Origin of the sequence: Rhodococcus sp. ARC_M5 (genome assembly GCF_022810405.1) — a bacterium.
Classification (GTDB): domain Bacteria; phylum Actinomycetota; class Actinomycetes; order Mycobacteriales; family Mycobacteriaceae; genus Rhodococcoides; species Rhodococcoides navarretei.
In genome coordinates this window covers 115,344-173,014 of record NZ_JALGQE010000001.1, presented here as the reverse complement: position 1 = coordinate 173,014, position 57,671 = coordinate 115,344, and the positions used below count along the sequence as shown (strand labels likewise).

At 65.1% G+C, this 57,671-nt stretch carries 54 protein-coding genes (2 of these 54 cut by a window edge); 38 read left to right on the top strand and 16 right to left on the bottom strand.

Annotated elements, in window-relative coordinates; all coding sequences use genetic code 11:
* On the bottom strand, positions 1 to 937 hold the 5' portion of the coding sequence (gene cofD, locus MTX34_RS00815) for a 2-phospho-L-lactate transferase (protein ID WP_243608108.1). It extends 38 nt beyond the left edge of the window; only the first 937 of its 975 coding nucleotides appear in the window; its start codon is at positions 935 to 937; its stop codon lies beyond the left edge, outside the window.
* A gap of 744 nt (positions 938 to 1,681) precedes the next feature.
* Here cofD and MTX34_RS00810 point away from each other — a divergent pair.
* Positions 1,682 to 1,915, top strand: a complete 234-nt coding sequence (locus MTX34_RS00810) for a WhiB family transcriptional regulator (RefSeq protein WP_027496498.1) — start codon at positions 1,682 to 1,684, stop codon at positions 1,913 to 1,915.
* Between the two features lie 41 nt (positions 1,916 to 1,956).
* Here the strand turns inward: MTX34_RS00810 and MTX34_RS00805 are convergent, their stop codons facing one another.
* Positions 1,957 to 2,436, bottom strand: a complete 480-nt coding sequence (locus MTX34_RS00805) for a metallopeptidase family protein (protein ID WP_243608107.1) — start codon at positions 2,434 to 2,436, stop codon at positions 1,957 to 1,959.
* A 72-nt stretch (positions 2,437 to 2,508) separates the two neighbouring features.
* Here MTX34_RS00805 and MTX34_RS00800 point away from each other — a divergent pair, with 72 nt between their 5' ends.
* The 14 genes from MTX34_RS00800 to secA all read left to right on the top strand — a co-directional run bounded on the left by MTX34_RS00800 (position 2,509) and on the right by secA (position 21,278).
* Entirely contained in the window at positions 2,509 to 2,919 is a 411-nt protein-coding gene (locus MTX34_RS00800; RefSeq protein ID WP_243593551.1) for a DUF3499 domain-containing protein, read from the top strand.
* 195 nt (positions 2,920 to 3,114) lie between these two features.
* A complete protein-coding gene (locus tag MTX34_RS00795; protein WP_243608106.1) occupies positions 3,115 to 4,497 on the top strand; it encodes a phosphomannomutase/phosphoglucomutase in 1,383 nt (460 codons plus the stop codon).
* 70 nt (positions 4,498 to 4,567) lie between these two features.
* Positions 4,568 to 5,710: a tobH protein gene (locus MTX34_RS00790; RefSeq protein WP_243608105.1), complete on the top strand. Its 1,143-nt coding sequence runs from the start codon at positions 4,568 to 4,570 to the stop codon at positions 5,708 to 5,710.
* Positions 5,710 to 6,939 (top strand): mannose-6-phosphate isomerase, class I, encoded by a 1,230-nt coding sequence (gene manA / locus MTX34_RS00785; RefSeq protein WP_243608104.1) that lies wholly within the window; start codon positions 5,710 to 5,712, stop codon positions 6,937 to 6,939. Before MTX34_RS00790 ends, manA begins: the two co-directional genes overlap by 1 nt.
* Positions 6,940 to 7,098: 159 nt before the next feature.
* Complete coding sequence (locus MTX34_RS00780) at positions 7,099 to 8,616, top strand: amino acid permease (protein ID WP_243608103.1); 1,518 nt, start codon at positions 7,099 to 7,101, stop codon at positions 8,614 to 8,616.
* A gap of 152 nt (positions 8,617 to 8,768) precedes the next feature.
* The gene (locus MTX34_RS00775; RefSeq protein ID WP_374638794.1) at positions 8,769 to 9,989 is read left to right on the top strand and encodes an alkane 1-monooxygenase; all 1,221 of its coding nucleotides are present in this window, start codon (positions 8,769 to 8,771) and stop codon (positions 9,987 to 9,989) included.
* 122 nt (positions 9,990 to 10,111) lie between these two features.
* Positions 10,112 to 11,596: an adenosylhomocysteinase gene (ahcY, locus tag MTX34_RS00770; RefSeq protein ID WP_243608102.1), complete on the top strand. Its 1,485-nt coding sequence runs from the start codon at positions 10,112 to 10,114 to the stop codon at positions 11,594 to 11,596.
* Positions 11,597 to 11,615: 19 nt separating this feature from the next.
* The gene (locus tag MTX34_RS00765) at positions 11,616 to 12,281 is read left to right on the top strand and encodes a dTMP kinase (protein ID WP_243593545.1); all 666 of its coding nucleotides are present in this window, start codon (positions 11,616 to 11,618) and stop codon (positions 12,279 to 12,281) included.
* Positions 12,282 to 12,285: 4 nt separating this feature from the next.
* A complete protein-coding gene (mtrA, locus tag MTX34_RS00760) occupies positions 12,286 to 12,963 on the top strand; it encodes an MtrAB system response regulator MtrA (RefSeq protein ID WP_027496508.1) in 678 nt (225 codons plus the stop codon).
* Positions 12,960 to 14,645 (top strand): MtrAB system histidine kinase MtrB, encoded by a 1,686-nt coding sequence (gene mtrB / locus MTX34_RS00755; protein ID WP_243593544.1) that lies wholly within the window; start codon positions 12,960 to 12,962, stop codon positions 14,643 to 14,645. The genes mtrA and mtrB overlap by 4 nt, the downstream gene beginning before the upstream one ends.
* Complete coding sequence (gene lpqB / locus MTX34_RS00750) at positions 14,645 to 16,423, top strand: MtrAB system accessory lipoprotein LpqB (RefSeq protein WP_374638804.1); 1,779 nt, start codon at positions 14,645 to 14,647, stop codon at positions 16,421 to 16,423. Before mtrB ends, lpqB begins: the two co-directional genes overlap by 1 nt.
* Before the next feature lie 47 nt (positions 16,424 to 16,470).
* Complete coding sequence (locus tag MTX34_RS00745; protein WP_243608101.1) at positions 16,471 to 17,154, top strand: ComF family protein; 684 nt, start codon at positions 16,471 to 16,473, stop codon at positions 17,152 to 17,154.
* A 201-nt stretch (positions 17,155 to 17,355) separates the two neighbouring features.
* Positions 17,356 to 18,024, top strand: a complete 669-nt coding sequence (gene hpf / locus MTX34_RS00740) for a ribosome hibernation-promoting factor, HPF/YfiA family (RefSeq protein ID WP_243608100.1) — start codon at positions 17,356 to 17,358, stop codon at positions 18,022 to 18,024.
* Between the two features lie 341 nt (positions 18,025 to 18,365).
* Entirely contained in the window at positions 18,366 to 21,278 is a 2,913-nt protein-coding gene (gene secA, locus MTX34_RS00735) for a preprotein translocase subunit SecA (RefSeq protein ID WP_243608099.1), read from the top strand.
* 37 nt (positions 21,279 to 21,315) lie between these two features.
* Here the strand turns inward: secA and MTX34_RS00730 are convergent, their stop codons facing one another.
* The gene (locus MTX34_RS00730) at positions 21,316 to 21,891 is read right to left on the bottom strand and encodes an Rv3235 family protein (protein ID WP_243608098.1); all 576 of its coding nucleotides are present in this window, start codon (positions 21,889 to 21,891) and stop codon (positions 21,316 to 21,318) included.
* A 184-nt stretch (positions 21,892 to 22,075) separates the two neighbouring features.
* Here MTX34_RS00730 and MTX34_RS00725 point away from each other — a divergent pair, with 184 nt between their 5' ends.
* From MTX34_RS00725 to MTX34_RS00705, 5 genes are all read left to right on the top strand, one after another.
* On the top strand, positions 22,076 to 23,521 hold the full coding sequence (locus MTX34_RS00725) for a wax ester/triacylglycerol synthase family O-acyltransferase (RefSeq protein ID WP_243593539.1): 1,446 nt from the start codon (positions 22,076 to 22,078) through the stop codon (positions 23,519 to 23,521).
* 11 nt (positions 23,522 to 23,532) lie between these two features.
* Entirely contained in the window at positions 23,533 to 24,057 is a 525-nt protein-coding gene (locus MTX34_RS00720) for a hypothetical protein (protein ID WP_243608097.1), read from the top strand.
* A 100-nt stretch (positions 24,058 to 24,157) separates the two neighbouring features.
* Entirely contained in the window at positions 24,158 to 25,273 is a 1,116-nt protein-coding gene (locus MTX34_RS00715; protein WP_243593537.1) for a ferredoxin reductase, read from the top strand.
* A gap of 108 nt (positions 25,274 to 25,381) precedes the next feature.
* The gene (locus MTX34_RS00710) at positions 25,382 to 26,683 is read left to right on the top strand and encodes a fatty acid desaturase (protein ID WP_243593536.1); all 1,302 of its coding nucleotides are present in this window, start codon (positions 25,382 to 25,384) and stop codon (positions 26,681 to 26,683) included.
* 122 nt (positions 26,684 to 26,805) lie between these two features.
* On the top strand, positions 26,806 to 28,056 hold the full coding sequence (locus MTX34_RS00705) for a fatty acid desaturase (protein ID WP_094614263.1): 1,251 nt from the start codon (positions 26,806 to 26,808) through the stop codon (positions 28,054 to 28,056).
* 51 nt (positions 28,057 to 28,107) lie between these two features.
* Here the strand turns inward: MTX34_RS00705 and rsgA are convergent, their stop codons facing one another.
* From rsgA to ybaK, 3 genes are read right to left on the bottom strand one after another with little or no spacing between them, the layout of a single operon-like run.
* Entirely contained in the window at positions 28,108 to 29,142 is a 1,035-nt protein-coding gene (gene rsgA / locus MTX34_RS00700) for a ribosome small subunit-dependent GTPase A (RefSeq protein WP_243608096.1), read from the bottom strand.
* Entirely contained in the window at positions 29,094 to 30,410 is a 1,317-nt protein-coding gene (aroA, locus tag MTX34_RS00695; protein ID WP_243608095.1) for a 3-phosphoshikimate 1-carboxyvinyltransferase, read from the bottom strand. The genes rsgA and aroA overlap by 49 nt, the downstream gene beginning before the upstream one ends.
* Positions 30,411 to 30,416: 6 nt before the next feature.
* Entirely contained in the window at positions 30,417 to 30,911 is a 495-nt protein-coding gene (gene ybaK / locus MTX34_RS00690; protein ID WP_243608094.1) for a Cys-tRNA(Pro) deacylase, read from the bottom strand.
* Positions 30,912 to 30,998: 87 nt separating this feature from the next.
* Between ybaK and MTX34_RS00685 the strand changes: the two genes are divergently transcribed.
* A complete protein-coding gene (locus MTX34_RS00685; RefSeq protein WP_243593531.1) occupies positions 30,999 to 31,781 on the top strand; it encodes a sigma-70 family RNA polymerase sigma factor in 783 nt (260 codons plus the stop codon).
* Complete coding sequence (gene rsrA, locus MTX34_RS00680) at positions 31,778 to 32,077, top strand: mycothiol system anti-sigma-R factor (protein ID WP_308198099.1); 300 nt, start codon at positions 31,778 to 31,780, stop codon at positions 32,075 to 32,077. Before MTX34_RS00685 ends, rsrA begins: the two co-directional genes overlap by 4 nt.
* A 71-nt stretch (positions 32,078 to 32,148) precedes the next feature.
* On the opposite strand, the gene MTX34_RS26115 is transcribed toward rsrA, so the two are convergent.
* The gene (locus tag MTX34_RS26115) at positions 32,149 to 32,223 is read right to left on the bottom strand and encodes a 50S ribosomal protein bL37 (RefSeq protein ID WP_370878772.1); all 75 of its coding nucleotides are present in this window, start codon (positions 32,221 to 32,223) and stop codon (positions 32,149 to 32,151) included.
* 119 nt (positions 32,224 to 32,342) lie between these two features.
* On the opposite strand from MTX34_RS26115, the gene MTX34_RS00675 reads away from it, so the two are divergent.
* Positions 32,343 to 32,558, top strand: a complete 216-nt coding sequence (locus MTX34_RS00675) for a biotin/lipoyl-binding carrier protein (RefSeq protein WP_008717734.1) — start codon at positions 32,343 to 32,345, stop codon at positions 32,556 to 32,558.
* Positions 32,559 to 32,579: 21 nt separating this feature from the next.
* Positions 32,580 to 34,058 (top strand): sensor histidine kinase, encoded by a 1,479-nt coding sequence (locus MTX34_RS00670; protein WP_243593530.1) that lies wholly within the window; start codon positions 32,580 to 32,582, stop codon positions 34,056 to 34,058.
* 108 nt (positions 34,059 to 34,166) lie between these two features.
* On the opposite strand, the gene MTX34_RS00665 is transcribed toward MTX34_RS00670, so the two are convergent.
* Positions 34,167 to 34,421 carry a WhiB family transcriptional regulator gene (locus tag MTX34_RS00665; protein WP_032366305.1) on the bottom strand — a complete coding sequence of 85 codons (255 nt, stop codon included), beginning with the start codon at positions 34,419 to 34,421 and terminating at the stop codon, positions 34,167 to 34,169.
* A gap of 265 nt (positions 34,422 to 34,686) precedes the next feature.
* A complete protein-coding gene (locus MTX34_RS00660; RefSeq protein ID WP_243593529.1) occupies positions 34,687 to 35,640 on the bottom strand; it encodes a diacylglycerol kinase family protein in 954 nt (317 codons plus the stop codon).
* Positions 35,641 to 35,764: 124 nt separating this feature from the next.
* Between MTX34_RS00660 and MTX34_RS00655 the strand changes: the two genes are divergently transcribed.
* On the top strand, positions 35,765 to 36,193 hold the full coding sequence (locus MTX34_RS00655; RefSeq protein ID WP_243593528.1) for a hypothetical protein: 429 nt from the start codon (positions 35,765 to 35,767) through the stop codon (positions 36,191 to 36,193).
* An 8-nt stretch (positions 36,194 to 36,201) separates the two neighbouring features.
* On the opposite strand, the gene MTX34_RS00650 is transcribed toward MTX34_RS00655, so the two are convergent.
* Positions 36,202 to 36,678 carry a GNAT family N-acetyltransferase gene (locus MTX34_RS00650; RefSeq protein WP_243593527.1) on the bottom strand — a complete coding sequence of 159 codons (477 nt, stop codon included), beginning with the start codon at positions 36,676 to 36,678 and terminating at the stop codon, positions 36,202 to 36,204.
* Positions 36,675 to 37,316: an acid phosphatase gene (locus MTX34_RS00645; RefSeq protein ID WP_243593526.1), complete on the bottom strand. Its 642-nt coding sequence runs from the start codon at positions 37,314 to 37,316 to the stop codon at positions 36,675 to 36,677. The genes MTX34_RS00650 and MTX34_RS00645 overlap by 4 nt, the downstream gene beginning before the upstream one ends.
* Before the next feature lie 189 nt (positions 37,317 to 37,505).
* On the opposite strand from MTX34_RS00645, the gene MTX34_RS00640 reads away from it, so the two are divergent.
* Both MTX34_RS00640 and MTX34_RS00635 read left to right on the top strand, forming a co-directional pair.
* Entirely contained in the window at positions 37,506 to 38,972 is a 1,467-nt protein-coding gene (locus MTX34_RS00640) for a DHA2 family efflux MFS transporter permease subunit (protein ID WP_243593525.1), read from the top strand.
* A 59-nt stretch (positions 38,973 to 39,031) separates the two neighbouring features.
* Complete coding sequence (locus tag MTX34_RS00635; RefSeq protein ID WP_243593524.1) at positions 39,032 to 39,826, top strand: ParA family protein; 795 nt, start codon at positions 39,032 to 39,034, stop codon at positions 39,824 to 39,826.
* A 21-nt stretch (positions 39,827 to 39,847) separates the two neighbouring features.
* Here the strand turns inward: MTX34_RS00635 and MTX34_RS00630 are convergent, their stop codons facing one another.
* Both MTX34_RS00630 and MTX34_RS00625 read right to left on the bottom strand, forming a co-directional pair.
* Entirely contained in the window at positions 39,848 to 41,101 is a 1,254-nt protein-coding gene (locus tag MTX34_RS00630; protein ID WP_243608093.1) for a hypothetical protein, read from the bottom strand.
* Positions 41,102 to 41,110: 9 nt separating this feature from the next.
* Positions 41,111 to 42,934, bottom strand: coding sequence for a DEAD/DEAH box helicase (locus MTX34_RS00625; RefSeq protein WP_243608092.1), 1,824 nt, complete (start codon positions 42,932 to 42,934; stop codon positions 41,111 to 41,113).
* A gap of 139 nt (positions 42,935 to 43,073) precedes the next feature.
* Between MTX34_RS00625 and MTX34_RS00620 the strand changes: the two genes are divergently transcribed.
* Complete coding sequence (locus MTX34_RS00620) at positions 43,074 to 43,805, top strand: ferritin-like fold-containing protein (RefSeq protein WP_243593521.1); 732 nt, start codon at positions 43,074 to 43,076, stop codon at positions 43,803 to 43,805.
* Positions 43,806 to 43,913: 108 nt separating this feature from the next.
* Positions 43,914 to 44,141 (top strand): DUF3107 domain-containing protein, encoded by a 228-nt coding sequence (locus MTX34_RS00615; RefSeq protein ID WP_243593647.1) that lies wholly within the window; start codon positions 43,914 to 43,916, stop codon positions 44,139 to 44,141.
* 70 nt (positions 44,142 to 44,211) lie between these two features.
* Here MTX34_RS00615 and MTX34_RS00610 read toward each other — a convergent pair whose 3' ends face one another.
* Complete coding sequence (locus MTX34_RS00610) at positions 44,212 to 44,865, bottom strand: TetR/AcrR family transcriptional regulator (RefSeq protein ID WP_094674752.1); 654 nt, start codon at positions 44,863 to 44,865, stop codon at positions 44,212 to 44,214.
* 300 nt (positions 44,866 to 45,165) lie between these two features.
* Between MTX34_RS00610 and MTX34_RS00605 the strand changes: the two genes are divergently transcribed.
* The 3 genes from MTX34_RS00605 (at position 45,166) to MTX34_RS00595 (ending at position 48,418) form a co-directional block, all read left to right on the top strand.
* Positions 45,166 to 46,245 (top strand): DUF3152 domain-containing protein, encoded by a 1,080-nt coding sequence (locus MTX34_RS00605; protein ID WP_374230222.1) that lies wholly within the window; start codon positions 45,166 to 45,168, stop codon positions 46,243 to 46,245.
* Between the two features lie 93 nt (positions 46,246 to 46,338).
* Positions 46,339 to 47,505: an adenylyltransferase/sulfurtransferase MoeZ gene (gene moeZ, locus MTX34_RS00600; protein ID WP_243608091.1), complete on the top strand. Its 1,167-nt coding sequence runs from the start codon at positions 46,339 to 46,341 to the stop codon at positions 47,503 to 47,505.
* 58 nt (positions 47,506 to 47,563) lie between these two features.
* Complete coding sequence (locus MTX34_RS00595) at positions 47,564 to 48,418, top strand: TIGR02569 family protein (RefSeq protein WP_094614482.1); 855 nt, start codon at positions 47,564 to 47,566, stop codon at positions 48,416 to 48,418.
* Here the strand turns inward: MTX34_RS00595 and MTX34_RS00590 are convergent.
* A complete protein-coding gene (locus MTX34_RS00590; protein ID WP_243608090.1) occupies positions 48,408 to 49,097 on the bottom strand; it encodes a FadR/GntR family transcriptional regulator in 690 nt (229 codons plus the stop codon). The genes MTX34_RS00595 and MTX34_RS00590 overlap by 11 nt on opposite strands.
* An 81-nt stretch (positions 49,098 to 49,178) precedes the next feature.
* Between MTX34_RS00590 and MTX34_RS00585 the strand changes: the two genes are divergently transcribed.
* From MTX34_RS00585 to MTX34_RS00560, 6 genes are all read left to right on the top strand, one after another.
* Entirely contained in the window at positions 49,179 to 50,420 is a 1,242-nt protein-coding gene (locus MTX34_RS00585) for an MFS transporter (RefSeq protein ID WP_243608089.1), read from the top strand.
* Positions 50,421 to 50,657: 237 nt separating this feature from the next.
* Complete coding sequence (locus tag MTX34_RS00580) at positions 50,658 to 52,049, top strand: NarK/NasA family nitrate transporter (RefSeq protein ID WP_243608442.1); 1,392 nt, start codon at positions 50,658 to 50,660, stop codon at positions 52,047 to 52,049.
* A gap of 62 nt (positions 52,050 to 52,111) precedes the next feature.
* On the top strand, positions 52,112 to 54,607 hold the full coding sequence (gene nirB, locus MTX34_RS00575) for a nitrite reductase large subunit NirB (RefSeq protein WP_308198450.1): 2,496 nt from the start codon (positions 52,112 to 52,114) through the stop codon (positions 54,605 to 54,607).
* Positions 54,608 to 54,729: 122 nt separating this feature from the next.
* Positions 54,730 to 55,122, top strand: coding sequence for a nitrite reductase small subunit NirD (gene nirD, locus MTX34_RS00570; protein WP_243593516.1), 393 nt, complete (start codon positions 54,730 to 54,732; stop codon positions 55,120 to 55,122).
* The gene (locus MTX34_RS00565) at positions 55,119 to 56,330 is read left to right on the top strand and encodes a uroporphyrinogen-III synthase (protein ID WP_243608088.1); all 1,212 of its coding nucleotides are present in this window, start codon (positions 55,119 to 55,121) and stop codon (positions 56,328 to 56,330) included. Before nirD ends, MTX34_RS00565 begins: the two co-directional genes overlap by 4 nt.
* Positions 56,330 to 57,058 (top strand): sirohydrochlorin chelatase, encoded by a 729-nt coding sequence (locus MTX34_RS00560; protein ID WP_243608087.1) that lies wholly within the window; start codon positions 56,330 to 56,332, stop codon positions 57,056 to 57,058. Before MTX34_RS00565 ends, MTX34_RS00560 begins: the two co-directional genes overlap by 1 nt.
* On the opposite strand, the gene MTX34_RS00555 is transcribed toward MTX34_RS00560, so the two are convergent.
* Positions 57,012 to 57,671, bottom strand: partial view of an NTP transferase domain-containing protein gene (locus MTX34_RS00555; RefSeq protein ID WP_308198449.1) — the end only. The gene runs 1,128 nt beyond the window's last position; only the last 660 of its 1,788 coding nucleotides appear in the window; its start codon lies off the right edge, out of view — the gene reads right to left on this strand; the stop codon is at positions 57,012 to 57,014. The two genes, MTX34_RS00560 and MTX34_RS00555, sit on opposite strands and share 47 nt — an antisense overlap.

The window sequence follows — 57,671 nt, the reverse complement described above, 5'->3', positions numbered from 1 at the left end:
CCATCACCGCGGTGGTCTCGGGGTCGGTCATCAGCAACGGAACGGACTGCACGTCCACTCCCTCGACCTCTGCCGTGTCGGTGGTGTGCACCAACCAGGCGTCGAGAATGCCGGTACCGCTTCGGCTTCCGTAGTGGCGGCCGACCGCCTGCGCCGTCGTCTCGACTCCGATGACGGACAGGCACTCGTCGGCCATGCCGCGCAACGGCTTACCGTCGACGACGGGGGAGAGGCCGACCACCTTGGCGGCCGTCGTGCGCAGCGCCCCGCGGATGCCCGGCACTGCGAGGATCGCGCCGACGCTCACCACCGGGTTGGACGGCGCGAGGACGACGGCGTCGGCCTCGGCGATCGCCTCGACGACTCCCGGTGCCGGAGTTGCCTGTTCGGCACCGATGTTGGCGAAACTGTGGGTCGGAATCTGGGCTCGGTATCGAACCCACCACTCCTGGAAGTGAATTGCGCGCTGCTGCTCACCGCTCGGGTCCTCGGGGTCGGTGACGACGACGTGAGTCTCCGAGCGGTCGTCGGTGACGGGCAGGAGCCGGACACCGGGTTGCCACCGGTTGCACAGGGCTTCGGTGACGGCGGACAGCGGAAAGCCGGTGCGCAGCATGCGACTGCGGATCAGGTGCGTGGCGATGTCGCGGTCGCCGAGTCCGAACCAGTCGGGATCGGCACCGTAGGCAGCCAATTCGTCCCGAGCGTTCCAGGTCTCCGCGATGCGACCCCACCCGCGATCGGTGTCGATGCCGCCGCCCAGGGTGTACATGCACGTATCGAGATCCGGGCAGATACGGAGTCCGTGCATCCACACGTCGTCGCCGACGTTCACCACGGCAGTGATCTCGTGCTCGGACTCGTCGCCGAACAAGGATTTCAGGCCCTGCAGAAACCGCGCTCCACCGACGCCACCGACCAGAACAGTAACTTTCACAACACACGACCCTAATGGGGTTGCGGCGGTGCTGGGCGAGCGCCCACCCGCACCGTCCGCGCGGACGGTGCGGGTGCGAGAACCATTGCGACACGCACGCGACGGGCTTCGATTCGGGGAGAGTGCCGATTTCGGGCATGTGATGGTATTGGATTTGTACGATCGGCTTGACCGCGACACACCTGGACGTGTCTAATCACAGGTATGTCATTCAGTGTTCGCCGCACGAGTTCGATTGCAGCGAACCTGGTTTCGAACACTCGTTCCCTTCCTGTTCGTTCCTGAGTGGACGTCGAGTAGAGGTCGAGAGTCGGACGGGCGCGACGTTATCGTCCGGACATGCTGCTCGATCGAATATCGGCGCGGGGCAAGGTATTCGAGAACGCGAGGATCGAAAGTATCTGCGCTACCACAGGTGAGGAGGCGGAAGCGATGTATGACCAGCACGTGACACGTGATCAGCGGGGCGAACCCACTGCACATCTCAGCGCTGTCGACGACGCGCCGCAAACCGAGTCCCGCATCGGCGCAGATTCGAGCGTCTCGATCGACGCGGGCTCTGCGTACGTTGCCCGAACCGTCGAGGCCGCTGTCGACACCGATGCATCCGACACCGATGTATTCGACGCCGGCGTATCCGATGGCGAGCTCGAGTCGGATACCGACGCCGACCTGATGCCGTTCGTCGCCGAGTCGGTTCCACCGGCGAAGCCGTTTCTCAGTGTCGTCGCGGGTTTCGACGAGATGTTCGAGGAAATCGAGGATCAGTGGCAGGAGCGCGCACTGTGCGCGCAGACCGACCCCGAAGCCTTCTTCCCCGAAAAGGGCGGCTCCACCCGCGAAGCGAAGCGCATCTGCCTCGGCTGCGAGGTCAAGGACGAGTGCCTCGAATACGCGCTCGCCAACGATGAGCGATTCGGTATCTGGGGCGGGTTGTCCGAGCGGGAACGTCGTCGGCTCAAGCGCGGAATCGGCTGAGCGGCACCGCAACCGATCGATAGAGGGCGGTGCCCGATCGATCACTCTCCGGCAGGATCCACCTCGTCGGGGTCGACGCCGAGATACGTCGCCACCTGCTCCACCAAGACCTCGAACAACAGGTCTTCCAGATCCTCCGCATGCTTCGCGCGACGTTCCAACGGTCTGCGGAAGAGCACCACTCTGGCGCGTGTCGTCTCCCCGCGCTTGTCGATGCCTGCCGGCACCAACCGCGAGAGCGGCACAGGGCCTTCCGCCACCACCTCGGGTGGCCACGTCACAGATTCCGGATCCAAGGCCCTGATCTTGGGAACTTCGTCCACGGCGATGTCCAGCTTCGAGAGCTTCTCGTGCCACTTGTGATCGATCCGCGCGAACGCGTCGAGCACCAGTCGATCGAACTTCTCGGCCCTGGAGCGCCTCGCCGGGATGTCCTCGGGCAGAACCGGGCCGCGGATGCCGCGTCCGTGCCGAGCAACGGACCGGGAGGTGATCCTGCGCGGGGTCGAGTATCGAGGCATAGGGGGAGGTTATCGCGCTCGCCCGGTGTGTCGGTGGGTCGGTCGGTTGCACCCACCGGATACTCTGCACTCGTGAGATCACTGCGTGGCTGCTGCAGGCCTGGTTGCAACCGTTCTGCCGTTGCGACGCTCACATATGTCTACTCCGATTCCACTGCGGTCGTCGGGCCGCTGGCCACCGTCGACGAACCGCATTCCTGGGATCTGTGCGAGGTGCATGCGTCGACCACGACCGCGCCCAAGGGCTGGGAACTGGTGCGGTACGAGGGTGGCTACTCGACGTCGAGCCCCGACGAGGACGATCTGACGGCCCTCGCCGAGGCCGTGCGTGAGGCGGGCCGCGGCGATCGCGTCCGATCCGAGGACCGTGAGGGCTCCGACCGCTCGATCTCGCGGGCGTCCGACACCGAACGCCGATCCGCTCCGGCCGTCCGAACGGGCAGGCGCGGGCACCTTCGAGTGCTTCCCGACCCCACGTCCTGAGCCGTCCGCGCGCCACGGTTGTGGTGTGCAGCGGTCCGACTGGCCGGTCGGTCTGCCGTCTGGCAAGGTTTGCAGAACAGGACCGAAACGGACAGTGCCGGTCTGCCGATACTTGGTGTGGATCGCACCGCTACCGACGCTCGATGTTCGACGCCGATGTGCGGCGTCGTCAGAACGATCACCAGGAGAATTTTCGTGGCCCGAACCGCAGAGTCCGTCAACGCCGTCATCAAGGCCTACGACGTCCGTGGCGTCGTAGGCGAGCAGATCGACGAGGCGTTCGTGCGCGACGTCGGCGCATCCTTCGCACGGTTGGTTCGCGACGAGTCGGGGGCCGCACGGTCGGTCGTGATCGGCCACGACATGCGTGATTCCTCGCCCGCGCTGTCTCGGGCCTTCGCCGACGGCGTGACCGCCCAGGGCCTCGACGTGGTGCACATCGGGCTGGCGTCGACCGATCAGCTCTACTTTGCTTCCGGCCTGCTCGAATGCCCGGGAGCGATGTTCACCGCCAGCCACAATCCGGCGAAGTACAACGGGATCAAACTCTGCCGCGCGGGAGCGAAGCCGGTGGGACAGGACACCGGCTTGGCCACGGTCAAGGCCGAGTTGGTGGACGGGGTGCCGGAGTTCGACGGGCCGTCCGGAACAGTGACATCCCGAGACGTGCTCGACGAATACGCGCAGTTCGTTCGAGATCTGGTCGATCTGTCGGGAATCGGATCGATGAAGATCGCCGTCGACGCCGGAAACGGAATGGGCGGACATACGGTGCCTGCGGTCTTCGGACCACTACCGGTCACGATCGAGCCGCTCTTCTTCGAGCTCGACGGCACTTTCCCGAATCACGAGGCCAATCCGCTCGATCCGGCGAATCTGGTGGATCTGCAGCGTTTCGTCGTCGAGACCGGTGCCGACATCGGACTCGCCTTCGACGGCGACGCGGATCGGTGCTTCGTCGTCGACGAGAAGGGAGACCCGGTCTCGCCGTCCGCGGTGACCTGCCTGGTGGCCGAGCGTGAATTGGCCAAAGAGCCGGGTGCGGTGGTCATTCACAATCTGATCACCTCGCGTGCGGTGCCGGAACTGGTCACCGAGCTCGGTGGTACACCGGTTCGCACCCGAGTGGGGCACTCCTTCATCAAACAGCAGATGGCCGACACCGGCGCGATATTCGGCGGTGAGCACTCTGCCCACTACTACTTCCGTGACTTCTGGGGTGCAGACTCGGGCATGCTCGCCGCGCTGCACGTGCTCGCTGCACTCGGAGCTCAGGATCGCCCGCTGTCGGAGATGATGGCCACCTACGAGACCTACAGTGCATCGGGCGAGATCAACTCGACCGTCGACGACGCAGCCGCGCGAACCGATGCGGTTCTGGAAGCGTTCGCCGATCGGACTACCGGCATCGACCGACTCGACGGGGTCACGGTCGATCTCGCCGACGGTGCCTGGTTCAACCTGCGGGCCTCGAACACCGAACCACTGCTTCGGCTCAACGTGGAAGCGCGAACGAGTGCGGACGTCGATGCGATCTCGACCGAGATTCTGAGCATCGTTCGCGCCGGACTGGAATAGTGGTTGTCAAGAGTTCGTGAGTGGGTATGCAGTGGTTTCGAGCGGGTGACGAAGGGGAGGTGTCGCAGCCATGACAGCACTGTCGTCTCTGGTCGATCTCGACGATTCCGACGCCCTCATCGCAGCCGATCGTGACGGCTCGTTGCGCAGTGCCGCACTGGCGGGCGCGCAGGTGCGCGCCGTCGCCACCGCAGTCGACGAGTCCGTCCTCGCTCGACTGACGGATCTGCGTCCCCGCAGCGTGGTGATCGTGACCGGCGACGGCCGCAGCAGCCGGGCCGCGTCGCTGCTCGTCGCCGCTCTCGGCGACCGACTCGGGGTGCCACTGGTACGAAGCACCGGCACTCCGCCGTGGATCGGCCCGCTCGACGTGGTCGTGGTGGCCGGGGACGACGCCGGAGATCCGCGACTGGCCGAGTCGATGGATGCGGCATCGCGCCGCGGGGCGGAAGTCGTCGTGGTTGCGCCGGAAGAGGGGCCGCTGCGAGCCGCCCGGGGACCCCGAGCGATGTGGTTGCCGCCGCGAATAGCGGTTCGCGACCACAATGCGCTGATGCGTTATCTCGCCGCATTCGTTGCCGTACTCGGCGCGGTGTCCGGTGGGTCGTGGAAGACGTTGCTGCCCAATTTGTCTCGTCTGGCGGATCTGCTCGACGCTGAGGCCGTGCGAAACAGCCCGTCCAATGAGGTGTTCCACAATCCGGCCAAGGCCCTCGCCAGTGGATTGAACGGTAGGCGCGCAGTACTGACGGGTGGCAGCCCCGCGGCAGTCGAGGTCGCTCGGCACGGCAGCGAGGTACTCCTGCGGGTGGCAGGCGTGGTCGTCGGTGCGGGGGAGTTGGGCGATGTCATCGCCGCTTCCGTTCGGGCATCGCTCGTCGAATCAGGTGGTGCGCCATCGACATTCGACTCGATCTTCCACGACGAGCAACTCGACGGCCCACCGCCCGCGCTGCCGATGCGGGTGATCGTGGTGGCGTCCGAAGCCGATCGTGCGATCACCGAACGACGAATCGCCGGTGTGCCGGAATCCGAAGTACTGCTCGCCGATTCGAGCCAGCCGCTGTTCGGCGGCGAGCGCCCGAGGTCCGAATTCGACAACCCCGCTCCGTCGGCGGATCCGGCTACACTCTCGGTGCTCGATACGATGTCCGTGTTGGCGACGCGGTTGGACACCACAGCCGCGTATCTGTTGTTGATGGGCGGTAGCTAGTGCAACTCTTGCGAGGCGCGGTTCGGTCGTACGCATGGGGTTCACGAACCGCCCTGGCTCGAATACAAGGTCGCCCGGTTCCGTCCGATCATCCCGAGGCAGAAATCTGGCTCGGTGCTCACCCGGCCGATTCCGCGCACGTGGTGCACGAGGGCGGTAGTACGCCTCTGCTCACTCTGATCGACGACGATCCGAGCACCCAGCTCGGCGGCTCTGCGCAGCACTACGAGTCACGGCTGCCGTACCTGTTGAAACTGCTGGCCGCAGAAGAACCGCTGTCGTTGCAGGCGCATCCGAGCAGCGCCCAGGCGCGTGAGGGCTTCGCGCGCGAGAACTCCGCCGGCGTCCCCATAGATTCTCCGGTACGCAACTACCGGGATCCGAATCACAAGCCCGAGTTGATCGTCGCTCTCACCGAGTTCGAGGCACTGGCGGGGTTCCGGCGACCCACCGACACCGTCGAATTGCTCGACGCGTTGGCCGTTCCTGCGCTGGCCGGGTACCGCACTCTGCTCGCCGCCCAGCCCGACGCTTCCGGGCTGCGCACGGTGTTCACTTCGTGGATCACGCTGCCCGGCCAGGCGTTGGACGATATCTTGCCTGCCGTCGCACAGGGATGCATCGACTACCTGTCCGGTCCTGCGCGTACGGACGGTGGACGATTCGCAGCCGAGGCGAGAACCTTGCTCGAGCTCGGGGAGTCGTATCCCGGTGACGCCGGAGTGCTTGCGGCGCTACTGCTCAATCGGGTGACGCTCACACCAGGCCAGGGTCTGTACCTCGACGCCGGAAACTTGCACGCGTATCTGCGCGGCACGGGCGTGGAAGTCATGGCGAACTCCGACAACGTGCTCCGCGGCGGACTGACTCCCAAGCACGTCGACGTCCCGGAGTTGTTGCGGGTACTGGACTTCGAGCCCGCCGACATATCGCCCATCACCCCGGGCGAGAACGATCGGCCTACGTACGTGTACCCAACGCCCGCACCCGAATTCGCCCTGAGCAAGACGGCGGTGACGGCGGGGGAGACGGCCGATCTATCCGGATCCGGTCCGAGAATTCTGCTGTGCACCAGCGGAACGGTCGTGGCGGGAACCGCCGGGACCGGGTCCGGTCTGACGGTGTCTCAGGGCAGTTCGGTGTGGATACCGGCCTCCGACGAATCCGTTACCGTGACCGCCGAGTCGGGCGACGCCGAGGTGTTCGTGGCCTCCGTCGGACGCGTGTAGATCGGGCAATTCGGGCATCGTTGCGCCGCTTGCGGTTTGGAACTGCGTAATGGTGCGAACGGTCCGCCCGGAGGCAATAGTCTGATGCCACAGTGAATCGAAGTGACGGATGTGTTCGGTGATCCGTCGGTAGATGTGAAGTGGCGATACGGAGACCCGATGACCAGAGCAGACCGGCCCGCGAAGACCCCGCGCACGACGGGTTGGTTCCGGACCAAATCGATCGAGCAGTCGATCCAGGACACCGACGAGCCGGACACGAAACTCAGGAAAGAGCTCGGATCCTGGGACCTGACCGTGTTCGGCGTTGCCGTGGCTGTCGGTGCCGGCATCTTCACCCTGACCGCGCGGACTGCCGGAAACGTTGCGGGACCGGCAGTGTCGTTGGCCTTTGTGCTCGCGGCGATCGCCTGTGGCCTCGCGGCGCTGTGTTATGCGGAGTTCGCATCCACGGTGCCGGTGGCCGGAAGTGCGTACACGTTCTCGTACGCCGCGTTCGGTGAGTTCATCGCATGGATCATCGGATGGGATCTCATCCTCGAGTTCGGCCTCGCAGCCGCCGTGGTGGCGAAGGCGTGGTCGCTCTATCTCGGCGATCTGCTCGGTACGGCCGCTCCGGTGCTCGAGATCGGCTCACTGAACTTCGATTGGGGCGCACTGCTGATCGTGGTGGTCCTGACGGTGCTCATCGCATCGGGCACCAAGTTGTCCTCACGAGTGTCGCTGGTCATCACGGCGGTGAAGGTGATCGTCGTTCTGTTCGTGGTTGTGCTCGGAGCCTTCTACATCAAGGTCGCCAACTACGACCCGTACATTCCGCCGTCACAACCGGGCTCCACGGGCGAGGGGCTGCATCAGTCTCTTCTCTCGTTCGTCACGGGAGCAGGCGGCAGCACGTTCGGTGCCTACGGACTGCTGGCCGCGGCGTCGCTGGTGTTCTTCGCATTCATCGGATTCGACGTGGTGGCAACGACCGCCGAGGAGACCAAGGAACCGCAGAAGGCACTCCCGCGAGGAATCCTCGGATCGCTCGCGATCGTCACCGTGCTCTACGTGGCCGTCACCCTGGTTCTGACCGGAATGGTCAACTACACCGATCTGGCCGGTGACAGTTCCACGCTGGCGACGGCATTCGAGCTGAACGGGCTGACCTGGGCCAAGAACATCATTTCGTTCGGTGCACTCGCCGGTCTGACGACCGTGGTGATGGTGCTGATGCTGGGGCAGACCCGGGTGCTCTTCGCGATGTCCCGAGACGGACTGGTGCCGCGGGCACTGGCGCACACCGGAAAGAAGGGCACGCCGGTCCGGACGACGATTCTGGTCGGTGTCATCGTGGGCCTGCTCGCCGCGTTCGTTCCGCTCGGCACGCTCGAGGAAATGGTGAACATCGGCACGCTGTTCGCGTTCGTGCTGGTCTCTGCCGGGGTTCTCGTGCTGCGCAGAACTCGCCCGGACCTCCCGCGTGGTTTCCGCGTTCCCTGGGTTCCCCTGGTGCCGATCCTCGCGGTCCTGGCGTGCCTGTGGTTGATGCTCAACCTGTCGGTCGAAACATGGCTGCGTTTTCTGGTCTGGATGGCCGCCGGTGTCGTCATCTACGTCGTGTACAGCAGGCGGCACTCGGTGATGGGTCTGCGGGAAGCCGAGAAGACTCGTACCGAGAAGTCGGAGCACTGACCCGAACGGGGGTCTTCCCGCCCGGCAGTTGTGCGCTCCGACCAGCGCTCAGAGGTTTACTTTGGATAGCTTCGCATCCGACCGCTGGAATGTTATACCCTCGAAAACAGACTTGGAGGACTCGAAAAGTTCGATGAGAGGGTGTCGAGACAGTGAGTGTGGACGGCCGAATCACTTCTACGGAGGGTTCGGGTGTCGCTTTCGGGGGGCGGGATTCGAAGGCCGGTGAACGATGGGGTCGCTGGCAGGACAACAAACGCTATTTGTGGATGCTGGGGCTGTTGGCCCCGGCATCGGCGCTACTGCCGTCGCAGTTGGTCTACTGGACGGGGATGCCACTGTTCTGGTGGAGCGGTGTGTTGGTGTTCTTCGTGATCATTCCGGTGATCGATCTGATCGCCGGCGAGGACGGGCACAATCCGGACGCGTCCGCCAGCGAGAAGCTGCAGAACGATCGGTACTACCGCTGGTGTACGTATCTCTTTCTCCCCATCCAGTTCATTGCGCTGATCGTCGCATGTTGGATGTGGGCGTACGGCGAGCTGACCGTGGTGGACAAGATCGGGCTTGCGGTGACGGTGGGCCTGGTGGCGGGCACCGGAATCAATGCCGCCCACGAACTGGGTCACCGCATCGAACAGCACGAGCGGTGGTTGGCCAAGATCGCGTTGTCCCAGACGCTCTACGGGCATTTCTTCGTCGAGCACAATCGGGGGCATCACGTTCGAGTGGCCACGCCCGACGACCCGGCCAGCGCGCGCTTCGGCGAAAGCGTGTGGACATTCGTGCCGCGCAGCACGATTCTCGGTCTCGCCTCCGCGTGGAAGCTCGAGGCGCAACGCCTTCGGCGTCAGGGCCGCTCGGTCGCCAGCCCGACCAATGCCCTACTGCACACGTGGCTGCTCAGCGCGGTCCTCTTCGGCTCGCTGCTGATCGTGTTCGGGTGGTCCATCGCGCCGTATCTGCTGCTGCAGGCCGTCGTCGGATTCGTGCTGCTCGAGATGGTGAACTACGTGGAGCACTATGCCCTGCTCCGGGAGACGAACGACCGCGGCAGATACGTTCGTTGCTCGCCACGCCACAGCTGGAACAGCGACAGAATCTGCACCAACATCTTCCTCTATCACCTGCAACGACACAGCGACCATCACGCCAATCCCGGAAAGCGATATCAGACGCTGTTGTCGTGCGACGAGGCACCGCAGCTTCCTGCCGGCTACGCCTCGATGGTGATGCTTGCCGCAATTCCGCCACTGTGGCGTCGGGTGATGGACCCGCGGGTACTGGCGCACTACCAGGGCGATATCACCCGCGCGAACATCCTGCCCCGCAAACGGGGTCGGATTCTGGCGCGAGCCGGACGAAACGGATAGAGCAGGCGGCGGCAATCGCGTCGCGTCACCGGCTCCGTGCCTGCACTTCCGGGCAGCCGGTAGTTCCAACGCGCGGACCCGATAGCCTGGACGGCAGACACTCAGTCAACAGGAGAGGCAAGATGACGACCTCAGTTACGTCAGGCTCGGCACTCACCGTGGAGCACCGCGGTGGAATCGATTTCAAGGTCGCGGACCTGTCGCTCGCGGAATTCGGCCGCAAGGAAATTCGGCTCGCCGAGCACGAGATGCCCGGCTTGATCGCGCTGCGTCGCGAATATGCCGATGTACAGCCGCTCAAGGGCGCACGAGTATCGGGATCGCTGCACATGACCGTGCAGACCGCAGTGCTGATCGAGACCTTGGTGGCGCTCGGAGCCGAGGTGCGCTGGGCGTCGTGCAACATCTTCTCCACCCAGGATCACGCCGCTGCGGCCGTCGTCGTCGGCCCGTACGGCACCGTCGAGGAGCCCAAGGGCGTCCCGGTGTTCGCATGGAAGGGCGAAAGTCTCGAAGAGTACTGGTGGGCGGCGGAGCAGATGCTCACCTGGCCCGAGCAGCCAGCCAACATGATTCTCGACGACGGCGGCGACGCCACGATGCTGGTGCTGCGCGGTGCGCAGTTCGAGAAGGCAGGGGTCGTCCCGCCGACCGACGACGATCACGATTCGGACGAGTACAAGGTGTTCCTCGGACTGCTGCGTCGCTCGCTCGAGGCGTCGAAGTCCAAGTGGACCGAGGTCGCCGAGTCCGTGCAGGGCGTCACCGAGGAGACCACGACCGGCGTGCTGCGGTTGTATCAGTTCGCTTCGGCGGGGGAGCTCACGTTCCCGGCCATCAACGTCAACGACTCGGTCACCAAGAGCAAGTTCGACAACAAGTACGGCACCCGGCACTCGCTCATCGACGGCATCAACCGCGGCACCGACGTTCTCATCGGCGGCAAGGCCGTTCTGGTCTGTGGCTACGGCGACGTCGGCAAGGGCTGCGCCGAGGCGCTCAAGGGCCAGGGTGCACGCGTGACCGTCACCGAGGCCGACCCGATCAACGCGCTGCAGGCGCTCATGGACGGCTTCGACGTGCGCACGGTCGAGGAGTTCATCGAGCAGGCCGACATCGTGATCACCTCGACGGGCAACCTGTCGATCATCACGTTCGAGCACATGCGCAAGATGAAGCACCAGGCGATTCTGGGCAACATCGGCCACTTCGACAACGAGATCGACATGGCCGGGCTGGAGAAGGCTCCCGATGTCACGCGGGTCAACATCAAGCCACAGGTCGACGAGTACCAGTTCAAGGACGGCCACTCGATCATCGTGCTGTCCGAGGGCCGTCTGCTGAACCTCGGCAACGCTACGGGCCACCCGTCGTTCGTCATGAGCAACAGCTTCTCCAACCAGGTCATCGCGCAGATCGAACTGTGGACCAAGCCGGACGAGTACGACAACGAGGTCTACCGCCTGCCCAAGCACCTCGACGAGAAGGTCGCGCGCATCCACGTCGAGGCACTCGGTGGATCGATCACCAAGCTCACCAAGGAGCAGGCCGAGTACATCGGTGTCGACGTCGAGGGCCCGTACAAGCCCGAGCACTACCGCTACTGACCGTCGGACCGGTCCGACGGTGGGAAAACTGTTCGTCATCGAAGGAGTCGACGGAGCGGGCAAGAACACGCTCGCCCGTCGGCTCGTTTCGGCGTGGGAACGAGACGGTCTGACGGTCGTGCGCATCGGGTTTCCCCGGTACGACCGGTCGGTCCACGCCGATCTGGCCGCGGAGGCGTTGCACGGCCAGCACGGCGACACCGCGGGCAGCGTGCACGCGATGGCTCTTCTGTTCGCACTCGATCGCCGAGAGGCGCGCGAGGAGATTCGAGAATTGCTCTCGCACAACGACATCGTGCTGCTGGATCGGTACGTGGCGTCCAATGCGGCCTACACCGCGGCTCGGTTGGAGCAATCCGCCGACGGCGAGGCCGTCGAGTGGATCAGGTCACTCGAATTCGAGCGATTCCTCGCACCGATTCCCGACGTCCAGATCCTTCTCGACGTGCCCGTGGCGCTCGCCGCCGAGCGAGCCGCGGCTCGCGAGAGCGCGGACGTCGCTCGCACCCGGGATGCCTACGAGCGGGACGGCTCGCTGCAGAGCCGAACCTCGGCCGCGTACGGTCTGCTCGCCGACTCGAACTGGGTGTCGCCGTGGCGGATCGTCACTGCCGACGTCGATCCCGATCGACTCGCCGCCGACTTGTTCAATCAGCCATCAGGCGTGCGGAAAGTGACACCATAGGACCATGAAGCCTCGGATTCTGGTTGTGGACGACGATTCGGCTCTGGCGGAGATGCTCACCATCGTGTTGCGCGGTGAGGGATTCGAGCCCTTCGTGGTCGGCGACGGCACTCAAGCACTGGCGGCCGTGCGCGAGAACCGGCCGGACCTGGTGCTGCTGGATCTGATGCTTCCCGGCATGAACGGCATCGACGTGTGTCGGGTCCTGCGAGCCGATTCGGGCGTGCCGATCGTGATGCTGACGGCCAAGACCGACACCGTCGATGTCGTGCTCGGCCTCGAATCCGGTGCCGACGACTACATCATGAAGCCGTTCAAGCCCAAGGAACTGGTCGCGCGAGTGCGCGCGCGTCTGCGCAGGACCGAGGACGAGCCGGCCGAATTGCTCTCCATCGCAGACATCGTCATCGACGTGCCTGCACACAAGGTCAGTCGGGGCGACGAACTGGTCTCCCTCACCCCGCTCGAGTTCGACCTGCTCGTGGCCCTGGCCCGCAAGCCTCGCCAGGTGTTCACGCGAGAGGTATTGCTCGAACAGGTCTGGGGCTACCGCCACGCGGCCGATACCCGACTGGTCAACGTGCACGTACAGCGTCTACGCGCGAAGGTCGAGAAGGACCCGGAGAACCCCGAGGTGGTGCTGACCGTGAGGGGGGTCGGCTACAAGGCCGGACCGCCGTGATCCGTCTCTCCCATTCTCGGCGGCGGATCAACGGCAAGTTCTCACCCCTACTGCGGTGGTTCCGTTCGCTGAGTACGTCGCTGGGTCATGCCTGGCGACGTTCACTGCAGCTGCGCGTCGTCGTATCGACGCTGACGCTGTCCCTGGTGGTCATCCTCATCCTCGGTGTGGTGTTGACCAGCCAGATCACCGATCGACTCCTCGAAGCGAAACTGTCCGCTGCCACCGAGGAACTCGACCGTTCGCGCACCACCGTCGAAGGCAACCTCGCCGGTGCCGACGATTCGAGCGGACTCGCGACACGCCTCGAACGAGCAAGAGCCGCTCTGACCAACCAGGATCTGGACGCCGCGTCGACCACCGGTTCGGCGGGGTCGTTCGATCCGGTCCTGATCGTCGAGGGCGACGCCACCCGCGCCGAGGCGTCGGTCGGTCCCGTCGATCAGATCCCGAACAGTCTGCGCGACTTCGTCAAGAAGGGCCTGATCAGCTCGCAGTACGCGACGGTGACCGACAGCGACGGCGGATATTCCGGATCCGCGTTGATCATGGGATCACCCACCGGATCCGACATCTCCGCCCTGCAGCTGTATCTCATATTTCCGTTGGCCAGCGAGGACCGCACGCTCTCGCTCGTGCGTGGCACGTTGTTCATCGGCGCTGTGGTGCTCCTGGTACTGCTCGCAGCGATTGCGATGCTCGTCGCGCGCCAGGTGGTTCTGCCCATTCGATCGGCATCGAGAATCGCGGTGCGCTTCGCCGACGGCAGGCTCAAGGAGCGCATGCCGGTTCGCGGTGAGGACGACATGGCCAGACTGGCGATGTCGTTCAACGAGATGGCCGAAAGCCTGTCCAAGCAGATCACTCAACTCGAGGAGTTCGGCAACCTGCAGCGCCGATTCACCTCCGACGTCAGCCACGAACTGCGCACCCCGTTGACCACCGTGCGGATGGCTGCAGACCTCATTCACGACGCCAGCGACGACCTGGAGCCCGCACTCAAGAGGTCGTCGGAGCTGCTGGTCAACGAGCTCGACCGATTCGAGACCTTGCTCGGTGACCTGCTCGAGATCAGCCGCCACGACGCAGGCGTCGCCGAATTGGCCGCCGAACAGCTCGACCTGCGCATGTGTGCCCGAGCGGCGGTGTCGACCGTGCGACACCTGGCGCGCGAGACCGGTACCGAGGTGATCGTCGACATGCCCGAGACCGCAGTGATCGCCGAGGTCGACCCTCGACGGGTGGAACGAATTCTGCGGAATCTCCTGGCCAACGCACTCGATCACGGAGAAGGCAAGCCGGTGCTGTTGCGGCTTCGCTCGGACGCCGACGCGGCAGCATTCGTGGTGCGAGACCAGGGAATCGGTCTGCGTCCCGGCGAAGAGAAGCTGGTGTTCAACCGGTTCTGGCGCTCGGACCCCTCCCGCGTTCGCAGGTCCGGCGGCACCGGGCTCGGTCTGGCGATCAGTGTCGAGGACGCCCGGCTGCACGACGGTAAGCTCGAAGCGTGGGGTGCAGTAGGCGAAGGCGCATGCTTCCGACTCACAGTGCCGCTCGTTCGCGGGCACAAGGTGATCGGTTCCCCACTGCCCCTCAAGCCCAGCACCAAGAAATACGCTCAAGGACAACCGATTCCCGCTATCACCGCACAGAAGACGTCCGCGTCGGAGCCCGCGACGTGATCCGACCGACCGGTCGTGGTGCCCGGGTGCTGGCCGTCTGGGCGCTCGTCGTCGCGCTCGCCAGCGGGTGCGCCAGCCTTCCCGAATCGTCGAGCCCCCAGGCCATCGGCACGTTGACCGCCGGTGCCGTGCCCACCAGCGCTCCGGCCCCCGAACCCGGACGCGAGCCGGATCGCTTGCTCGACGACTTCTTCGAGGCCAGCGCCGTCTCTTCCAACAGGCACCAGGCCGCGCGGCAGTTTCTCACGGAGGAGGCGTCGGCAACCTGGGACGACGGCGCACGCACGGTGGTCGCCGACCGGATCGATACCCTGTCCGGGCCGCGCACCACCGACACCGCGCAGTTCACGATCCGGTCGACGACGGCCGGAATGCTCGCTTCCGGCGGTGAATACCAGGCAGGCTCGGACACCTTCGACGCCGCGTTCGAGCTGAAGCGGGTGGACGGTCAGTGGCGCATCTCGAAGTTGCCGCCGGGCGTCGTCATCGATCGATCCGCGTTTCTTAACACCTATCAGCAGCGCAGCCTCTACTTCGTCGATCCGCTCGGTGGCGTGCTCGTGCCCGATGTGCGGTGGACCAGCGGATCGCAGGACCAACTCGCCAATCAACTCGTGCAGCTGCTCATCGACGGACCGAAGTCGGCGCTGTCGGCAGCGGTGAGCAACGAACTCTCCGACGACGTGAGTATTCGAGGTCCCATCACCAAGGCCGACGGTCAGACCTCCCAGGTGGGGGTCGGGCTCGGCGGAATCAAGATCGACTTCGGCGGCCTGCAGAACAAGGGCGACCGCGATCGGGAACTACTCGCCGCTCAGGTGATCTGGACCCTGGCCTCGGCCGAGGTGCCAGGTCCTTACGTGCTGCTCGCGGACGGTCAACCGATCGATACGACCAAGCCCGACGGGTGGACGACAGCAGGCGTCGACTCGTTCGATCCGCTCGGCAGCGCCGACGACAGCGTCGGACTGCACGCACTGGCGTCCGGCACGTTGCTCCGCGTCGACGAGGCGGAGACCACGCCCGCTCCCGGGTACTTCGGGCAGGCCCGTAACCTGCGCTCGGTGGCGCTGTCCAACGACGGCACCCTCGTGGCCGGTGTCGCGGACACCGGACGGCCGGCCCCCGCGCCGTCGAGCACGCTCATGGTCGGCGATTACGACGGCGGCGCGTTCCCGGTGGCGGAGGGTCAATCGATCACGCGGCCCACCTGGGGAGCCGATGACAACGCGGCCTGGGCGGTGATCGACGGCACCAACGTCATCCGAGCGGCCCGCGATCCCTCGACCGGCCAGGTATCGGTGATACCGGTCGAGGCCACCGCAGTCACGACTCTCGGCAACCGGATCACCGAACTGCGACTGGCCCGCGACGGAGTGCGCGCAGCGCTCATCGTCGACGGCGTCGTGTACGTGGCAACGGTGGTGCGCGAGCCCTCGGGTGTGTACTCGTTGACCGAGCCGAGGGCCGTGGCGATCGGACTCGGCAGCGACGCCACGAGTTTGGACTGGAGTACCGGCGACACCATCGTGATCGCGCGGGTCGCCACCGACACACCGGTGGTGCAGGTGACCGTCGACGGCTCCCGGATGGACGCGCTGCCTTCGCGCAACCTGACCACTCCGGTGTTGGCGGTCGATGCGTCCCCGGAGACCGAGTACGTCGCAGACGCGCGGGCGGTCTTCGCTCTCAACAACGCCGATCCGGTCGGCGACCGGTACTGGCGCGAGGTCACCGGTCTGGCCGGGGTGAAAGCAGTGCCGATTCTGCCCGGCTGAGGTCGGCCGCAGATGTGTGTCGGTGGGTCCGGGCAGACTCCGGGTCCATGCGGACACTCCTCGATCTGGTGCTGCCCCTCGAATGCGCCGGGTGCGGTGCGCCGGGGGAGTCGTGGTGCTCGGTGTGTTCCGTGGCCCTCTTCGTCCCGCCCATCGCCGTTCGTCCGCGTGTCGATCCCGGTGTGCCGTGCTGGTCCTTGGGCACGTACAGCGGGCCGCGGCGCACCGGTGTCATCGCGCTGAAGGAGCGAGGTCGACGGTCGGTTGCCCGGCCTTTCGGGCGAGCGCTCGCCGAGGCCGTCGGACATCTACGCGAGGCAGGTGAGATCGATCCACCCGAACTGAGTTCGCTGATTCTGATCTGCGCGCCCTCTCGGGCTCGTGCGGCGCGCGCTCGCGGGGGCGATCCCGTTCTGAAATGCGCTCGAGTCGCTGCCGAACAGTTGACACCGGAGCAAGTGCTCGTTCCCGAGTTGCTCCGCATGAGCGCCGGAGTCCGCGATTCGGTCGGACTGTCGGCCGGGCAACGGCAGTACAACGTGGCGGGCCGAATCGAGGCCGTCGGGGTGGTACGTCCTCGATCCGACGCACGGGTGGCGGGGTCGACGGACTTCACGGTTCTGCTGATCGACGATGTCATCACCACCGGCGCAACGTTGGCCGAATCGGCAAGAGTGCTAACCGGTTTCGGAGTGCCGGTGGCCGGCGCACTGGTGGTGGCCAGTGCGTGACGGTGAGTTGGGGGGACACGCCGACAACCAATTCGGGGTGAACGGTGGCACACGAGTCGATGACCGACTAACGTCGCGGACACGCACCGACTGGACCAGATGTGAGGTGATGCCCCGGACTCGAGATGCCGGAAGGTTCCCCATTCGGCATGAACACTTGCCACGTCCAACAGTGGGCGTGGCCGATATCGGGAGGTACGCGTGACGACCCCTTCACAAGCCTCGGTTTTCTTCGACGAGAAGCCCTCGGAAGAACCCGCCAAGAGTAATGCGGACGTTGTGGTCAAGGGCCGCAACGTCGAGATTCCGGATCACTTCCGGATATACGTCTCCGAGAAATTGGCTCGCCTCGAGCGCTTCGATCCCTCCGTCTACCTGTTCGACGTCGAACTGCAACACGAACGAAATCGCCGCCAGGCCAAGGCATGTCAACGCGTGGAGATCACCGCGAAGGGCAAGGGTCCGGTCGTTCGAGCCGAAGCGTGCGCCGACAGTTTCTACGCCGCACTCGAAGCGGTGACGTCGAAACTCGAGAGCAGACTCCGGCGTACCAAAGACCGTCGCAAGGTCCACTACGGCGAGAAGAGACCCGTCTCCGTCGCCGAGGCCACTGCCGAGCTCGCGGAGGACGACGCGCTTGCACTCGATCCCGAAACGAAACTCGACTCCTTCGAGGACGATCAGAGCGGCCCCGGTCACATCGTGCGGACGAAGATCCACTCGGCTGCACCGATGAGCGTCGACGACGCCCTGTACGAAATGGAGCTCGTCGGCCACGATTTCTATCTGTTCCACGACAGCGCAAGCGATCGCCCCTCGGTCGTGTACCGACGGCACGCCTTCGATTACGGCTTGATCAGACTCACCTGACCCGACCGCCCTGGGCGGCGTGATTCGTTCGCCGTCCGTGAAATCTGTCCAACGCTGCAGGCTCGACACCGGAGACTCGATCCCCACGTCGGGCCTGCAGTGCTGTGTCGGCGTGATCGCCGGTCGCGTACCGGCGATGTCGGGTGACCGTGAGTCGGGCTGCCGGGTCCGCAGCGACACCGCCTACCATGGACGCGTTCGGGTTACCCGCCGCGCACAAGCCGTGGTGCCGACCCGTGAGCTCGTGCAGTATCCAGTGTTGTTCGAGAAGCAGTCTTTTTCGTGCAGCAGTGTTGTTCGTACCAGTACCCCTGAACCGAGGATCGAGGACGAGAAAGCCCGTGCCGTCGCTGTCGTTTTCCAAGCTGCTCCGTGTCGGTGAAGGTCGCATGGTCAAGCGGCTCAAGAGCATCGCCGACCACGTCTCAACCCTGGCCCCGGACGTCGAGAGCCTTTCCGACGACGAACTGCGCGGCAAGACCGCGGAGTTCAAGGAGAGGTACTCCGCCGGTGAGACCCTGGACCAGCTCCTGCCCGAGGCATTCGCCGTGGCCCGCGAGGCGTCCTGGCGAGTGCTCTCGCAGCGACACTTCGACGTTCAGGTCATGGGCGGCGCCGCCCTGCACTTCGGCAACATCGCCGAGATGAAGACCGGCGAGGGCAAGACACTGACGTGTGTTCTCCCCGCTTACCTCAACGCCATCTCGGGCGAGGGTGTACATGTGGTGACGGTCAACGACTACCTCGCCAAGCGTGACTCGGAGTGGATGGGCCGCGTGCACCGTTTCCTCGGTCTGTCGGTCGACGTGATCCTCTCCGGCATGACGCCGGTGCAGCGCCGCGCAGCGTACGCCGCCGACATCACCTACGGCACCAACAACGAGTTCGGCTTCGACTACCTGCGCGACAACATGACGCACTCGCTCGACGATCTCGTGCAGCGGGGCCACAACTTCGCCGTCGTCGACGAGGTCGACTCGATTCTCATCGACGAGGCCCGTACTCCGCTGATCATCTCGGGACCGGCCGACGCGTCGAGCAAGTGGTACGGAGAGTTCGCCCGTATCGCACCGATGCTCAAGGTCGACACCCATTACGAGGTGGACATCCGCAAGCGCACCATCGGTGTGCACGAGGCAGGGGTCGAGCTGGTCGAGGATCAGCTGGGCATCGACAACCTGTACGAGGCAGCCAACTCGCCGCTGGTGAACTACCTCAACAACGCGATCAAGGCCAAAGAGCTCTACACCAAGGACAAGGACTACATCGTTCGCGACGGTGAGGTCATCATCGTCGACGAGTTCACCGGCCGCATTCTGGTAGGACGCCGCTACAACGAGGGCATGCACCAGGCGATCGAGGCCAAGGAGAAGGTGGAGATCAAGGCCGAGAATCAGACTCTTGCCACGATCACGCTGCAGAACTACTTCCGCCTCTACGACAAGCTCTCGGGCATGACGGGTACGGCCGAGACCGAGGCTGCGGAGCTCCATCAGATCTATGGTCTCGGCGTCATTCCGATCCCGACGAACCGTCCGATGGTTCGCGTGGACAACGGCGACCTGATCTACAAGACAGAAGAGGCCAAGTTCGACGCGGTCGTCGACGACGTGGTCGAGCGGCACGGGAAGGGTCAGCCGGTCCTGATCGGTACCACGAGCGTGGAGCGCTCGGAGTACCTGTCGAAGCAGTTCACCAAGCGCGGCGTCGCGCACAATGTGCTCAACGCGAAGTTCCACGAGCAGGAAGCGACGATCATCGCCGAGGCAGGTCGTCAGGGCGCGGTGACCGTCGCGACCAACATGGCCGGTCGTGGCACCGACGTCGTACTGGGTGGCAACCCGGACATTCTCGCCGACCTGAAGCTGCGTAAGCAGGGCTTGGATCCGGTCGAGACCCCCGAGGAGTACGAGACGGCGTGGGAGCCTGCTCTGGAAGAGGTCAAGGCCCAGGTCAAGGCCGACGCGGACACCGTGCGCGAGGCCGGGGGCCTGTACGTTCTCGGTACCGAGCGCCACGATTCGCGCCGCATCGACAACCAGCTGCGAGGCCGCTCCGGTCGTCAGGGTGATCCGGGCGAATCGCGCTTCTACCTCTCGCTCGGTGACGAACTGATGCGCCGTTTCAACGGCGGCGCACTCGAGTCGATCATGACCCGGCTCAACCTGCCCGACGACGTCCCGATCGAAGCCAAGATGGTGTCCAAGGCCATCAAGAGTGCTCAGACCCAGGTCGAGCAGCAGAACTTCGAGATCCGCAAGAACGTGCTCAAGTACGACGAGGTGATGAACCAGCAGCGCACCGTCATCTACGAGGAGCGCCGTCGCATCCTCGAAGGGGCCGACATGGAGGGCCAGGTCGAGGGCATGATCACCGATGTGATCACCGCCTACGTCGACGGTGCGACGGGCGAGGGCTACGTCGAGGACTGGGATCTGGAGCAGTTGTGGACGGCGCTGAAGACCCTCTACCCGGTCGGCATCGACCACAAGGTGCTCGCCGGCGAGAACGAGGACGGTGAGAAGGGCGATCTGAGTCGCGACGAGCTGCGTGAGGCACTGCTGGAGGACGCGCGCTCCGCGTACGCCAACCGCGAGGCAGAGATCGACGGCATCGCAGGCGAGAACGGAATGCGAGAGCTGGAGCGCCGAGTCCTGCTGTCCGTCCTCGACCGCAAGTGGCGCGAGCACCTCTACGAGATGGACTACCTCAAGGAAGGCATCGGCCTGCGTGCGATGGCGCAGCGCGACCCCCTGGTCGAGTACCAGCGCGAGGGTTACGACATGTTCCAGGGCATGCTCGACGGCCTGAAGGAGGAGTCGGTCGGCTTCCTGTTCAACCTCCAGGTGGAGGCGACCCCGGCTCCGGCAGGGCCCGCGGCCTCCGCGGGGCTCGCCGTGGCTCCGGGACTGGCCTCTCCGATGGGCACCGGCCGCCCGGCCGCGACCCCTGCAGCTGCACCTGCACCGACCGGCACGGCGCCCGCATCTGCGGCACCCGCTCCTTCGGCTCCCGCACCGTCGGCCCCCGCAGTCCCTTCCGCTCTGCGGGCGAAGGGTCTCGACGAGCAGGACGAGCAGAGACTGACCTTCTCCGGGCCGGCCGAGGGCGGCGGAACCGACGTTCGGAGATCGGAACCCTCCCGGTCCGCCGGCGAGTCCGCGGCGGAGGGAACCCGTCGGGAGCGCCGAGAAGCGGCGAGGACGCAGAACAAGGCACCGAAGAAGGCCGCTCGCTCCAAGCGCAAGAAGTAGCGGTCGTGGGTCGCGTCGCTGCACGAGGACGCGACCCTCATCCCACGCGCAGCGAGGTGACCGTCCATCCGGGACGGCGCGGGTCGATGGCCAGCTCGATTCGGCCGGCGAATGCGAACATCCGTGGTCCACGGGTGTAGGAGCCGAAGATCTCTGCGGACACATCCGACTGATACGCCACGTGTACTCGACGTACCGCGGCGAATCCCAGCCGCCGTCCCGGTGGCGGATTGCGCACGATGGTCCGCACCAGATCGATCATCGAGGTGGTGAACAACGGCGATAGCTGATCGGCACTGCGCCGTCGATCGATCACCTCGATCAGCATGCGCATGGCGCGGTCGGCGGTAGCCCTCGCATCGGCAGGTACCGGCGGTCGGCCGGGAGGCTCGGTGCGCCGTCGAGAACGGTTGCTGCGCATCGTCGCTCGGTGCCTGACCGGCGTCGGTTCGGTGGTGGTCGCTGGATCCCACGTGTGCACTGCCCCGGTGGCGAGCGGTGGCTCGAACGGAGCGGCACGCGAGAGGAAGCAGTGATGTTCGGCGCGGAGCCGGGCGACCGACCCGGATATGTCCGGGCTCTCGGGCGGGTCGTTGGATTCGATGACGCTCACACCGACATTGACGGTCCCGGACCGCGATCGGTTCCCCCGGAACCGACGAAACACACGCGACACGGCCGTCGAACGACCCCGCGACCGACATTCGTCCGCCACGTACTCTAGGTTCGAGCACACCGCGCGCTCGGCCACAGGAATCGGCGCGTACTTCATGCGAGGACGGGGACCGGAACACGAGATGGCGACCAGGCTGACAGCGCAGGATGCGTCGTTCTACTTTCTCGAGGCCAGCAGCAGTCCTATGCACCTCGGCTCGCTTGCCATCTTTCGGACCCCACGCAGTGGTTTCAGCTACGACCGTCTGTTGACGTTGGTCGAGCAACGACTGGCCTTGGTTCCCCGGTACCGGCAGAAGGTTCGCGAGGTTGCCTTCGGACTGGCCCGGCCGGTCTGGGTGGACGATGCGGACTTCGACATCACGTATCACATCCGACGTTCGGCGCTGCCCAAGCCGGGATCGGACGAACAGTTGCACGATCTGATCGCGCGATTGACATCTCGCCCACTCGATCGCACTCGGCCGCTCTGGGAGATGTACTTGGTCGAGGGGCTCTCGAAGAACCGCTTCGCCATCTTCACCAAATCCCACTCTGCGTTGGTCGACGGCGAGCACGCACTCGACATCGGTCAGGTCATCCTGGACGCGAGCAAGAATCCGCCGCCGATGGCCGAGGAACTGTGGATGCCTGCGCGGGCACCCAAGGATTCGGCTCTCGTCATCGACGCTCTGACCGAGTTGGTGGTGCGCCCGGGCGAGAGCATCGAGGCCTTGCGCGGCGCGGTGCACGGTGTGGCAGGTGTCGCGGGCGAGGCGCTGCGTGCCGCAGGGAAGGTCGCGGCGGTGCTGCGCACCGCAACTCAGAGCGCGCCGTCGAGTCCGCTGAACGCCCCCATCTCGCGAAACCGGAGGTTTGCGGTCGCCAAGACCGAGCTCGCGGACTATCGCAGAATCCACAACAGATTCGACTGCTCGATCAACGACGTGGTGCTCGCCGTCGTCACCGGCGCACTGCGCAACTGGCTGCTCTCGCGGGGCGAGCCCGTCACTGCCTCGTCCACCGTGCGGGCCATGGTGCCGATGTCGGTGTACGTCTCCGCAGATCGTGTCGGTTTCGTGGAAGCGACGGACCGGCCGGCCGAACCGACCGAGGACGATCGCAGCGAGGTCTCGTCGTTCCTCGTCGACCTGCCCGTCGGTGAATCGAATGCGGTGGTGCGGCTCTCGCACATCGCGCACGCCACCGAGGCACACGCCAAGCAGAGTCGGGGTGTCACCGCGCAGACGCTGATGCGCATCTCCGGATTCGCCCCCGCAAGCCTGCACGCCATGGGTGCGCGGGCCGGCAGCCGGCTTTCTCAGCGGGTGTTCAATTTGATCGTGACCAACGCTCCCGGGCCCCAGTTTCCGCTCTACGTCGGCGGTGCGCGCATGCTCGAGATGTATCCGGTGTCGCCGCTGTTCGAGAACCAAGCGATGAGTATCGGGTTGACGTCGTACGACGGATACGTGTTCTTCGGGCTCAATGCCGATCGAGGTGCCATGCCGGACGTGGATGTGGTGACGGCGTTGCTGCACGAGGCGCTGGAAGAGTTGGTCGACGCCAGTAACGAATCGAGAGTGTGAGGTCTTCTGCAATGCGTGTCTACGTTCCGGCGACGTTGGAGTTCCTGAAAGTGTTGTCGGCGGAGGGCGAGTTCAGCCCGGTCTCACGCACCGCCTTCGCGGTGACCCCGACGCTGCGTGAGGCGTACTCCTCCGGCGACGACGAGGAGCTCGCCGAGGTAGCGATGGGGGAGGCAGCGCGCGCCTCCTTGAGACTGATCGCTGCTGCGGTCGACGACGAGGCGGACACCGGGACGGTTGCCGAGGGCGTGGTGTACCGGCGGGCCGTGATCGCAGCCGACGTCGACGACCCGACCCTGCGACCCGACCTCGACGACGCCGTCGTCCGATTGAAGGAACCGTTGCGGATGGATCAGGTCGCGTCGGTTCACGTCGATCTCGAAGGGGCCGAATCGGCGGTTGCCAAGGCCGTTGCGGCCGTCGACGCCGCAGACATGGGTGATGCGGATGCCGAGTTCGTCCTCGGGGACGCAGAGGATCACACGCTGGCGTGGTACGCCCCGCAGGAGCTGTCTTTTCTGCTCGAATTGCTCTGATTCGCCACCCGGCAGAGGTGACCCTGCCCCGAACCTACGGTAGCGTAACCTCGATGACCACAAGCGGATCGGTTTCTCGATCGAGGGGATGGAACACCCGATGGATCTGAAGAAGTGGCTGGAGGCTCCGGCGGCCGGTGTATCGGCACCCAAGCGTCCGAGGCTGAACATGGTGCGTGGTGCCTTCACTCGCATCACCACTCCGTTGTTGCCCGACGACTATCTGCATCTTGCGAACCCACTGTGGTCCGCTCGCGAACTCCGCGGCCGCATCGTGCGAGTGGAGAAGGAAACCGCAACGGCGGTGACGTTGGTGATCCAGCCCGGGTGGGGCTTCAATTTCGACTACCAACCCGGTCAGTACATCGGGATCGGCTTGCATCTCGGCGGACGGTGGCATTGGCGGTCGTACTCGTTGACCTCGCCACCGAACTGGGAAGACAAGCTGATCTCCATCACGGTGAAGGCGATGCCCGAGGGCTTCCTGTCCTCGCACCTCGTCGGCGGCGTACCGCAGGGAACCATCGTTCGACTCGCCGCGCCCAAGGGCAATTTCGCGCTGCCCGTACCGCCGCCGAACAAGATCTTGTTCGTCACGGCAGGCAGCGGCATCACCCCGATCATCTCGATGCTGCGCGCGTTGGATCGGCACGGTGACATGCCCGACACGGTGCACATCCACTCGGCGCCCACCGAGGACGAGGTCATGTTCGCCGCCGAGATCGCCGCGCTGGAGAAATCTCACCCCAACTTCACCTCGCATGTGCAGCTCACGCGATCGGACGGCAAGTTCGCACTGGCCTCTCTCGACGAGCTGTATCCCGACTGGCGCACGCGCGACACCTGGGCGTGCGGGCCCGCTGCTCTGCTCGAAGAAATCGAGAAGACCTGGAAGCGCGAGGGAATCGAGGACCGGCTTCACCTGGAGCGGTTCGAGATCTCGCGCGCCGACACCTCCGGTGCAGGCGGCACCGTCACGTTCTCCAAGTCGGACAAGAAGACCACCGTCGACGGCGCGACCAGTCTGCTCGAAGCCGGCGAGAACGTCGGCGTTCAGATGCCGTTCGGCTGCCGGATGGGTATCTGCCAGACGTGTGTGGTGCCGTTGACGGCAGGGCACGTGATCGACCTGCGTTCCGGCAAGGAACACAGTGAGGGCGACCGCGTCCAGACGTGCATTTCCGCAGCTGCGGGCGACTGCACATTGGAACTGTAGGTCTGTTTTTCGCACACTGCCTTCTCAGGCTGTTCGGTTACGCTTACGTAGGTTGCCCACGTCGATACCCGATATTTCGGGCACTGCACTCAACTGTTGGAGGACCCGGTGGCCATCACCGACATCAAAGAGTTCGCTCATCTCAGCGAAGCGGACATGGAAGCGTTCGGTCGTGAACTGGATGCGATTCGTCGAGACGTAGAAGACAGCCGCGGCGAGCGCGATGCCGCCTACATCCGTCGGACCATCAGGCTGCAGCGGCTGCTCGAGCTCGGTGGCCGCGCGGTTCTGCTCGGCAGCAAGTATCGGCCGGCCTGGATCGCAGGCACGGCGATGCTCAGCGTCGCCAAGATCATCGAGAACATGGAACTCGGCCACAATGTGATGCACGGGCAGTGGGACTGGATGAACGATCCGGAGATTCATTCCACCTCGTGGGAGTGGGATCAGACCGGACCGTCCGAGCAGTGGAAACGCGCCCACAACTACTCGCACCACACGTACACCAACATCGTCGGCATGGACGACGACATCGGCTTCGGCATCCTGCGGATGACTCGCGACGAGCCGTGGAAGCCGATCAACCTCGTGCAGCCGCTCGCCAACATCGTGCTCGCCACCACCTTCGAGTGGGGCATCGCGCTGCACGACTACGACGCGCAGAAGCAGTTGGACAGCGAGGACGAGAAGGGTCTGCTGAAGTCTCCGGCGAGCCGCGCCTTCGCGCGCAAGATCGCCAAGCAGGTCGGCAAGGATTTCGTCTTGTTCCCGGCGCTGTCCGGCCCGTCGTGGAAGTCCACGTTGACTGCCAACGCGACGGCCAACCTCGTCCGGAACCTGTGGGCGTACGCGGTGATCTTCTGCGGTCACTTCCCCGACGGGGCAGAAAAGTTCACGATCGGGCAGTTCGAGACCGAGACGCGACCCGAGTGGTACCTGCGTCAGATGCTCGGCAGTGCGAACTTCGAAGCCGGTCCGGTCATGGCGTTCATGAGCGGCAACCTCTGCTACCAGATCGAGCACCACATGTTCCCGGATCTGCCGAGCAACAGGTACTCGGAGATCGCCGAGAAGGTGCACGCGCTGTGCGAGAAGTACGACTTGCCGTACACCACAGGGTCACTCGGCAAGCAGTACCTGCTTGCGCTGCGAACGATTCACAAGCTGTCGCTGCCCGACTCGTGGTTGCGTGCCACGTCCGACAACGCTCCCGAGACGTCCTCCGAACGGCGATGGCGCGTCGGCGATTCGCCCGCAGTCCATGCGCTCCGCATCGATCCGCTCACCGGACAACGCCGAGGTCTTCGCTCGGCAATGCAGGAGGCGCGCGTGAGCTTGCGCAACGCCAAGAAGGAAGCCAAGCGTCAAGCCAAGGCTCTGCGTCGCTCGGGTGACCGCGTTCGGTTGTGAATCGTCACACAGATTTCTGCCGCTAACCTACGGAACCGTAAGTTACGGTACGGTAGGTGACGGAATTGCACATGGCCTGATACGCGAGCTGTGTGTTCACGACTGCCAGGAGGTTGTTTCCCATGGCGATTACGGACGTCAAAGAGTACGCGCATCTGACCGATGCCGACATCGAGGCGTTGGGCCACGAGCTCGACTCCATCCGGCGTGACATCGAGGCGTCCCGCGGTGAACGCGATGCCCGGTACGTCAAGAACACCATCCGACTCCAGCGTTCGCTCGACATCGGTGGCCGAGCCGTGCTGTTCGCGAGTCGTCGGCGTCCGGCGTGGCTGGTCGGTACCGCCATGCTCGGGGTCGCCAAGATCATCGAGAACATGGAGCTCGGGCACAACGTCATGCACGGCCAGTGGGACTGGATGAATGATCCGGAGATCCACTCCACCTCGTGGGAGTGGGACAACACGGGGCCGTCGGCTCACTGGAAGCAGACGCACAACTACATCCACCACAAGTACACCAACGTGCTCGGTATGGACGACGACGTCGGCTACGGCCTGCTCCGCGTCACCCGCGATCAGCGGTGGAAGCCATTCAACATCGGCAACCCCGTCTACAACCTGCTGCTGCAGTTGTTCTTCGAGTACGGAGTTGCGCTTCAGCACCTCGAACTGGGCAAGGTTGCCAAGGGTCGAGTGCCCCGCGAAGAGTTCGAGCAGAAGCGGCGCGAGGTGCTCGAGAAGGTCGGCAAGCAGATCGGCAAGGACTACATCCTCCATCCGCTGCTGACCGGGCCCGCGTGGAAGAGCACGCTGACGGCGAACATCGTCGCCAACATGATGCGCAACGTGTGGACCAACACCGTCATCTTCTGTGGTCACTTCCCGGACGGCGCGGAGAAGTTCACCAAGTCCGACATGGAAGGGGAGACGCAGGGGCAGTGGTACCTGCGTCAGATGCTCGGCAGCGCGAACTTCAATGCCGGTCCCGTCATGGAGTTCATGAGCGGCAACCTGTGCTACCAGATCGAGCATCACCTGTTCCCGGACCTCCCCAGCAATCGCCTGCGGGAGATCAAGGTTCGAGTGCTCGAGTTGGCGGAGAAGTACGACCTGCCGTACACGACGGGTTCGATCGTCCACCAGTACTTCTTGTCCTGGCGAACCATCGCGAAGCTGTCGCTGCCGAACAAGTACCTCAAGGCCACCAGCGACGACGCACCCGAGACCGCGTCCGAGCGTAAGTGGGCCGACGCGCCGGCAGGCCTGTTCACCGTCGATCCCGAGACCGGTAAGCGTCGCGGTCTGCGCACCGCAATCGCAGAAACGAAGAAGCGCAAGGGAATTCGCAGGCTGGTCGGAAAGGCCGCGTAAGCTCTGCATCGAATTCGAGCCTGGTGGCAACCGACCCCGAGTGGGTGGTTGCTACCAGGCTTCGTTCGTTCGAACGGCTTCGAGCAGCAGACGCACCGCGGCAACGCGTCGAGCCGCGTCTCCGGTGAGTGCGTCGAGGGCGCATTCGGGATCTGCCGGTGGGCCGAGGTGCGTGCATCCTCGGGGGCAGTTCTCGATCGTGTCGGCCAGATCGGAGAACGCTGCGACGACGTTCTCGGGGGAGATGTGCGCCAATCCGAACGACCGGATGCCGGGGGTGTCGACCACCCAGCCGCCGTCGGGGAGCGGTAGCGCCACCGACTGAGTCGAGGTGTGACGACCCTTTCCGACGCCCGAGACCACTCCGGTGGCGCGGTAGGCGTCGGGCACCAATCTGTTGACGAGCGTGGACTTCCCGACGCCCGAATGTCCGATGAGCGCGGTCACCTTGTCGGTGAGCATGGCCGTCAACTCCGTGAGGTCCTCCGATTGCCCCGCCAGCACCACCGGGACGTCGAGATCGGAGAACGCAGCGGTGAATTCCTCGGGGTCGGCAAGATCGCTCTTGGTCAGGCACAGAACGGGTTCGAGTCCGCCGACGTACGCGGCCACCAGTGCTCGCTCGACGAAGCCGGTGCGCGGTGGTGGGTCTGCGAGCGCGGCGACGATGAGCAGTCGGTCGGCATTGGCCACCACGACGCGTTCGAACGGGTCGGTGTCGTCCGCGGTGCGGCGCAGCACCGTTCGCCGTTCGGCCACGCGCACGATTCGGGCCAGAGTATCGACCTTGCCGGACAGATCTCCGACGATACCGACTTCGTCGCCCACCACGATCGGGGTTCGGCCCAGTTCGCGGGCCCGCATCGTCACGACCGGCCGAGAGGGGTCACCGTCGAGTACGCAGCCCCAGCGGCCGCGGTCGACGGACACCACCATGCCGGCTTCGGCATCGTTGTGTTGGGGTCGAGTCTTGGTGCGGGGACGCGAACTCTTGCCCGGCCGGATGCGGACGTCGGACTCGTCGTACCGGCGCGCGGTCAGGAGCCGACCCCGGTCGGTGCGGGTGCGGACAGCATTGCGTCCCACAGTATCTCGAAGCCGGGGAGGGTCTTGGCCGTCGTGCCGATGTCGTCCACTTCCACGCCGGGCACACGCAGCCCGACGATCGCTCCCGCGGTGGCCATGCGGTGGTCTGCATAGGCGTGCCAGACGCCGCCGTGCAGTGGTGCCGGATCGATTCTGATGCCGTCGTCGGTTTCGACCGCGCGCCCACCCAGTCGAACTATCTCGGTGGTCAGCGCCGCAAGGCGATCGGTCTCGTGACCACGCAGATGGGCGATGCCGCGCAGGATGGACGGCCCTTCGGCGAGAGTGGCGAGCGCCGCAACCGTCGGGGTCAACTCGCCGACGTCGTGAAGATCGAAGTCGATGCCGCGCAACGTATCCGGGCCCTCGACGGTCAAGATGCCTGCGGTGAGGTCGACGCGCGCGCCCATCCGGGTGAGGATCTCCCGGAAGACGTCACCGGGCTGGGTGGTCGTTTCGGGCCAATTCGGTACGCGCACGATGCCTTTCGTCACCACTGCCGCAGCGAGGAAGGGGGTGGCGTTGGACAGATCCGGCTCGATGTTCCACTCGACGGGCGTCACCGGTCCTCGGTGCACGCGCCAGGTGTTCGCGTCACCACCGGTATCGGGTGTATCGACTCGGACGCCCGCCCGTCGCAACATATCGACCGTCATGTCGATGTGGGGCATCGACGGGACGGGCTTGCCGATGTGGTGGATTTCGATGCCCTCGTCGAATGCCGCTGCGGAGAGCATCAGACCCGACACGAACTGCGAGGAGCCGGAGGCGTCGATGTCCACCGAACCCCCGCGCAGCGAACCCGTGCCCCGCAGCGTGAACGGCAGCGCACTGCCGTCGATATCGGCTCCCATTGCGCGCAGCGCGTCGAGGATCGTGTCGAGTGGACGAACACGCGCCTGCTCGTCACCGTCGAACGACACCTCGCCGTCGGCCAGTGCGGCCAGAGGCGGTACGAATCGCATCACGGTGCCCGCCAGCCCGCACTCCACAGCGCCGCCGTGCAGCGGTGCAGGGTTCACCCGCAGTGTTGTCCTGTCGTCTTCGGTAGCGATGATCTCGATTCCCAGCGTCGTCAGGGCGTCGATCATGAGGTCGGTGTCACGGCTGCGCAGTGCACCGGTGATCGTCGACGATCCGGTGGCGAGCGAGGCAATGATCAGAGCGCGATTGGTGATCGATTTCGACCCGGGCAGAGTGACTGTCGCGTCGACGGGTGCGACGGCGGCGGGTGCTGTCCAATTGCTCACCTGTCCATCTTCTCTCATTCGGTATCAGCGCGCGGCGATGGGCGCGGATACGGCACTCGTGAGCCGCACCAGATCGGCTGGTGCGAGTTCGATTTCCAGTCCGCGGCGACCGCCGCTGCACAGAATGGTTTCGAAACCGAGAGCCGAGACGTCGATCACGGTGGGCAGGGATTTGCGTTGGCCGAGAGGCGAGATCCCGCCGAAGACGTACCCGGAGGAGCGCTCGGCGGCAGCCCGGTCGGCCAGCGTGAGCTTCCTGGTGCGCAGAGCGGCTGCCGCGGCCTTGAGTGAGAGCAGTGCCGTCACCGGGACCATCGCCACCGCCAGCGAGCGATCTGCACGTTCCACGACGAGCGTCTTGAAGACCTGTTCGGGATCAACACCGAGCCGCTCGACGAGTATCTGGGCCGCCTCCTCGCCGTACGACTGGCTTCGCGCATCGTGATCGTACGAATGCACGGTGTGCGCCACCTTTCGCGCGGTGAGCACGGCCAGAGCGGGTGTGGACGCAGCCATCAACGGGACTCTAGTGGCCGCCCGGGAACATGGCGGCAGGCAGCTGTGTTGTGTAACGACAGATACGGATGCAGGCGGAAGGAATGACGAATGGCAGTGCTGACCGCGGGACGTCCCCTCGCATTGAAGGGGGTGATCTCTTCGCAGAAGCCGACTTCGGGCGCGGTAGCCTGGGCGGTGGAAGCTACCGAAGGGATCAGCGTGACAAAAGCCAGCAATCCCGTCGCTGCATCGGACGACGAGAAGGCGATCGCGGAGCAGAGAGCGGCCGAGACCGAGGCACAGTTGACCGAGCGCTTCGAGCGCGACGCGCTGCCGATGCTCGATCAGCTCTACGGCGCAGCTCTGCGGATGACGCGTAACCCGGCCGACGCCGAGGACCTGGTTCAGGAGACGTTCGTGAAGGCGTACTCGGCTTTCCGGTCGTTCCGAGAAGGGACGAACCTGAAGGCGTGGCTGTACCGAATCCTGACCAACACCTACATCAACTCCTACCGCAAGAAGCAGCGTCAGCCCGCTCAGTATCCGACCGACGAGATCAGCGACTGGCAGCTCGCCGCCACCGCCGAACATACGTCGACGGGTCTGCGATCGGCCGAGGTCGAGGCCCTGGACGCGCTGCCGGACGACGACATCAAAGCAGCGCTGCAATCGCTCCCCGAAGAGTTTCGGATGGCTGTGTACTACGCCGATGTCGAGGGTTTCCCGTACAAGGAGATCGCCGAGATCATGGGTACTCCCATCGGTACGGTGATGTCGCGTCTGCACCGCGGACGCAAGCAACTGCGGGGACTGCTGGCAGGCGTCGCGCGCGAGCGTGGATTCAACCGGGACGGCGCGGTCGACCGGCACGAGCAGGAGGTAGTCCAGTGACGGGCACCGAGAAGACCGACGACGGTGACGCACAGTTCGAGCGTCTCGACTGTTCCGCAGTGATCGCGGACGTGTGGGTGATGCTCGACAACGAGTGCGACGAAGCCAGCCGATCTCGTCTGCAGAAGCACATCGACGAGTGCGGATCGTGTTTCGAGGCATACGGAATCGAAGAGAAGGTCAAGCGATTGATCTCACGCAAGTGCGGAGGAGACCAAGCACCGGCCGGACTTCGCGAACGACTCAGTGTCGAGATTCGTCGAACCGTGTTGATTCGCCAGACGGACTCCGAGTAGTCGCAGGCGGTACAACGACGAGGGGCCGAGAAGCAGTCGCTTCTCGGCCCCTCGCGGCTTGTGGCAAACCGTCAGCTGTTCGGACGTTTGCCGTGGTTGGCCTTGTTGCCCTTACGAGCACGCTTCTTACGTCCACGCTTTCCCATGATGGGCTCCTCTCGTTTGTTCACTACAGTCTCCCACGTGTGATTGGCTTACTGTGACGGGCCTGGTCTCCGATGGGTGCCCAGCGCAGTTCGTGGTGACGTGAGAGAGGGGTTCGCCGATGTCCGAGGACGTTCGCGCGGAGATGGTGTCCACGGTATTTCAGGTGGTCGTGGCCCGAGGCGACGCCGTCGAGGTCGGTGACACCCTCGTGATCCTGGAATCGATGAAGATGGAAATTCCCGTGCTGGCCGAGACGGCAGGCACGGTCACGTCCGTGGACGTTGCGGTCGGCGACGTCATTCAGCAGGGCGACCTCATCGCCGTCGTGTCCTGAGCACGGGCCACCTGAGATCTCGTGTCGACCCTCAGTGACCTGCTGGCCGAACACACCGACCTTCCCGGCGTCGCGGTCGACCATCTGCAACGCGTCGTAGGTGAGTGGCAGCTGCTGGCCGATCTCTCGTTCGCCGACGTGCTGTTGTGGGTGGGCACCGACGATGTGTCCAGTGGGACCGCCGACGTGCTGTGCGTGGCCCAATGTCGACCCACCACCGCGCCGACGGTCTTCACTCACGACATCGTGGGAACGACTATCTCCGAGTCGGAGCACCCGGACGTGATGGTGGCTCTGCAGCAGCGCGAGATCGTTCGCGGAGGCGTCGTGACGCGGACCGAGAGCATCCCGGTGCGGTGCGGAGAGCACGTCATCGCGGTATTGACCCGCGACACCAATCCGGCCCAGCTACGACCGCCGAGCGCGCTAGAGGTGGCCTACCGAGAATGTGCCGACGACCTGTGCCTGATGATCAGTGAAGGGACCTTTCCCACCCCGGAAGAGCGCACCGATGTGAACTCGTCCCCGCGAGCAGGCGACGGTTTCATTCGAATCGACACCGAGGGACGGGTCGACTACGCCAGCCCCAACGCACTCTCGGCGTACCACCGGATGGGGTTGACGACGGAGCTGTCCGGGCGAGATCTGGCCTCGGTGACCCGGTCGCTGGTCACCGACCCCTTCGACTCACAGGAGGTGGCCGACCACATCAGGTCGTCGCTCAGCGGCAACGTCGGCCATCGTATGGAGGTCGACGCCCGCGGTGCCACCGTCCTCGTGCGCACTCTGGCCCTGCAGCCCCGGGGCAGGTCGACCGGTGCGGCCGTGTTGATCCGCGATGTCACCGAGGTGAAGCGTCGGGACCGCGCTCTGCTCAGCAAGGACGCGACCATCCGGGAGATCCACCATCGGGTGAAGAACAACCTGCAGACGGTTGCCGCGCTGTTACGCCTACAGTCGCGTCGCCTCGAGAACGAGGAAGCGCGAACTGCGTTGTCGGAATCCGTCCGTCGGGTGACGTCCATCGCGCTGGTGCACGAGATGCTGTCGATGTCGGTGGACGAGGAAGTGGACCTCGACGAGATAGTCGATCGACTGGTGCCGATCATGCTGGACGTGGCGACGGTCAATCCGCGGGTGCGTGTGACTCGCGACGGCAAGCTGGGAGTCTTCTCGGCCGAACGCGCGACGCCGTTGGTGATGGTGCTCACCGAACTCGTGCAGAACGCGATGGAGCACGGATTCGACGCCGGATCGGCCGGTGTCGTCCGGATCAGCGCCGACCGTTCCGCGAAATGGCTCGACGTGGTCATCCACGACGACGGGCGTGGGTTGCCCACTGGGTTCTCCCTGGAGCGCTCGGACGGACTCGGACTGCAGATCGTGCGCACACTGGTCTCGGTGGAGTTGAACGGATCGCTCGGTGTGCACCCGGCGGCGGGTGGGGGAACCGACGCGATGTTGAGGGTTCCTCTGGGGCGGCGCGTGCCGAGGCCGTGATGCACGTTCGGTGAACAGTGCGTGACGCGCTCTCCGGTGGTCCCTGGCACGCAGAAGGCCCGGTACCCCTGACGGGTACCGGGCCATACCGATTGCTGCGTAAGCGTCCTAGACGGAGCTGCGTGCGCGCGTACGTGCGTTGCGTCGCTTGAGTGCACGGCGCTCGTCTTCACTCATTGCGCCCCATACTCCTGCGTCCTGGCCGGATTCGAGTGCCCAGGACAGGCATTCAGCGGTGACGGGGCACCGAGTACAGACGACTTTGGCATCGGCGATCTGCGCGAGCGCCGGACCACTGTTTCCCACCGGGAAAAATAGTTCCGGATCTTCATCGCGACAAATAGCCTTGTGGCGCCAGTCCATCCTCTGCTCCTTACCGGGCGCCGAAGCGCCGTTTCGTTTCTCTTCTGTTCACGAGTGGGTAACCAATGTTTCCGCACTGTTGCTTGTGAATGCTTTCACGAACTCAGGTGAAGTCAAGGGATACGCGCGTGACCGTGGTCAAGCTCACTCTGTTAGGCTCGCTTTAGCCTTCTGCGCTCCTTTGTACCCCGAGTGAACAGATTTCGCTGGTGATTTCACGAGAACTGTGCTGTACGCCGCCCCATATACCCAGGGATGAGCCCTCTCACCTGGTCGGCGCGACGACCTCCAGCGCGTCGGGAGTCGAGAAGAACTCGGCTTCCGTACGTTCGCCCAGGTAGTCCCCATCCATCTGCAGACCGACCGGCTCCGCCGAAGAAATTCGGACACTCGGCACATCATCGATCCGAATCAGCTTGCGAGACTTGGGTTCTGCACCCTTTGCCAGTAACTGGCGCGACACCCGCAACGTGGGGAACAGAGCAGTCGACCGCATGCCGAACACGCCGAGACCCGAGTCGAAATCGGTACCCGGATTGGTGTGCACCGGCCTCTCGTTCAAATACGTCCACGGACTCGAGTTCGACACGAACGCATAGTGCACACCCTCGAACGGATCCTGCCCGGGAACCTCCACCGTCAACCGAGCCGGACGGCGCTTGTGCTTGAAGAACTCCTGCACCGAGAAGCGGAGGTAACGCGTCGCCGACACCGGCGTTCCGTCCTTACGGCTCGCATCGATCGCCCGACACACATCCGCGTCCAAACCCATCCCCGCATTGAACGTGAACCACCGATTGTCGCAATGCCCCAAGCCCACGGTCCGCCGCGCTCGCGCATCCAACAGGCCGATCAACTGATTGGTCGCCGCCACCGGATCCGCTTCGATACCGAGAGAACGCGCGAACACATTCGCACTGCCGCCTGGAACGACCGCGATAGGCGGAATCGCGCCGATCGTCACCGCCTGCATCGACGTCGGCAACGGCACTCCCAGCAAACCGTTGATCACCTCGTTGACCGTTCCGTCACCGCCGTGAACGATCACCAGGCCGACCCCGTCCTCACGGGCACCACGCGCGAGCTCCGACGCATGATCACGATGAGTCGTCTGCGCAACCGTCACCCGCACCCGACTCGACAACGCATGAGCCAACAGATCCCGAGCCGCAGCCGTCGTAGAAGTCGCATTGGGATTGACGATCAGCAGCGCACGCACGAGCACTGACACTAACCGGGTCGTTCCGCAGGCTCCACTCCGGTTGCCTGGGTCGTTCCGCAGGCTCCACTCCGGTTGCCTGGGTCGTTCCGCAGGCTCCACTCCGGTTGCCTAGGCTGGTCGCGTGTCCACCTCTCCCGAGAACCTCACCCCGCCGGCCACGTTCCGATCCGCCGGGGCGCTCGTCGCAGCGCAGGGCGTGGCCTCGTTGGTGGCCGCGTTCGTCCTACTCGCCCGGGCGTTCTCCGGTGAAGGGGAGAACGCCGTCGCCAACGGATACGGCACCGCGGGGTGGTTCGGCGTGCTGGGCCTCGGAGTCGGTGCGGCAGGCGTCGCCCTGATCCTCGGCAAACGGTGGGGACGGTCCATCGCCACCGTCGTGCAGCTGCTGTTGCTCCCCGTGGTGTGGTCGCTGTTGACCGGATCGCATCAGACCGTCTACGGCGTCGCTCTCGGTGTCGTGGTGCTCGGCGTGCTGGTGTTGCTGTTCAGCCCGCCGTCCTCTCGGTGGATGGCCGCCGAGTACAGCGACGTCGACGACGAACTCCGTTGAGGTAGTCGCTAGCGAGCTTGTGCGGCCAGCTCGGCCAGTGCATCCGCGGTCAGCCGGAACGTGGTCCACTCGTCCTGTGGCTCTGCTCCGAGCGAGCGGTAGAAGCCGATCGACGGGGTGTTCCAGTCCAGAACCGACCAGGCCAACCGCGTGTACTGCCGATCGACGCATTCGGCGGCCAACGCGGCGAGCAGTGCCGTTCCGAAGCCTTCTCCGCGCGCGGCGGGCTGCACGTAGAGATCCTCCAGATAGATTCCGTTCACACCGTCCCACGTGGAGAAGTTCAAGAACCACAGCGCGCACCCCACCACCGTCCCCTCGTGTTCGGCCACGTGCGCGAACACCGACGGCCCAGCGCCGAACAGAGCGGCACGAAGCTGCTCGTCTCGAACGGTGCACAGCGACGACGACTTCTCGTACGCGGCCAGTTCGTGCACGAGTGCGGTGATGGCGGGAACATCGGCCTCGGTGGCGCGGCGAATCATCCTCGGTTTCCTTTCTGTGCCGTGGCAGCGGTGAGAATCGAAGGGTGCACGTTGTGCGCGACGAGCTGGCGAAACGAGTGTTCGAAGCCGAGCAACGAATACGCGGCTGGCGAGAGGGCGAAGCGTTTGCCCTCGGTGACGGGGGCTTCGGTCCAGCCGGCGATCAGTGCGCGCGAGAAGTGGCCGTGGCCGACCAACACGACGTCGCGGCCGCTCAACAACGGCAGGACGACCGAGAGGACCAACTCGACGCGGACGGCGATGTCACCGATGGATTCACCACCCGGACACGGATGCGTCCATACGGTCCAGTGCGGCACCGTCTCGTGGATCTGCGTCGACGTGATGCCTTCGTAGTCGCCGTAGTCCCACTCGGACAACGCATCCCATGTTCGATCGACCTGCAGGCCTGCGAGCTCGGCGGTTCTGCGAGCGCGCTCCCGCGGGCTCGTGATCACCAGGGGATCGCGCAGCTTCAGCAGCCCGAGCAGCGATCCGGCCTCGACGGCCTGTTGCTCACCGGTACTGGTGAGAGGGACGTCGGTGTTGCCGGTGTGCTTGCCCGCCAGCGCCCATTCGGTCTCGCCGTGCCGGAGTAGAACGACTCTGCCTGCCTCGACGCCGCCGTGTGTGGTCATGGAACGATCATGCCTCCCGCGCGGATGTGGCCCTTGTCATAGGTGGCCTGCAGATGTGTCCGATTTGCCGATTGAGTACGGACCTACCGGCCGGTTACATTCGTTTCACATTTTTGCTCTTCGGGCGACGCAGCTCTGCCGTCGTGCGGCCCGCTGCCTCGTAGCGCCTTCTCATCGACCAGGAGAATCATGACCGACCTGCAGAAACCCGCGTCGTCCGATGCGCCGGAGAAGCTCGACGGTGCGTTGTTGAAGATCGCCGGGGTCGTCGTACTCGGGGCCATCATGTCCATTCTCGACGTCACCGTCGTCAGCGTCGCGCTCCGGACCTTCACCGACGTCTTCGATACGACCTACGCCAACGCCGCATGGACGATGACGGGCTACACGCTCGCCCTTGCCACCGTCATCCCCCTGACCGGGTGGGCTGCCGATCGGTTCGGAACCAAGCGGCTCTACATCACCGCGCTGGTGCTGTTCGTCCTCGGTTCGGTGCTGTGCAGCTTCGCCTGGGACATCACGTCTCTCATCGTGTTCCGAGTGCTGCAGGGCCTCGGCGGCGGCATGTTGATGCCCCTGGGCATGACGATCATGACGCGCGCTGCCGGCCCCGAGCGAATCGGGCGCGTGATGGCCGTCCTGGGTGTCCCGATGCTCATCGGGCCCATCGCGGGACCGATCCTCGGCGGCTGGCTGATCGAGGCGGCGAGCTGGCACTGGATCTTTCTCATCAACCTGCCGATCGGCATCCTCGCGCTGATCGCAGCCGTGGCGATCTTCCCCAAGGACAATCCGACTCCGTCCGAGTCCTTCGACTTCCGGGGAATGCTCATGCTCTCGCCCGGACTCGCTCTGTTCCTCTACGGCGCGTCGTCGGTCGTCGAAACCGAGACCGTTCTTGCAGTGCAGGTGCTGGTCCCGGTCATCGTCGGGCTCGTGTTGATCGTGCTCTTCGTCTTCCATGCACTGCGCGTGCAGCATCCCCTGATCGATCTACGACTGTTCGAGAACAGATCGCTGACAGTGGCCGTGATCACCACGACGCTCTTCATGGTGGCCTTCATGGGCGCGGGCCTGCTGTTCCCCAGCTACTTCCTGCTTCGAGGCGAAACGACACTGACGGCCGGACTCCTGCTCGCACCGCAGGGCATCGGCGCGATGATCGCGATGCCGATCGCCGGGGTGATTGCCGACAAGTTCGGTCCCGGCAGGATCGTGCTGGTGGGCATGGTGCTCATCACGGCAGGCATGGCCGTGTTCACACAGGTCGGCACCAGCACGTCCTACACATTGCTCATCGGTGCGCTCTTCGTCATGGGACTCGGCCTCGGGTCGACCATGATGCCGATCATGACGGCCGCGCTACAGACGCTGACCGACGACACGGTCGCACGCGGTTCGACGTTGATGAACATCGTTCAGCAAGCAGCGGGGTCGATAGGCACCGCGCTGATGTCGGTGGTGTTGACCGCTCAGCAGAAGCCCGCGCTGACCGCGACCAGTCAGTTCGAGGCCTTCGACATCTCGGCCAGGGCCTTCGGCACCACCTTCATGGTTGCGTTGGTTCTGATCGTCGCCACGTTCGTTCCCGCCTTCTTCCTGCCCAGGACGAAGCACGTGAGCGAGCGGTCTTCAGCTCCGATCACGCTGCACTGACGCGCCCGAGAGATGCCGAACCCTCGCTCATCGGCTCGATGTAGGCAAGGATCAGGGCCGTGACGACAATTCTCGCGGTAGCGAATCAGAAGGGCGGCGTCGCCAAGACCACCACGGTGGCTTCCCTCGCGGCAGCGCTGCATGCTCTCGATCGGCGAGTCCTGGTGGTCGACCTCGACCCGCAGGGTTGCCTGACGTTCTCGCTCGGACACAACCCGGACAAGCTCGATTCCTCGGTGCACGAGGTGCTGACCGGGGATGCGAAGGTCGAGGACGTGCTGATCGAGACTGCGGAAGGAATCGTGCTGTTGCCGGCGACGATCGATCTCGCCGGCGCAGAAGCTCTGTTGCTGATGCGTGCGGGTCGAGAATTCGCACTCAAACGAGCTCTCGCGCCGATCCTCGAGGACTTCGACGTCGTCGTCATCGATTGCCCGCCTTCACTGGGAGTGCTGACCCTCAACGGGCTCACCGCCGCGCAGTCGGTGCTCGTGCCCCTGCAGTGCGAGACTCTCGCTCATCGCGGGGTCGGTCAGTTGTTGCGGACGGTGTCCGAGGTGCAACAGATCACCAACCCCGACCTGGCATTGCTCGGTGCCCTTCCCACACTGTTCGACGCCCGCACCACGCACAGCAGAGATGTGCTCGGCGATGTCTCGGACCGCTATTCGATGCCGGTTCTCGCGCCGCCGATTCCGCGGACCGTACGCTTCGCCGAGGCCAGTGCATCGGGCGCAACCGTGCTCTCAGGACGAAAGAACAAGGGCGCGCAGGCCTATCGAGAACTCGCCGAGAATCTGCTGGCGTACTGGGACGGCACAGCCGATCTGAAGACCTACGACCCGGCACAGTAGAACCACGCCGACGCGAACGAGTCAGCCGAGAGCGACCACGTCGGCACCGCGCTGTTCGACGACCACATCGCCGATCACCGACGTCTGTATCGGGCCGTCGTAGCCCCCTCGGTCGACCGGAATGTCGGCCAACGAGACACCGGTGGCGATATCGACCACCGAGATGGCGTCGGGCACGGGTACGAGAAGTCGGCCGGCCATGACCGCTCCACCTCCGAGGGCTCCAGGGACGGTCCAGAGCGGACTCAGGCCGGTGGAATCGAACGCCTGGACTCCGGTGCCGGTGAACCAGCTGAACACCGAGCCTGCTGTTGTCGCAGGGAAATTCGGGGAGTCCCGGATAGGGGAGAGGTCTTCCGGGAGAATGAATTCGGATGTTCTCGCGGCCGTACCGTCGTACAGGCCCACTCGGTCCGGAGTGCCGTTCGCCGCTGGAATGTAGAGCGCGACAAGGCTTCCGGTGATCGCGATGATGCGTCCGGCAGTCGGTCCCTCCGCTTCGGGAACGAGCTCGGGCACCACCGTCGACCCGTATTCCTCGGGTTCACTCGCATCCTCGGGTGCCGGGTCGAGCAACGACAACCGAGCAGCAGCTTCTCCCGGGCATTGTTCGAGCACCGCTGTTCGTGAGTTCGTCGAGGCCGAGGACAGCAGCGTGCACCCGTTTCTCGGCTGGCTCCCCGGATTGACCGGAGCATCCACGCGCCCGTATTCGAGTGTGCGCACCATGTCCGATCGCCACAGCTCCATGCGGGTGTCGCCTCTCGACGTCACGTAGGTGCCGTCGGACGACAGGCGCACCGCATCGTCGGCGTCGGACGTGCGTTGAGCCGTGCGTTCTCCCGTTGGCCCGTCGAGTTCGGTCACCTGCGAGCAGCCGCGGTCGTCACGGTAGACCGCGACCGCCGTATTCCACGACGAGACCACCGAGCACAGTGGGAGATCGCGTGTGTACGACCAGGATTGCTCACCCGACCGTGGATCGCGGCCGAGGACGGAACCGCCGTCGGCAGTGACCACCGTGGAGCCGGTGACGACAGGAAACGGGGTTCGCGCCGATTCCGTCGCCGCGCTGGGCGCGCGCCACAGTTCGGTCAGGGCAGTAGGCACCGAGGTCGCTGGTTCGGCCTGGGGCAATGGCTCCTCGGCCGGTATCGACGTGGTACCGCGAGCGTCGCCGGTGAACCAGGCGATGCTCGCGGCAACCACTACGACCACTGCGATGACGGCGGCAGCGGTGAGGTCGGTTCTCGTCCGACGTTCTGGAGCCAGCACGGCGGAATGTTATTCCGATGCGCTCGCAGTCGACGGTCCGGCCTCGGCGGACGATCCGCTGGAGCGACGACGCCTGCGGCGGCGCGGAGCGGTCTTGGTGGCCGTGTCGGCGGACGCCGTGTCTGCCGTATCCGACTGTCCTACAACCGAATTCGAGGCAGGTGTGGCATCGGCCTGTGTAGCGGAGGTTGCGGCAGCGTTGTCGCCGTCCTGCCCTGCGCGGGTACGACGGCGACTGCGCGAGCGGCGCGGCTTGGTCGCCGACGACGCGTCGGCCGCAGGCGCAGCCGCACTCGTCTCGCCGTCGTCCGCCTTCTCCGGGGCGCGCGAGGGTGCCTTGCGCACCGTGCCGGTGGCGTCCGTGGCGATCCCGAGGTCGGTGAACAGGTGCGGCGAGCTCGAGTAGGTCTCGACCGGATCCGGCATCCCGAGGTCGAGAGCCTTGTCGATCAGCTGCCAACGGGGGATGTCGTCCCAGTCGACCAGGGTGACGGCGATGCCGGTGCGTCCTGCGCGGCCGGTGCGGCCGATGCGGTGCACGTAGGTCTTCTCGTCCTCGGGGCACTGGTAGTTGATGACGTGGGTGACGTCGTCGATGTCGATACCGCGTGCTGCGACGTCGGTTGCCACCAGCACGTCGATCTTGCCCGTCCGGAACGACTTGAGAGCCTTCTCGCGCTGTACCTGGCCGAGGTCACCGTGCACGGCTCCGACCGAATATCCGCGCTCGGCCAGTTCGTCGGCGACCTTCTGCGCGGTGCGCTTGGTGCGGGTGAAGACCATCGTGGCACCGCGACCCTCGGCCTTGAGGACCTTGGCGACCATCTCGACCTTGTCGAGGGCGTGCGCCCGGTAGACGTGCTGGGCGGTGCGGTCGTGTACGGCCGAGGATTCCGCTTCCTCGGCGCGGATGTGCGTCGGCTGCGTCAGGAACGTCCGGGCCAGGGTGATGATGGGTCCCGGCATGGTGGCGGAGAAGAGCATCGTCTGCCGCTTGTCGGGAACCATGCCGAGAATTCGTTCGATGTCGGGCAGGAACCCGAGATCGAGCATCTCGTCGGCCTCGTCGAGAACCAGAACCCCGACCTTGCCGAGTATCAGGTGGTTCTGCTTGGCGAGGTCGAGCAGTCGGCCGGGGGTACCGACGACGACGTCGACGCCGCTCTGGAGCGCGCTGATCTGCGCCTCGTACGGGCGGCCGCCGTAGATGGAGAGCACCTTGACGGGGCCGTTGGCGCCGCTGAGGTACTTGGACGCGTTCTCGAGGTCGGAGCTGACCTGAACACACAGTTCACGGGTCGGCACGATCACCAGGGCGCGCGGGGTGCCGTCGAGCGGGGAGGTACCGGAGTTGTCCGTGGCGAGTCGGTGCAACAGTGGCACACCGAAGCCGAACGTCTTGCCCATTCCGGTGCGCGCCTGCCCGATGAGGTCGTCGCCCGCGATGGCGAGCGGCAGCGTCAACTCCTGGATGGCGAAGGTGCGCTCGATGCCCATTTCGGAGAGCGCGCGAACGATGGTGGCGTCCACGTTCAGCTCGGCGAACGTGGGCGGCACATGCGTGTCGTCCAGCTGCGCCGACAGAGTGGTGTCGCCGGTATCGGATTCTTGGTCGATGACTATCTTGCTCAGGGGACTGGCCTTCCTCGTGGTCGAACGTGCGCACGAGGAAGGGCACAGGCCTATTGCCGGCCGAAGTCGATGCCCTCGATCCGATGTGATGTCGCCGTCGGCCTCAGCGCGGCCGCGAACGTCGATGTTCGCTGCGGCGAAGCCGTCATGGCGACCCGGATCAGGTGCGCACACATTATCGATGACCGTCGCGTGCTTCATCGGTCCGTTCCATCGGCCCGCGAGCGACGATCGAGCACCATGGTAGCTTGCCGAACGGAATTCTCCATCGTCGGCAGGTCACGGCCGGTCCGACGCGTGCCGCGACGAGGCGTCGCGCACGGGACTACGATTGCCAGCCATGGGAGCCCATTCGTCGGAGCCGTCGTCCTCAGTTTCACCCACCACGCTCGTCGAGTCGCCCGAGTCGGACCGAGCCGAGCCGGCGATCGCACACGATCACCCCGGTATTCCGGATCTGTTCGCGGTGCTCGCGTACGGCGAGATCTCTGCGTTCTATCGCCTGGCCGAGGACGCTCGAATGGCACCGTCCATGGAGGGTCGCGTTGCCCTGGCGAGCATGGCGGCCGCGGAGATGAGCCACTTCGAGACGCTGCAGCGCGCTCTGTCGGACCGCGGGCTCGACGTCTACGCGTCGATGGATCCCTTCGTTCGGGCACTGGACGAGTACCACGAGTCGACGACGCCGTCGACGTGGTTGGAGTCGTTGGTCAAGGCATACGTGGGTGACGGCATCGCGGCCGACTTCTATCGTCAGATCGCGCACAGTCTCGACCCGGACGTGGCCGAGATCGTCCGCGAGGTGCTCGCCGAGACCGGACACTCCGAGTTCGTCGTGCACGAGGTGTCCGACCGTGTGCGGGCCAGCTCCCAGGAGAAGGCGCGACTGATGCTGTGGGGACGTCGTCTGCTCGGGGAGGCCATCACGCAGGCACAGTTCGTGCTCGCCCGCCGCGAATCGTTGACCGACCTGGTCATCACCGCCTCGGGAGACCTCAACGGGGTCGTGGCGCTGTTCGATCGAATGCAGGAGCAGCACTCGGAACGCATGTCCTCGCTCGGCCTGGACTGACCGCCGGAGCCCGGTGTTCGCTGACAGCACACCGATGATTGGCGGCTGGGTCGACGCCGCTGCACTAGCCTGGCGTGAGCAGAGTTGTCGAGAGTTCGGAGGTTGACCGTGGAGGTCAAGATCGGTGTTTCGGAGAGTTCCCGTGAGCTCGTCGTGAACAGCACGCAGTCCCCAGCCGAGGTCGAAGCGCTCGTGTCGACCGCCTTCGCCGACAAGGACGGAGTGCTGTCGTTGGAGGACGAAAAGGGACGCAAGTTCTTGGTTCAGGCTTCCAAGGTGTCGTACGTGGAGATCGGCCCGTCCGATCCTCGAAAGGTCGGGTTCGCCACCACCTGAGATTTCGGTCGGAACGCAACGCGCCCCTCACTCCATGTGGTGAGGGGCGCGTTGCGTCGGTGGGACCGAGCTACGGCGACTGCAGGGGGACGTGTGACAGACCGCCCCACGCGAGTGAGACCGTCGTGTCGACGGCGTCTTCCTTGGAGATCGGGCGGTCGGCTTCGAGCCAGTAACGCGCGGTGAACTGGCTGGCGCCGACCAGGCCGACGGCCAGCACGCGGGCCCGATACGGATCGAGTCCCGAATCGTGGGCAACCAGGTCGAAGACGGCGTCGACGCATGCCTCGGTTGCCTGCTCGACTCGCGCGTTGACCTGTGGATCACCCATCAGATCCGACTCGAACACCAGGCGGAAGCCCTGAGTGTCGGTGTCGACGAAGTCGTAGAACGCCAGCACCGCGGCCCGAACACGCTGCCGATTGTCCGTCGTCGAGCGCAGGGCCTGACGGACGCCCGCGATCAGGGTGTCGACGTAGCTCTGCAGAACCGCCAGGTACAGCTCGAGTTTTCCGGGGAAGTGCTGGTACAGGACCGGTTTGCTCACGCCCGCGCATTCGGCGATCTCGTCCATTCCGGACGCGTGATATCCGCGGGTGACGAATATTTCGCTCGCAGCGGCGAGTAACTGCGCCCGACGGGCATCGCGCGGCAGCCGTGCGCTGCGCCGATTGCCGGTGGTCGCCGGCCGGTCCGAGGACCGTCGGTCGTCGAGATCTGTCATCTGATTCTGTTCCCATCGCGTCGACTACTGCGCTCGTCTTGGTTCGACAACGAACGATCCGGCATGAACTCCCGGCGGGTGGCCGTCGGTTCGGACCGCTCGTAGCGCAGATCACGGGCAACGATACTCGTGGCCGTCGGCACCATTGGGATCCTGGGGGATCGTTCCGAAAAGTAGCAAAGCCGAATCGGATCGAACGGTTTGTTCGTAGGATGTTTTTCGTACCGAAAGCCCGATAGTTCCAGCCCCGGCATCGGCGTGCCGAGCGGCGGGCGGTGAGGATTGTGAGATCGTGTTCGAGTGACTGACCGAGGCGGGCCGCGGATCCGCGGTGGTGTGCAGTCCGGCGGCGTCGACGACGAGTACGACGATCGGTCGGACGACTTCCCGCGCACGGTGGGAAGTCGAGGGTCCCATCAGCCTCTTCGTGCGCAGTGGGATCCGACGCAGCGCGAGGTCAAACAGCGCAGTCGTCGACCGGAACGCGATGTACGGAAGCAGAGCCAGCTCGGCAAGTTCGCGTCCACCTACGGCTGGCGTGCGTACGCGGTACCGATTCTCATCGTGGTGACCGCGCTCGTCGTATTCGATGCCGTGCGTACCGGCGACCCCGTCACCGGTACCGCAGCGCAGTCGACCAACGCCGATCCGGGCTTCGGCACCCTGAGTTCGGATACGACGGCAGGAACCGGAATCATCGGCGTGCCACCGCAGGCCGACGGCAACTTCGCCGCGTCGATCTCCTCGGGGGAACTTCCCGACGGTGGTCCGTTCGCTGTGGAAGGTGCCGGAACCTGGCGCACGGTGCTGGGCACCACCGAGCAGGTGGGTCAGGGGACCGAGCGGGTGTTCACCTACACGGTCGAGGTCGAGGACGGTGTCGACACCGTCGGATTCGGCGGCGACGAGTCGTTCGCCCGCCTGGTGGATCAGACGCTCGCCAACCCGAAGAGTTGGACCAACGATCCACGGTTCGGATTCCGGCGAATCGATCAGGGCGATCCCGACTTCAGGATCTCGCTGACGTCGCAGCTGTCGATCCGGCAGGCTTGTGGTTACGACATCCAGCTCGAGGTGTCCTGTTACAACCCGGGCATCGAACGAGTGGTGTTGAACGAGCCGAGATGGGTGCGCGGAGCAATCTCTTTTCAGGGCGACATCGGCTCGTACCGTCAGTATCAGATCAACCACGAGGTGGGCCACGCCATCGGCTATCAGCAGCATCAGCCGTGCGAGACCGACGGTGGCTTGGCCCCGGTGATGATGCAGCAGACCTTCGGAACGTCCAACGACGACATCGCGCGTTTGGACCCGGAGGGGGTCGTGCCGATGGACGGAAAGACGTGCAGGTTCAATCCGTGGCCTTACCCGCGAGGGTGATCGGCCGAAAGTCGGGACGGACCGGGGATTAGATTCGAACGCGGCGCTCCGGGTCATCGGGTGCCGTGTCGAGTCGAGGAGCGTCGCTGCGTCGTGGTCCATCTACCCCCGCTGGTCGAACCCGCCGGTGAACTGACACCCGAGGACGTCGCGCGGTACAGCCGACACCTGATCATCCCCAGCGTGGGAACCGAGGGGCAGAAGCGGCTGCGCAATGCTCGCGTGCTCGTCGTCGGTGCCGGGGGGCTGGGGTCACCTGCATTGCTCTATCTCGCTGCCGCGGGCGTGGGGACGCTGGGCATCGTGGAATTCGACGACGTCGAGCTCTCCAATCTGCAGCGTCAGATCATCCACGGCCGGTCGGATGTGGGTCGCTCGAAGGCAGACAGCGCCAGGGACTCGATTCTCGAACTCAACGACGGCGTCGAGGTGACGCTGCATCGCGTCCGACTCGACTCGTCCAATGCCCTCGACCTCTTTCGGCAGTACGACCTGGTGCTGGACGGAACGGACAATTTCGCCACCCGATACCTCGTCAACGATGCGGCCGCCATGGTCGGTATCCCGTATGTGTGGGGCTCGATCTATCGATTCGAGGGTCAGGTATCGGTGTTCTGGGACGCAGCGCCGGGTGGCGTCGGCATCAACTATCGCGATCTGTACCCCGAGGCTCCGCCGCCGGGCATGGTGCCGTCGTGCGCCGAAGGTGGGGTGCTGGGGGTGCTGTGTGCGTCGATCGGGTCGATCATGGTGACCGAGGCCATCAAGCTGATCACCGGAATCGGCGAGACGCTGCTGGGCCGACTGATGATCTACGACGCACTGGCGATGAGTTATCGAACCGTCGGACTGACGCGTGATCCGCATCGAACGCCGATCACCGAGCTGATCGATTACGAGGCGTTCTGTGGAGTGGTTCCGGCCGCCGAATCCACCGGCGAATCGATCACTCCGGGGGAGCTGCGCGCGATGATGCAGTCCGGAAACGAGGTTGCCCTCATCGACGTACGTGAGCCGGTGGAGTGGGACATCGTCCACATCGACGGTGCTCGACTGATTCCCAAGGACCGAATCCTCTCCGGGGCGGCGATGGCCGATCTGCCGCAACACGTCCCCATCGTGCTCTACTGCAAAACCGGCATCAGGTCCGCTGAAGTGCTCGCCGCCCTCGTCGGTGCCGGTTTCTCCGACGCCACCCACCTGCACGGCGGAATAGTGGAGTGGGCCAAGCAAATCGAACCCGGTCTGCCCATCTACTGATGTGGTGCGTGTGCGCGTCGTCCGCAGCGGCACCACGATCGGCGGTACCGTGAAGTTCGTGAGCTCTGTCGAACCTCCTCAGCACGTGATCTCTACGTTCGGGCTGCGCGATGTCGAGCCGGCACCTCTCGGTGCGGACTGGGACGGCGGATGGCGTCTGGGTGACGTGGTTCTGTCGCCGGTGGCAGACCATGCGCGCGCCGCGTGGTCGGCAAAGGTGCGCGAGACGTTGACGGTGGACGGGGTTCGGCTCGCTCGCCCTGTGCGCTCCACCGACGGTCGGTACGTCGTATCGGGCTGGCGCGCAGACACGTTCGTGGCCGGTGAGCCCGAACCCCGCCACGACGAGGTCGTCTCGTTGTCGATGCGCTTGCACGCGGCGACTGCGCAACTCGAGCGCCCCCGATTTCTGGTTCAGCCCCCGGTGGCCCCGTGGGCGGACGTGGACGTGTTCGTCGCAGCGGACAGAGCGGCCTGGGAGGCCGTTCCACTGCGCTCGGCTCGCGGCGCGGGCGCACCCGAGCCGTCGTCCAGTGACGGCAAGAGCAGTCTCGAACTGGTCAAACAGCTTGCGACGCTGCGTAAGCCCGTGGAGTCACCGGACCAATTGGTGCACGGCGATCTGTTCGGAACGGTGCTGTTCTCGGGCAGCGATGCGCCCGGCATCAGCGACATCACCCCGTATTGGCGTCCTGCACCCTGGGCTGCCGGGGTGGCCGTGGTCGACGCACTGTCCTGGGGGGATGCCGACGACGGTCTGGTCGGCCGCTGGGACGATCTACCGGAATGGCCGCAGATGTTGCTGCGCGCGTTGATGTTTCGTCTCGCAGTGCATGCGCTTCATCCGCGATCGACGTCCGAGGCCTTCCCCGGTCTCGCGCGAACAGCGGACTTGGTGCGCCTCATTCTGTGAGTTTCGCTACGCGGGCGAGCGGTTCGGCCAGCTCGTGGAACAGCGATCGAGCGGCGAGCATCGCGCGGGCGGCGTCACCGTCGATGACCGCCTGTACGAGCGCGGTGTGTTCGTCGACGTAATCGTTGTCGTGCTCGATGGCGTGGTGGCGCATGGCGTCGTGGATCACCGGCAGCAGCGAATCGTAGAACTCCAGGTAGATCGCGTTGTGACTGGCCGAGACGATGGCGCGGTGCAGGTGGGCGTCGATCCGAACGGCATCGGCCAGTGGCGTCGGGTTCGACCAGGCCACGTTGCGGTCCTCCAGCGCGCCGAGCATCACACGGATGTCGTCGTCGTTGCGTCGGTCGGCTGCGAGTGCGGCCGCAGTGACTTCCAGGGTTTCGCGTAGCTCGGTGACGTCGCGGTGTCGGGCGTCCGAGAAGTACTTGCCGAGCGTGCCGCCCAGATCCGAGCACGTCATGACGAACGTGCCCGATCCCTGCCTGCGCTCGACCATGCCGGCGTGGACGAGTGCCTGCACCGCTTCGCGCACGGTGTTGCGTCCGGTGCCGGTCATCTCACACAGTTCGGGCTCGGTGGGGATCCGTGTGCCCACCGGCCATCGCTGCGACGTGATCTCGTCGCGCAGCTGAGCGGTGACCTGGGAAATCAGGCTCGATCGCTGGACCTGCCGCACGTGGACTCCTCGGGCTGGGGACGTTGCGCCGTCGATATTAGTGCTTTGCACCCGATGATCCGGTCATCCTATGATTACGCGGTGAGTGCCCCTACCGTTTCCGAGACCACCCCGACCGGTACGTCGCTCGTCCGCGGGCGCCTCCTGGTGTTCGCGGCCATCGTTCTCTCCGCACTGACTCTGCGCGCCGCGGTGACGTCCATCAGTCCACTGTTCGGCAGGATCGGCACCGACCTGCAGTTCGGGGACACGGTGATCGGCATCGTCGGAATGTTGCCGCCCGCGATGTTCGCCGTGTTCGGGCTGGCCACGCCGCTTCTGGCCAAGCGCACCGGACTCGAGCGAGCCGCATTGCTGGCCATGGCTCTGACCACCGTCGGCATGGCCACCCGCGCGTTCGCGCCGAACACCGCGTCGTTGCTGGCACTATCCGCGATCGCTCTCGCGGGCATGGGTATCGGCAACGTCGTCATTCCGCCGTTGGTCAAACGGTATTTCTCCGATCGCCTCGCTGTGGTGAGCACCATCTACATCTGTGCCATGCAGATCAGCACCATGATTCCGCCCCTGCTCGCGGTCCCCGTCGCGGATGCCCACGGGTGGCGGCTCTCGATCGGAGTATGGGCGATCGTCGGCGTTGCCGCTGCACTGCCGTGGCTCGGCGTCGTGATCTCCCGACGCGGCCGCGACGAGAAGGACGTCTCGGCCGAGGCCGGTTCGGCGGCCGTCCACACCCGGTCCGGTGGCCGGATCCATCACTCCTCGCTCGCGTGGGGAATGGTGATGATGTTCGCGATGACGTCGCTGATCACGTACTCCATGCTCACCTGGCTGCCGACGCTGTTGATCGACTCGGGTATCGGCGAAGGGTTGGCCGGTGCCTCGGTTGCCGCCTTCGGCGCGATGGGGTTGATCACCTCGTTGGCTGCGCCGACTCTCTGCGCGAAACTGCGCAATCCGTTCGGCCTCGTCATGCTTGCCGCGGTGTGCTACCTCGGCGGCTTCGCGGGCCTGCACTGGTCGCCCGGCACCGGAACGGTGGTCTGGGTGTGCCTGGTCGGGCTCGGCACGATGACCTTCCCGATGTCGCTGACGCTGATCAACCTCAGGACACGCACGGCGGTGGGATCGTCCTCGCTCTCGGGATTCACCCAGGGGCTGGGCTACGTGGTGTCCTCGACGGGCCCGATCCTGTTCGGGCTGCTGCACACCGAGTCCGGGGGATGGGGACTGCCGCTGGTTCTGCTGACCGGCTGCGTGGCGGTTCTGCTGGTCGGTGGGTTTCTGTGCTGCCGACCGCGGATGCTGGAGGACACCTGGTGATGCAGAACGCTCGGTGACACTTCATCTCACGTCGGTGCTCGAGGGCGCGTGAGACCAAGTTAATCAGCGAGTCACCGCACGCAGCGCCGCTGCAACATGGCTTTCCTATGTTCGGTCCACACACCGATCAGGAGGCCACACGTGACCAGCCTTTCTCGCAGCGCTTCGGCAGATGCCGACTCCGCCACCACGGCGGCCGTTCCGCCCGGAACAGTTCCCGTCTCTGTCGACCATCACATCGCGCACTGGAATTCCGAGGACGTCGAGGCCTGGGAGGCCGGCGGCAAGCAGATCGCCAAGCGCAATCTGATCTGGTCGGTCATCGCCGAGCACGTCGGATTCTCGATCTGGTCGATCTGGTCGGTGATGGTGCTGTTCATGCCGTTGTCGGTCTACGGAATCGACGCTGCGGGCAAATTCTTTCTCGTGGCCGTACCCACACTCGTCGGGGCGATCCTGAGGATTCCCTACACCTTCGCCACGGCCAAGTTCGGTGGACGTAATTGGACCATCTTCAGTGCGCTGGTGTTGCTGATCCCCACCGTGCTGACGATGTACTTCATGCTCAACCCGGCGTCGTACACCACGTACATCATCGTGGCCGCGTTCGCCGGACTCGGTGGTGGCAACTTCGCATCCTCGATGACCAACATCAATGCGTTCTATCCTCAACGCGAAAAGGGATGGGCGCTCGGGCTCAACGCAGGCGGCGGCAACATCGGCGTGCCCGTCATCCAGCTCATCGGCCTGTTGGTCATCGCCACCGTCGGAAACACCGCACCCGAGATCGTCTGCGCCGTCTACCTCGTGTTCATCGCGCTGGCCGCCGTCGGTGCCGCGCTGTACATGGACAATCTCGACAACCAGAAGACCAACGGCCGGTCCATGATCGACGTACTCAAGTTCTCGGACTCGTGGTGGATCGCGTTCCTCTACATCGGTACGTTCGGATCGTTCATCGGATTCAGCTTCGCGTTCGGACAGGTTCTCCAGATCAACTTCCTCGCCGGCCTCACCGACGGAGCGCCTGCAACTCCGGCGCTGCAGGCGCAGGCGTCGCTGCAGGCCGCCCAGATCGCCTTCATCGGGCCGTTGCTCGGCTCGCTGTCTCGTCCGTTCGGCGGCAAGCTCGCCGACAAGATCGGTGGCGGCAAGATCACCCTGTACACGTTCGTGGCGATGACCTTCTCCACCGGAATTCTGGTCGCGGCCAGTACCTGGGACGATTCGACTCCCGGGGCGGCCAGCGGCACCGTCATGGTGCTCTTCGTCGTCGGATTCATCGCCCTCTTCCTGCTCTCCGGAATCGGAAACGGATCGGTCTACAAGATGATCCCTGCCATCTTCGCCGCGAAATCCACTGCGCTGCAGGGTATGACCGTCGACGAGCAGCAGCACTGGTCGCGCAAGATGTCCGGCGCACTCATCGGCATCGCCGGCGCGATCGGCGCTCTCGGTGGTGTGGGCATCAACCTGGTGCTCCGCGCGTCGTACTCGGGTGAAGCGAAGTCGGCCACCACGGCATTCTGGGTGTTCCTCGTGTTCTACGTCGTGTGCGCCGCCGTCACCTGGGCGATCTACCTCCGTAGGACGAACTCCGCGGATGCCGACGCACCGGTCGCGGTCTGAGGATTCATCACCGGCAGGGACGAGACACAGTGCACGGCAACGCAGAATCGGAAGGACCCGTTGTGAAGAACGCGGTAGTGGTAGGTCATGGAATGGTCGGACACCGATTCGTCGAAGCGTTGCGTGCGCGCGACGAGGCGGCCGAGTGGAAGGTCACGGTCCTGTGCGAGGAAGCACTGGCGGCCTACGACAGGGTGGGACTGTCCTCCTACGTCGGTGCCTGGGACCACAAGGAACTCGCATTGGCGGGCAACGACTATCCCGGTGACACACTCGTCGAGATGCGCACCGGAGTCCGTGCCGATCGCATCGACCGTGACCACCGCACCGTCGTGACCTCGACGGGCGACACGGTCGAGTACGACGCGCTCGTCCTCGCCACCGGTTCCTATCCGTTCGTCCCACCGATCGCCGGACACGACCTGCCCGCGTGCTTCGTCTACCGCACCCTCGACGATCTGGACAAGATCCGTGCACGCGCCGACGCCGCTGGACCGGGAGCCGTCGGTGTCGTGGTCGGCGGTGGCCTCCTCGGTCTCGAAGCGGCCAACGCGCTGAAGAAGATGGGCATGACCCCGCACGTCATCGAGTTCGCTCCACGATTGATGCCGCTGCAGGTGGACGAGGGCGGCGGCGCGCTGTTGGCCCGTCTCGTCACCGAACTCGGGTTGAACGTCCATGTGGGAGTGGGCACGTCGTCGATCACCGAGAACGACAGCGCAGGCCTGACGATCGAATTGAGCGACGGCAGCACGATAGACGCCGCTCTGCTGGTGTTCTCCGCCGGTGTACGGCCCCAGGATCGGCTGGCCCGCGAGAGCGGGCTCGAGGTCGGCGAACGCGGCGGCATCATGGTCGACATCGGTTGCAGTACTTCCGATCCCGCCGTCTACGCCATCGGCGAATGCGCGGCGGTCGAAGGTCGGTGCTACGGCCTGGTCGCACCCGGATATTCGACGGCGGAGGTCGTGGCGGACCGATTGCTCGGCGGCGCAGCGCAATTCCCTGGTGCCGACATGTCCACCAAACTCAAGCTCATGGGAGTCGATGTCGCGAGCTTCGGCGACGCGATGGCGGCCACTCCGGGGGCTCTGGAGGTGGTGTTCAGCGACGCACCCAAGGGCACGTACGCCAAGCTCGTCGTGACCGACGACGCGAAGACCCTCCTCGGCGGCATCCTCGTCGGCGACGCCTCCGCGTACTCGCTGTTGCGTCCGCTCGTCGGACGTGAGTTGCCCGGTGACCCGGGTGCCCTGATCTCACCCGCAGCCGAACAGGTCGGTATCGGTGCGCTGCCGGACGACGCCGAGATCTGTTCCTGCAACGGCGTGAGCAAGGGTGCCATCTGCTCGGCTGTCGCCGACGGAGCCTGCGATCTGCCCGCCGTGAAGAGCTGCACCACCGCGGGGACCACCTGCGGCGGATGCCTGCCGTCCATCAAGTCGTTGCTGGCGGCGTCCGGGGTGGTGCTCTCGAAGTCGTTGTGCGAGCACTTCTCTCAGTCCAGGGCCGAGCTGTTCGAGATAGTTCGGGCGACCGACACCCGTACGTTCTCCTCGCTGATCGCCAAGTACGGTGCGGGAACCGGCTGTGACATCTGCAAGCCCGTCGTGGCGTCGATCCTCGCATCGACGTCCTCGGATCACATTCTCGACGGCGAGCAGGCGTCGCTGCAGGACACCAACGATCATTTCCTGGCCAACATCCAGAAGAACGGCACGTATTCGGTGGTGCCTCGGATGCCAGGCGGCGAGTGCACGCCCGAGCAGCTCATCGTCATCGGCGAGGTCGCTCGCGATTTCGGGCTGTACACCAAGGTGACCGGAGGCCAGCGCATCGACATGTTCGGTGCCCGCGTCGAGCAGTTGCCGGCGATCTGGAAGCGCCTCGTCGACGCCGGGATGGAATCTGGTCAGGCGTACGGGAAGTCGCTGCGCACGGTCAAGAGCTGCGTGGGATCCACGTGGTGCCGCTACGGCGTCCAGGACTCGGTGGGTATGGCAGTGGACCTGGAGAACCGTTACCGCGGCCTACGGTCGCCGCACAAGATCAAGTTCGGCGTCTCTGGTTGCGCGCGAGAATGCGCCGAGGCCCGTGGCAAGGACGTCGGAATCATCGCGACGGAGGGTGGCTGGAACCTCTACGTGGGCGGCAACGGCGGGCAGTCACCCAAGCACGCTCAATTGCTGGCCTCCAACCTCGACGACGCCACTCTGGTCAGCTACATCGACCGCTACCTCATGTTCTACGTGCGTACCGCCGACCGTTTGCAGCGCACGGCACCGTGGCTCGAATCGCTCGACGGGGGCCTGGACCACCTCAGGGCCGTCGTGTGCGAGGACAGCCTCGGGATCGGCGCAGAGCTCGAAGCAGACATGTCACGTCACGTCGCCGGATACAAGGACGAATGGGCCGGTGTGCTCGAAGACGACGAGAAGCTCGGTCGATTCGTCTCGTTCGTCAACGCCCCGAGTGAGGCGGACCCCACCATCTCGTTCGACGAGTCCGGGGCTCGCAAGGTCCCGGTGCTGATGGGGATGCCTCGAGTCGGCGCATAGGGCGAACGCGGGACCTGACAACCGGCGGGTCACGAAACTGAGTGCATGTGCACAGGTGAGTAATCGCGACTTAACGGGCCAGAAACACTGACAACGTGGAATAGCTGACCAGGAGGTACGCCATGACTGTCATCGATTCATCAACAGTGAAGTCACCAACAGCGGTACCGAACGACACCGCTCGTGATTGGACCCCGGCCTGCACACTCGACACGCTGATTCCGGGACGAGGAGTGGCGGTGCTCCTGCGCGGCGGCACCCAGGCGGCGCTGTTTCTGCTCGACGACGGACGACTGTTCGCGGTGGGCAACATAGATCCGTACGGGCGTGCAGCAGTGATGTCACGCGGACTGGTGGGAGACCGAGGGGGTGAACCCACCGTCGCATCGCCGCTGCTCAAGCAGGTCTTCTCCTTGGCCGACGGGCGCTGCCTCGACGATCCGCAGGTCACCCTCGGATCTTTCGAGGTCTCCTGCGTAGAGGGCGTCGTGCTCGTCCGCGGCGGATCTACGTGAGCGAAATCGCCGGGGCGACAACGCCTCTGGCCGGGTTCGCTGTCGGTATCACCGCGTCGCGCCGCGCCGAGGAGTTCGCGACTCTGCTCGAGCGGCGCGGGGCCACCGTGATGCACGCCCCCGCAATTCGCATCATTCCACTGGCCGACGACGCCGAACTCGAACGCGTCACCGCCGCTGTCATCGCTGATCCGCCCGAGATAACCGTGGCCACCACCGGAATCGGCTTTCGGGGCTGGATCGAGGCAGCGGACGGATGGGGACAGGCAGAGGAACTCGGCCGCGCTCTCGGCTCATCGCGGCTGCTGGCCCGTGGTCCCAAGGCCAAGGGCGCCATCCGAGCAGCCGATCTGCGTGAGGAATGGTCGCCCGCCTCGGAGTCCTCGGCAGAAGTGCTCGAACACCTGCTCGCCGAAGGCGTCGAAGGCAAGCGCATCGCCGTGCAGTTGCACGGCGCAACCACCGAGTGGGAACCGGTACCGGACTTCTGCGAGGTGTTGCGCTGTGCCGGAGCAGAAGTGGTGCCGGTTCCGGTGTACCGCTGGACCGCGCCCGACGACCAGGGCCCGATGGACCGCATGATCGAGGCCGTCATCGTCGGCGATCTCGACGCCCTCAGCTTCACCTCGGCACCGGCGGTGGCGTCGATGCTGATGCGCGCCGACGAGAACGGCGTGCTCGAACCGCTGCTGCACTCGATGCGATCGAGGGTGCTGCCGGTGTGCGTCGGGCCGGTTACCGCTGCGCCCCTCGAACAACTGAACGTGGCCACCACGCAGCCCGCACGGGCGCGTTTGGGCGCACTGGCCCGGCACATAGCCGAGGAACTGCCGAGGCGAACCGGCCGGCTGCATGCAGGCGGACACGTGGTCAGTGTCCGCGGTAAGTGCGTGGTGGTCGACGGTGAAGTTCGACCGGTGTCCCCGGCAGGCATGGCGCTGATGAAGACATTGGCCCGCACTCCCGGACGCGTCGTCTCTCGTGAGGACCTGTTGGCGTCGCTGCCCGGCGGCGGCGGCGATACCCACGCAGTGGAAACCGCGATGACGAGACTCAGGTCCTCGCTGGGCGCGCCGAAAGCAATCCAGACCGTGGTCAAGCGTGGCTATCGCATCGCACTCGATCACATCGAGACCGAATCGGACTGCGACTCCGACGAGCCCGCCGTGCACGCGCGTGCGGCCGTCGTAGAAGGGGGAAAGTACTGATGACACCGACTCTGGTGTTGGTTGCACACGGCACCCGCAACCCCCGTGGTGTCGAGATGATCGCCGCACTCGCCGATTCCGTGTCGACGCAGATCGGTACCACGCGCGTGGCATTCGTCGACGTGCTCGGGCCGTCCCCGGCCGAGGTACTACGCGACACCGCCGAGTCGGCGGTCGTTGTTCCCGCCTTCCTCGCATCGGGTTACCACGTGCACACCGATGTGCCGAGAGAGATCGCCGAGAGTGCGCACCCGTCGGTCGCGGTCACCCGCGCTCTCGGACCGGACCCCGTGCTGGCCGAGGTCATGGTCGACCGACTGCGCGATGCTGGATGGCAGGCGGGTGACTGCATCGTGCTCGCTGCCGCAGGATCCTCCGACGCTCGTGCGTTGGAAGAACACCGGCGCGCTGCGACGATGCTGGCCGATGTCGCTCGGGTTCCGGTACGCATCGGTTACGTCGCCACCAGTACCCCCACCGTGTCCGACGCGGTGTCGGCTCTGCGAGATGCCGGGCACCCGCGTGTGTTCGTGGCGTCGTATCTGTTGGCGCGCGGGCTTTTTCACACCCGCCTGGCCGACGCCGGCGCCGACGGCGTCGGCGACCCGCTCGGAGTCCATCCCGCGATAGTCGATCTCGTGGTCGCGCGCTACCGCGAGGGTGTCCGATCTCTCGATGAATCTAGTGGTGTGGCAACGGAAGAATGGTCACCGGCTCGTCGGCGGTGACCTCGGCCGGAATCACTGCCAGGGCGTCGCGTCCGACGAGGTGAGCCAGGTGCGCCGTGCGGACCCGGATATCTGCCCGCCACCGCGTGCCGTCCGCGGTGACCGGGACGACGCGAGGGACCGCGGATCGAACCTCGGTGGAATTGGACAGCAGACCCAGCCGTAGGGGACGCACTGTTCTTCCGGTCAAGGCATCGACGATGGCAGGCGCGGTGAGCATCGCGGTACCGACGGCGGCCAGTGGGTTGCCGGGAAGGCCGAGTACCACCGTGCCGTCGGGCAGCACTGCGGTGATCTGAGAGCCGCCGGGGCGCACGCGTACTCGTCCGACGACGGTGTCGGCATCGACGCCGGCGAGGGTGGAGCGGAGCTGATCTGCGGCACCGCCTCCGGTCGCCCCGACGACGATGACGACGTCCACCTCATCGGTTCGGGTCAATACGTCTCGGAATCCGGCCGATGAGTCGTCGAGCAGCATCACATCGACGACGGTGATCCCGCAGTGCGCCAGGTACTCGGGCAGCACCGAACCGAGAACGTCCCTGGTCTCGCCGGGAGCGAGTGGTCCGGTGGATCGAATCTCGTTGCCGCTGATGATTACTCGCCCGCGTAC

What these genes read in the sequence shown, in the direction of transcription:
- MTX34_RS00810 (WP_027496498.1), top strand. Translation starts at nt 1,682, where the DNA reads ATGTTCGAGGAAATCGAGGATCAGTGGCAGGAGCGCGCACTGTGCGCG.
- MTX34_RS00805 (WP_243608107.1), bottom strand. Translation starts at nt 2,436, where the DNA reads ATGCCTCGATACTCGACCCCGCGCAGGATCACCTCCCGGTCCGTTGCT.
- MTX34_RS00790 (WP_243608105.1), top strand. Translation starts at nt 4,568, where the DNA reads ATGACAGCACTGTCGTCTCTGGTCGATCTCGACGATTCCGACGCCCTC.
- MTX34_RS00780 (WP_243608103.1), top strand. Translation starts at nt 7,099, where the DNA reads ATGACCAGAGCAGACCGGCCCGCGAAGACCCCGCGCACGACGGGTTGG.
- ahcY (WP_243608102.1), top strand. Translation starts at nt 10,112, where the DNA reads ATGACGACCTCAGTTACGTCAGGCTCGGCACTCACCGTGGAGCACCGC.
- mtrA (WP_027496508.1), top strand. Translation starts at nt 12,286, where the DNA reads ATGAAGCCTCGGATTCTGGTTGTGGACGACGATTCGGCTCTGGCGGAG.
- MTX34_RS00745 (WP_243608101.1), top strand. Translation starts at nt 16,471, where the DNA reads ATGCGGACACTCCTCGATCTGGTGCTGCCCCTCGAATGCGCCGGGTGC.
- MTX34_RS00725 (WP_243593539.1), top strand. Translation starts at nt 22,076, where the DNA reads ATGGCGACCAGGCTGACAGCGCAGGATGCGTCGTTCTACTTTCTCGAG.
- MTX34_RS00720 (WP_243608097.1), top strand. Translation starts at nt 23,533, where the DNA reads ATGCGTGTCTACGTTCCGGCGACGTTGGAGTTCCTGAAAGTGTTGTCG.
- MTX34_RS00715 (WP_243593537.1), top strand. Translation starts at nt 24,158, where the DNA reads ATGGATCTGAAGAAGTGGCTGGAGGCTCCGGCGGCCGGTGTATCGGCA.
- MTX34_RS00705 (WP_094614263.1), top strand. Translation starts at nt 26,806, where the DNA reads ATGGCGATTACGGACGTCAAAGAGTACGCGCATCTGACCGATGCCGAC.
- aroA (WP_243608095.1), bottom strand. Translation starts at nt 30,410, where the DNA reads ATGAGAGAAGATGGACAGGTGAGCAATTGGACAGCACCCGCCGCCGTC.
- MTX34_RS00685 (WP_243593531.1), top strand. Translation starts at nt 30,999, where the DNA reads ATGGCAGTGCTGACCGCGGGACGTCCCCTCGCATTGAAGGGGGTGATC.
- MTX34_RS00675 (WP_008717734.1), top strand. Translation starts at nt 32,343, where the DNA reads ATGTCCGAGGACGTTCGCGCGGAGATGGTGTCCACGGTATTTCAGGTG.
- MTX34_RS00665 (WP_032366305.1), bottom strand. Translation starts at nt 34,421, where the DNA reads ATGGACTGGCGCCACAAGGCTATTTGTCGCGATGAAGATCCGGAACTA.
- MTX34_RS00650 (WP_243593527.1), bottom strand. Translation starts at nt 36,678, where the DNA reads ATGATTCGCCGCGCCACCGAGGCCGATGTTCCCGCCATCACCGCACTC.
- MTX34_RS00645 (WP_243593526.1), bottom strand. Translation starts at nt 37,316, where the DNA reads ATGACCACACACGGCGGCGTCGAGGCAGGCAGAGTCGTTCTACTCCGG.
- MTX34_RS00640 (WP_243593525.1), top strand. Translation starts at nt 37,506, where the DNA reads ATGACCGACCTGCAGAAACCCGCGTCGTCCGATGCGCCGGAGAAGCTC.
- MTX34_RS00625 (WP_243608092.1), bottom strand. Translation starts at nt 42,934, where the DNA reads ATGAAGCACGCGACGGTCATCGATAATGTGTGCGCACCTGATCCGGGT.
- MTX34_RS00620 (WP_243593521.1), top strand. Translation starts at nt 43,074, where the DNA reads ATGGGAGCCCATTCGTCGGAGCCGTCGTCCTCAGTTTCACCCACCACG.
- MTX34_RS00610 (WP_094674752.1), bottom strand. Translation starts at nt 44,865, where the DNA reads ATGACAGATCTCGACGACCGACGGTCCTCGGACCGGCCGGCGACCACC.
- nirD (WP_243593516.1), top strand. Translation starts at nt 54,730, where the DNA reads ATGACTGTCATCGATTCATCAACAGTGAAGTCACCAACAGCGGTACCG.
- MTX34_RS00560 (WP_243608087.1), top strand. Translation starts at nt 56,330, where the DNA reads ATGACACCGACTCTGGTGTTGGTTGCACACGGCACCCGCAACCCCCGT.